Origin of the sequence: Streptomyces sp. NBC_01571 (assembly GCF_026339875.1) — a bacterium.
Lineage (GTDB): Bacteria > Actinomycetota > Actinomycetes > Streptomycetales > Streptomycetaceae > Streptomyces.
Map to the genome: position 1 here is coordinate 9089239 of NZ_JAPEPZ010000001.1, position 56592 is coordinate 9145830.

Here is a 56592-nt window from a genome sequence, read left to right on the forward strand (position 1 = left end):
TCCTGGGTGCGAGCGGTCGCTCGGTCGGCGGCCGCAAACACTACTTCTAGACCGGCACTTCCGGATCCGCGCCCCGCGCGGGCACGGCGACGCGAACCCGCTGCCGGGAACGGACCCCGGCAGGCGCGCCGCAGGCTGAGCCGAAAGCCCGTCCTGCCGACCGACGTTCACCTTGCACAGCCCCGGGGCCTGCGGAGAAGTACCTTCCGCCGGCCCCGTCGGCATGCCCGGACCCGGCCCCTCCCCGGCCGGACATACGGTCACGGGCTCCTGGGACACCGGCCCAATCGCGAAGCCACCTCTGCCGCACGTCCTCGCGTCCCTCGCCCGCTGACCGACGGGCCGCCGGATCTCAGGCGGGCTCCTGTGCGGCGAGCCGGGCCAGGTACTCGCCGAACCCGCCGCGAGCGCGAGGGTGGAGCCGGCCCGACGTCGTGACGGGGCAGTCGGAGGTGCGCAGGATCCTGTGGTCCGTCCGCTGGAGGGCACGGACCAGGGCGTGGTCCTCCCCGACCGGCAGGGGAGGGAAGCCGCCCGCCTGGGTGTAGGACCGGGCGGTGAGCCCGAGGTTCGCCCCGTGGACGTGGGGGTGATGCCACGGCAGACCCCCGGGCGGCCGGGACTTCTCGTACAGCCGCTGGTGGACGGCCGTCAGCCGGCGGGCGTCCGCGGGGTGACGGTCCAGGACCACCGTGCCGACGAGAGCGTCCCAGCCCCGTGCCGCGTACGACAGGTGGAAGTCGAGCCAGTCCGCCGGCACGACGCTGTCCGCGTCCGTGGAGGCGATCCACACGCCGTCACCACCACCCAGTACTCCCAGGGCGGCACGGGCCGCCGCGGCGCGGGCCGCCCCCGCTCCGCGGCCACGGACGGCGACGGTGAGCGCACCCGCCCGCCGCGCCACCTCGGGTGTGGCATCGGTGCAGCCGTCCGCGGCGACCACGACGAGGACCCTGGTTCCCTCGAGGCCCGGATGGCCCGCCGCGGTGTGGACCGCGGCGAGCGAAGCGGGGAGCAGGCCCTCCTCGTTGTGGGCCGGGATGATGACCGCCACCGATCCGGGGCGGCCGACGGGTCCGCGTCGACGCGTCATACGAGACGCTCGGCGGCGGCCGGAGACGGCGGCGGTGTTCCGTCCGGAGCCGTACGGCCGAAGGTCTGGAGGACGAAGTCGACCTCACGGTGATCGGCCGCCGGCGACAGCCCGGGTACGGAGGCGAGGACCCCGGCCAGCTCGTCCCCGGTCCGCAGATGCTCCGGGACGGGATGGTTCCAGTGCACCGTGACCAGCGTCCCTCCGGGTTCCAGGGCGGCCGTCGTACGTCTCAGGACGTCGTCGAGGGTGTCCTTGTCGAAGTAGTAGAGGACTTCGGACAGCACGACGAGGTCGAAGGTGCCGGGGGGCCACTCCGCGGGCAGCGTGAGCCGGCGGACCGTCACCTGGGGCAGGTGTGCGGTACGGGCGGCGGCCGTCGCCACCGCCGAGTCCACCCGGTCGCACGCCAGGACCTCGTCGCAGCGCTCTGCGAGACGGAGCGTCAGCTCACCCACCGAGCAGGCGGGCTCCAGAGCCCGCCGATAACGCCGGCGGGGGAGAGAGGCGACCGTCAGATCGTACTTCCGCCGTTCGTACCAGCGTTCGGCGAGATGCCAGGGGTCGCCGGAGCGGCGGTACATGTCCTCGAAGTACGACGCCGGGGTGTTCACCGGAAGACCACCTCACGCTCGCGCAGATGATGGGCGATCTCCTCGGGCGGCAGGATCGCGGCGTCCTCCGGGTCCGGACCCAGAGGCCTGATCTGGCTGGCGTACCGCGCGACCGCGGCACGTTTCCGGGCCTGGACGGGCTCGGGCAGGGTGACGCGCGCGGCCTTGTGCCAGGGAACCCTGGGATCATCCGGCCGTGCCCAGTGCCACATCCACACGGGGTAGAGCCAACAGGGGGCCGCCGCGTTCCCGGCCGCCGCGAGCGCGGCCCGGCCCGCTCCCTCGTGGTCGCTGTGCACGTCGCCCGTCCAGGGGGCGACGACGAGGGCCGCGCCGGTCACCAGCGGGAGAAGTCGGTCGGCGATGCGGCGCTCGTGCTTCGCGACCTCGGTGTCGGCAACCCCCCAGCGGACGACTTCCACGTGCGCGGCGCCCAGTTCCGCCAGCGCGGCCCGCGTCTCCGCCGCCCGCAGCCGTACCAGCTCTTCGGGAGTGACGGTTCTGCTGTGCGGATGAGAGCCCTCGCCGTCCGTGAGGACCACCACCGTGACCTCGGCCTCCGAGGCGGCCAGCAGCGCGAGGGACCCGCCGAAGCCCAGTACCTCGTCGTCCGGATGGGCGGCCACGACGACCACCCGGCCGGAGCGGGGCAGCGCGGCCTCCGGCAGGCCGGCCCAGCCGGACCACTCGCGCCAGAGACGCTCTTCGGTGCCGGGGGCCTGAATGGGGTCGTCGAAGGGGCCCGTGAGGGGGGTGCTCATCGCTGGTCGTCCCACTTGTCCTCCGGCCGGGCGAGGAGCGCGCCGAGTTCGGCCAGATCCCGCTCGGCGTGGTGCTGACGGATGTAGACGGTGAGGTCGGCGACGTTCCGGGCGTGCCGGGGGTCGTGGCAGAGCGGGCCCGCCCCGGTGGCCCGGCCCACCCGGGCGAGGACCTCGGCGCAGACGGACTCGACGAAGGCACGTACGCGGAGGCTGCGCACCCGGGCCTCGCCTCTCGTGTCCTGCGGGTCCCGGTCGATCTCGGCGGCGGCCTGCTCCAACATGGCCCACGCGGCGTGCAGTTGGACGTCGACCGAGCCGAGGTGCGCGTCGGTGTGGGGTTCGGCGCGGTGCCGTGCCGCTTCGCGAAGAGTCCTCGCCACGGCGATCGCACCGCCGTACCAGCACGCGGCCACACCGATGCCGCCGTGCTGGAAGCCGGGCCGCTCGACGTAGGAACCGACACCGCCCACCCGTACGGCGGGCACCTCGGCGAAGCGCACGTCAGGGGTGTCGCTGCCGGCCATACCGACCGCCTGCCACGTGCCCGCGAGCGGACTGTATCCGGCGGCGCCCGTCTCCACGGCGAAGAGGCCCCTGCCCTGCGCGGTCCGCGCGGTGACCAGGGCATGCGTACAGGTGTGCGCTCCCGAGCAGTACTTCTTGAGGCCGCTGAGCTCCCATCCGGTTCCCGTGGCCGTTGCCGTGAGGCCTTCGCCGGGAGGTTCGGCGGCCCAGACACCCCAGCGTTCGCCGGACGCCGGGGGCGGTGCGCCCAACTCGTCGAGGATGGCCACCGCGTCGACATGCCCCTCCACGAGGCGTGCCGCGCTCAGGTCCTGTTCCGCCACGGCCCGCAGAGCCGCGAACCGGCGTGCTGTCCGCCCTGACCCCGGCAGGGGGAACTCGGCCTGACCCGACGCGATCTCCTCGACCACGGCGGTGAACGCGGCGGCAGCCTCACGACGAGCCGAGGCCGGGACGAACCCCCCGCTGTCGTCCGTCTGCGGATCCATGGGCGGGCCGAGCTCGGTCGAGGGCAGCGGACCACCGGACATCAGTACACACCTCCTGGACATCGGCTCTCTTCCACTGTGCTGCGAACCCGCGCGTCCCGCCCGCTGCCGGCTCGTCGTGCGGGACGGCCGCGACGCGATTCCGGGCCGGCGTGCCGCTGTTCGGCGCCGAGCATGCCCGTGCGGGCCCGGTCAGGGCGGAGGGGTTCAGAGGAGGCAGACACGCGTCCAGCAGAACGGACGCTGTGCCGCGTCCTGGATCCATGCTCTGCATCCACGACCTGGACCCACGCCCCGGATCTACGCCGCGAGCTCCGCCTGCGCCGTGTCGTCCGGGGCACCGCTGTCGTCCGGGGCACCGGGGCCGCTACGGGATCGCTCGAGGAGGACGTCCGCGGCGGCGATGGCGTCCTCGACGGTTGCCGTCCCGGTCGTCACACACAGCGTGTAGGCGACATCGGCAAGGACCCTTGCCGTGCGTGCGTCCTCGGCGTGCGCATGGGCGAAGCGCGCCTCCGCATAGTGTGCGAGGAGTGTACGCACGACCTTGGGGTGAGGTTCGAGCATCGCGACAGCGCCTCTCGTCCTGTGTGGTTTACGACCGGCTTCCCGCTCACCATGTCCGCACACGTGCCGGTTTCGGCCCGGGGGCGTGGTGAACGTCGCGCGACAGCGATCCGGGGACACCGGTCCCTGTCACCGCGCCGTCGGCTGAGAAGTGGGGGCCGGCCGGAGAATCTTCGGCCGGCCCCCGCTCGTGGGGTGGTGCTGCGGGTCAGGCGCGTCGTTGGCCCTGGTAGTAGGCGCCGACCTGCTCGTGGTAGCCGGCGTCGCCGACGTGCTTGTCCTAGTCGAACTCGGGGGAGTCCTTGATCTGGTCCTTGGTGAGAGCGACGTAGATCTTCTGTTCGGCCTGGTCGATCGTCGTCACGGTGCCGGCGGGCAGCAGGACGTGCTTGCCGAAGATCCACACACCGGTGTCGACCACGAGGTAGGAGGAGTGGACGTCGTCCGAGTGCTTGTCGACCTTGCCGATGCTGCCGTCGGTGGCCTCGACCTTGTAGCCGATCAGGTCGGTGCCCGCGGCGTGGCCGGTGGTCGGCTGGTAGCCCCAGATGTTGTCGCTCATAAAACGGCTCCTTCTTCGATATTTTTCGCTTCCCCACGGTCAGGAAATGCGGGGTTGTACAGGCGCCATCGAATTCGGTGACGTTTTCTCGGAACGCCGGGTGCCCTGCGTCCCGGATGCTACACATCGGAAATGCCGGGACTTCGGGACGCGGCCGGTCCGAAGTCTTCCGCGGGGGAAGTGCCCCCGCGCCGCATCCGCGACAGCCGCAACGCGGGTATACACCGGCAACAACGACGATGTGGCTCCGTCGTCGCCCCCCTGCCGAGGAGCAGCACCCCATGGCCCGAGCAGCGCGCCCCGAACCCTGTACCGCCGGCCCACGTGTGGACGTCGCCCGGAGCCGGGACTGCGAGGAATGCCGTGGCTGGGGGACGGTCGTCTCACCGGATCCGGACGGTCGCCTCGTCCTCTGCCCGGCCTGCCGGCGTCCCGCCGACGACTGACCCGGAGCGCCGTCGCCATTTGACATCGGGGGGCCCGGTGGGACGCTGGAAGGGGCGGAGAAGAGGCGCGAGCGCGTCATGTCCTACCGTGTCGAACCCTTCGCGGCGACGAAGGAACCGTGGCTCATTCGAGCCTTTTCATGAGCCGATCCCGCGTTTCGTGTCCGTCTTCATGGCCGTCGTGGAAGGTGTGCGAAATTGCCGTGCGTTCGAACTGGCAAAAATGAGGTGGGTATCTCATGAGGGCGGCCGTGTACGAGGGCCCGCGGACAGTGTCGGTGAAGGATGTGCCGGACGCGAGGATCGAGCATTCCTGCGACATTCCGGTGAGGATCACCACCACCAACATCTGCGGCTCCGGCCTGCACATGTACGAAGGACGCACGTCGTTCGAGACGGGCCGCCCCCTCAACCACGAGAACCTGGGGCAGGTCGTCGAGGTCGGCTCCGCGGAGAGCAAGGTGAAGGTCGGCGAGTACGTGGTCCTGCCGTTCAACATCGCCTGTGGGTTCTGCAAGCAGTGCGAGAAGGGGCTCTCCCACGAGCTGGATCTGAGCGAAGCGCCCTCCGCCTACGAGCACTTGGACAGCCGCGACGACGGCTGGACCAAGGTCTTCCTCCACCCCGACGGCGTCGGCTGAGCCGAGTCGGTCGCGCCCCGCCCCGGCGAACCGCAGACCCCGACCAGCTGCCGAGGGGCGCCTGCGTCGTCGCACGCGTGAGCGCTTTCGACGCGACGCGAACCCGGCGTGCCGGAAGGTGTGGTGTGCCGCAGCCTGGATACGCGGGCCGCAGAGCACGCATCCGTCCCGGAGGTCACACACATCATGGGCAGTCAGGACAACGAGGAAGTCATGGGCGACGAGGTCTACCAGCCCGACGGCCCCGAGGGGCGCGAGGACGAGGGCATCCTCGACCCGGAGGACACGCTCAACGACCGCGGTTCGGACCCGTACGACGAGGGCTGGTCGCCGCCCGAGCGCCCGCTCGGAGTGGAGCACCAGGGCACGACCGCGCGGGAGCAGCGGGAGGGCGAGACGCTGGACCAGCGGCTGGCGGAGGAGGTGGCGGACCCGGCCTTGGAGGAGCTGGAGACCGACGACGGTCTCGGTGACCTCCCGGACGGTGAGGGTGAGCCGATGGACGACGAGGTGGGCCGGGACCGCGCGGGCCGTCTCGTGGCGCGGGACGAGGGCGCCCACGAGGAGGCCGAGAAGGACATGTTCGCCGAGGACGTGGGCATCGACGGCGGCGCGGCCTCGGCGGAGGAGGCCGCCGTCCACCGCGTGCCGGACGACGACACCGACGTCCTCTGAGCCGGCTCAGCAGGCGGGCATCGGCATGACGTACGCATGGATCGGCCGTCCGGGTGTCGGCAACGGCGCTCGGACGGCGTTCCTGGGTCGCGGGCGGAACGGTCTTCGGCTGGAGTGGTGGGGGCGGTCGCCCTTCGCATGCCTTCCGCTGCCGCGGGAAGCCGCTGTACGTGATCGGGCGTGCGGTCGGCCCGCTCGGTCTGTCGCGTCATCGGACGGTAAGGAGAAGTGTCATGCCGGCAGGTTCCAGTCCCAAGCGTGAGCGTCAGTACGAACACATCAAGGAGGGCGCCGAGAAGCGCGGTGTCTCCACCGGCCGGGCGAAGGAGATCGCCGCGCGGACGGTCAACAAGGAGCGGGCCAGGTCGGGCGAGGCGAAGACGGCCTCCAAGACCTCCCTGCGCGACAAGAAGTCCGCACCTCAGCGCGGCGGCGAGCGTTCCCACAGCGGTGCTCAGGGGCCCACAAGGGATCAGCTCTACGAAGAGGCCAGGAAGAAGGGCGTCGAGGGGCGCTCCACGATGAACAAGCAGCAGCTGCGCAACGCGCTGGGCCGCTGAGCGCGCCGAGCATGGGCGCGTTCCGGTTCACGGGCCGGCGGATCTCCACAGGACGGGCACCGGAGTGTGCCCCGAGGCCGGCCCGCGCCGCCATGGTCTGTAATCCACTTTCGGGTGGTGGCTTGGTCGGGGGTGGGGTGGCGGGGTGTGGCGGGTGTGGGGTGGGGGCGGGTGTGGGGAAGGGGTGTGGGTGTGTTGGTGCGTCAACTTGGTGCGTTCGGCGGGTGAATGGTCGGTACATGTGAGTGTTACGGCGGTATGGATGATCCGTAACGCACCTCCAGGTATCGCCCACATCGGGTCGGGGTGGGGGCATGGTGTGGGTGTCGGCCAGTGAGGGCCGGCCGTACCACTCGCACACGCAGTCCCGCCCGTACGGTCTGGAACAGGCCGGTGGGGGTGGGGGTGCCAGCACCATGTAGGGGGACTTCATGTCCGCATCTGTGACTGTCCGTCGTCTTGCCGCTGCCGCGGTGACCGTGGCCGCGGTGGCCGGGGCGTCGGCGCTGCCGGCCTCTGCCGCCGACCATGGGCCCCGGCCGCGTGCGGCGGTGCAGATCAGCCACGTGCACTACGACTCCCCGGGCCGTCATCACCGTCAGGACCTGAACGACGAGTGGGTGGACATCACCAACACCACCCGTCAGGCGGTGAACCTGGACCGGTGGACGCTGTCGGACCGTGACGGGCGTACGTACACCTTCCGCCACTACCGTCTGGGCGGCCGTGCCACCGTCCGTGTCCACACCGGTGTCGGCCGTGACACCTTCCGTGACCTCTACCAGGACCGTCGTTCGTCGGTGTGGGACAAGCGTGCCGACACCGCGACCCTGCGCAACGACCACCGCCGCCTCGTCGACACCGTGACCTGGGGCGGCCACCGCGGCGGCCGCCACTGAGCCCGTCCCATCCCTGACCGCATGACCCGGACCGACCCGGACACGGTCAGCTGACCAACCAGTGGCGCGCCCGGCCCACCCGGCCCGGACGCGCCACCGGCATGTCCGCGCCGCCTGTTCGTGTCTCAATAACGGCCCCCGGAATTCGGCGCGTCGACTCCGAACGTCCGCCGTGCCCTGCCATCACCACCGCTTCGCGGACCACGAGGCAAGAAACGGTGTACTCCAGCGAGGCATTGGGCCGCGCGAGTCCGTACGGAACGTGCCGCGCATGGACGCCGGTTGGGAACCTCCCGCGGATCTTGGCCGTACAGAGAAGACCCACAGGGACACGAGGACAGGGATCGGGTGATGGCCCGCCTGAACATCGGGATTCGGCCCTCGTGGGTGGCCCGCCCCTTCCATTTGGCTTTCACCCGGCCGTTCACGGACATAGACCGGACCGAATGGGCGGCGCGGTGGGGGACGACGGAAATCCCGGTCGCCACAGGTCCGCACGAAATAGCCGTCCACTTCCGCTACCGCGGACAGAAATCCGCCCGACCGGGCATCGGGAGGGCCGAGTTCGTCGTGGACGGCTCTTCGGGCCCACTGGCGCTGAGGGCGGTCCTGGACGTCCGCAACGGAAGCCCCTGCAAGGTCACGGTCGCCTGACACCGCACACGGCGAGGTGGCCGCGCGGGCCGATGCGCGACCGCCTTCCCCGGATCGAAGCGAGGGCGACGCGGGGTCCACGCGACGCGGTGCCGCAGGAGGCGCCGTTCGTCCTGGAGGCGTTATCGCCCTGACGCGGGTGAGGGTCTCCGTGATAGCTTCGGCGCCGCCGTACCGCTACCGCGAACCAGGGAGGTGAGACCGATCAACGCTGTGACAGGTCGGGCCTCCCTCCCTCGTATGGCCTAGGGAGTGCCCGCAGAAGGCATTCCGAAAGGCTTGTAACGCCATGCGCTTCACCTCTCAGACGTCCCTCGACGGCGTCTCCGAACAGCTCTTCACCCTCGACGGGGTTCCCGGCGTGCTGTGGACGCCGGAAGGTGCCACCGGTACGCAGCCGCTCGTCCTGATGGGACACGGCGGCGGTCAGCACAAGAAGGCTCCCGACATCCTGGCGCTCGCGCGCCGCATCGTGGCCGAGTGCGGCTTCTCGGCCGTGGCGGTCGACGTGCCCGGCCACGGCGACCGTCCGGTGGATGAGGAGTACGACCGGATCGCGACCGAGAACCAGGCTCGGGTGGCCGCGGGCGAGGAGTTGGCCCCGCTGATCGCCGGCTTCCAGGCGCTCGTGGCCCGCCGGACCGTCCCGGAATGGCGGGCTGTCCTGGACGCGGTCCAGCGGCTCGAGCACGTCGGTGCCGGTCCGGTGGGCTACTGGGGCGTCTCGCTCGGGTGCGGACTCGGCGTTCCGTTCGTCGCCGCCGAACCCCGAGTCCGCGCCGCGGTACTTGGTCTGGGCGGGGCGTCGGCGTCGGCCGGGGACGCCGCGCGCATCACCGTGCCGGTGGAGTTCCTGCTGCAGTGGGACGACGAGCGGGTGCCTCGGGCCCAAGGCCTGGCGCTGTTCGACGCGTTGGCCTCGGCCGAGAAGACGCTCCACGCCAACGTCGGCAGGCACGGGGAGCTCCCGGCCTTCGAACCGGACAGTGCGCTGAGGTTCTTCACCCGGCATCTCGCCTGACGCTCGGCGTCCGACGCCGACCACGCTCCGGCCCGCCCGCCACGCTGTCACGGCGCGCGGGAGCGGGGACCGTGACCGTGCCGCGCCCGCCCCTGTCGCCGTTGGGACATGTCGCATCCGTGACAACTGAGAGCAGTGACATGTCCCGTGACACCAGCGGATTCTGTCGAACAGCGCATGACCGCGAGCTGTATGAAAGGTGCTTGACTGGTGGCATGGATGCGCCTATCGGCGGCTGTATCGACCGTACTGGTGGCGACAATCGGGGGTGTATCGCCCGTCTCCGCCGGGACGAGCGCGGACGCGACGGCGCGCATCACCGCCCGCGACAAGGCGGTCTCCGCCACTGTGCGGCTCCTGACCGGTGACCGGGTGACCGTGACCACGTTGCCCGGCGGACGCCACACCGCGTCGGTGCAGCCCGGACCGGGGCGCGAGAGCATCCCCTTCCGGACACTGGAGGGGAACGACAAGGCGCTCACCGTGCTGCCGTCCGACGCCGAGGCACTGGTGACCGCGGGCACTCTGGACCGGCGGCTCTTCGACGTGACGGCCCTGATCGCCGAGGGCTACGACGAGGCCCACACCTCAGCCCTTCCACTGATCGTCTCCTCGAAGCCGTCGGCGAACGGAGCCAGGAGCACCGCTCGGGCGACACAGGCCGCCGGGAACACGGCCGACCGGCTGGCGGCCCTCAACACGTCCGCGTCGCCCGTCCGTGACCTCGCGAGCATCGACGCACGGTCGGTGCGGATCGCCGACGACGACCTGGGCACGTTCTGGAAGACGCTGAACACCGGCGCGACGTCGGACGCCGCCCGTGCCGCGGTCACCCCGCGGGTCTCGCTGGACGGCAGGGTCAACGCCGTACTGGACCGCAGCACCGCGCAGATCAACGCCCCCGCCGCATGGAAGGCGGGCTACGAGGGCCAGGGCGTCAAGGTCGCGATCCTCGACACCGGCGTCGACGCGAACCACCCCGACCTGGCCGGACGCATAGCGGAGGCCAAGGACTTCTCCGGCAGCACCGGCACCGGCGACGCCTTCGGGCACGGCACGCACGTCGCCTCGATCGTCGGTGGCACGGGCGCCGCGTCCGGCGGGACCCGGCGCGGTGTCGCGCCCCGCGCCGACCTGCTCGTCGGCAAGGTGCTGGGCGACGACGGCTACGGCAGCGAGTCGTCCGTCATCGACGGCATGGAGTGGGCCGCAGCGCAGCACGCCAAGGTCGTCAACATGAGCCTCGGTTCGGGCACGCCCACCGACGGCACCGACTCCATGAGCGAGGCCGTCAACGCCCTGACCGCGTCGACCGACACGCTCTTCGTCGTCGCCGCGGGCAACGAGGGCCCCAGCATGTCCACCGTCAGTTCGCCGGGCGCGGCCGACGCCGCGCTGACCGTCGGTGCCGTCGACCGCGACGACTCCCTGGCCCCCTTCTCCAGCCGTGGCCCGCGCCTGGTCGACGCGGCGGTCAAGCCCGACGTGACCGCCCCCGGCGTCGGCATCGTCGCCGCCCGGGCCTCCGGCACCACGATGGGCACCCCGGTCGACGCCAACTACACCTCCGCGTCCGGCACTTCGATGGCCACCCCGCATGTCGCCGGAGCCGTCGCGCTGCTGGCCCAGCAACACCCCGGCTGGGGAGCCCAGCAGCTCAAGGACGCCCTGATCAGCACCGCGCACGAGGTGCCCGGGACCAAGGTGACCGAGCAGGGCGGTGGCCGCATCGACCTGGCCACCGCCATGGGTTCCGTCACGGCCACCGGTTCCGTCACCCTTCCGCCGGTCCAGGTCGGTGCTGCCAAGAAGCAGCAGCAGGCGGCCACCGTCCGCTACACCAACACCGGTGACCACGCGGTCACGCTCTCCCTGACCGCCGCCCTCGCCACCAACACGGGGCGCGCGCTCCCGGACGGCGTGGTGGGCGTCGGCAGCGGCAAGGTGCAGCTGGCGGCGGGCGGCACGGCCGAGGTGCCGCTGAGCCTCGACGGCACGAAGGCCACTCGGGGCCAGTACTACGGATACGTCACCGCCACCTCCTCCGACGGCACCGTGCTCACCCACACCACCGTGGCCCTGAACGCGCACGGCGCGCTTCACAAGCTCACCGTCGTCGCCCGCGACCGAGACGGCAAGGTCATCGAGGGCGCCGCTCCGACGATCTGGGGTGCCGACGGCTTCGTGAACTACACGAGCCTGGAACCGGCCGTCGCCGAAGTGGAGGAGGGCACCTACCAGGTCAGCTTCAACACGATCGACAAGGCGGCCGACGGTGAGGAACTGCGCGAGGTCGTCAACCCGGAGGTGAAGGTCACCAAGGACACGTCGGTGACACTCGACGCCGCCGACACCGTCCAGGTGCAGATCCGCACACCCCGCCCCGCCGAACAGCGCGGTGTGCTCAGCTACCAGACGTACCGGAAGATCGACGGCAACGGCCTGCTCCAGGGCGTGATGTACTTCGACGTCGCCCAGCGCGTCTACGTCAGCCCCACGGCACGCGTCACCGACGGCGAATTCGAGTTCGCCTCGCGCTGGCAGATGGTGGCCCCGCAACTGCGGGCGAAGGTCCCCGGCACGTCGCTCGCCTTCACCCCGTACTACGTGGACGCCTCCCCGGCCTTCAGCGACAAGGGTGCACGACTGACCGCCGTGGACGCCGGCACCGGCACGGCCGCCGACCTTCGCGCGGCCCACGTGCGCGGCAAACTGGCCGTCGTCCGCTGGCACTTCACCGACGACCGGGCGCTCGCGCGGGCGGCGGCGGACGCCGGGGCCAAGGCACTCGTACTGGTCATGGAGGACGGCTTCTACCCCTGGACGCGGTGGAGCCCGACGGGAGACCGGCTGGCGCTGCCCACCATGCGCGCCGGCGCGGCGGAAGGCGCCGCGCTGCTCAAGCGGGCCGAGGCGAGGTCCACCACGGTGGAGTTCACCGGCACGGTGCGCAGCCCGTACCTCTACGACGTGATGCAGGTGTCCAAGGGCTCCATCCCCAAGCCGCTGGTGTACACCGTCTCCGAGCACGAGAGCGCCGTGGTCCGGAGCACCTACACCCGCACGGGTGCCACGTCCTGGGCGGGCGAGCAGCGTTTCGGGTGGCGGCCCTACCAGGACACCGCCTGGAACCAGTACACCCGCTACGTTCCGACGGGCCAGGAGCGCGTCGAGTACGTGACCGGCGGCGACACCCTGTGGCGTCAGACCGTCCGCCACAACGTCGTCGGTGACCCCGACATGCCGCTCATGGCCGGCATGAGCGATCTGCCGCGCACCTACCGCCCCGGCCAGAACGTCACGGAGCGGTGGTTCGGAGCGGTGGTCCGTCCGTCGATCCCACGTGGCGCGGCCTGGCAGTCGGTGCGCAACGGCGACACCCTGTCCGTGTTCGTGCCGGAGTTCACGGACTCCGGCACCGGCCACTGGGCGTTCGGTGAGGTCCCCGGCGGCGGTGTCGGCAGTGGTATCCGCACCGGATCCCCGTCCGCGGCGGCGGCCGACCTGCCCGACACGGCCACGGCGGAGCTGTACCGCAACGGGAAGCAGATCGCCGCGTCCGACAACGGCGCGTGGGGCGACATCGAGGTGCCCGCGGGCGACGCCGCGTACCGGCTGGACCTGGCCACCGCCCGCGTCTCCGACGACTGGGACTTCGCCACCGGCACGCGCACGTCGTGGACGTTCCGCTCGGACACCGCGGCGCGGACAGCCATGCTGCCGTTGCTCCAGGTCGACTACGCCGTCCCCGTCGACGCGCGGAACGCGGTGGGCCGGGCGCGCGGGCACAGCATCGGACTGACCGTCCGCATGCAGGACGGCATGACGGCACCGCGTGGTGTGACGCTCAGGGTCGAGACGTCGTACGACGGCGGGCGGACCTGGGCCACCGCGTCCACGGCCCGCAGGGGCAGCGGCTTCAGCGCCACCGTGGAGCGGCCGAACCGCGTGCACGGCGACGCGTACGTGACGCTGCGTGTCACCGCGAAGGACGCGGCCGGCGACACCGTCCAGCAGACGGTGGACCGCGCCTACCTGCACCCCGGCGCGCGGTGACGGTGACCGTGACTGGGGATCGTCCCTCCTGACGACGGGGTGGGTGCCGTGGAGTCCGTCCCCGGCACCCACCCCGTCTCAGTGGGACACCTCCCGGCCGGCCGGACCCGGTTCCGGGTGGGCGCCGGTGAGCTCCGGCTCCAGACCGCCGGTCAACTCGGCGTGCCCGCGGCCGGAATCGACGCGCCACGCCTCGAAGGCCCAGGCCGTCAGGGCGACGACCGCGAGCCCCAGCAGCCAGCCGCCCACCACGTCACTGAACCAGTGCACGCCGAGCGCGACGCGGGTGAAGCCGACACCGAGCACCGAGACGGCGGCCAGACACCAGCCCAGCGGCCGCCAGGCGCGCGGGACCAGGGGCAGCAGGACGAGCAGCAGCACCGCGAACGAGGTGGTGGCCGTCATCGCGTGCCCGGACGGGAACGAGAACCCCGGGGCGTGCGCGACCGGATCCTCCAGAGACGGTCTGGCCCGCTCGACCACTGTCTTGACGAGCAGTCCGATCAGGCCGCCGGCCACGGCCGTCACGGCGGACCAGGCCGCCAGCCGCCACGCCCTGCGGTACACCAGCCAGATCGTGAGCAGCGCGACGGCCGTACGCAGGGTGACGGGATCCCACACCCGGTCGGAGAGGAAGCGCAGCGTGCTCGTCCAGGCGGGGTGTTCCAGCGCCGTCTCGTGCAGCCGTCGCGCGGTGCCCGCGTCCAGACGGCGGAGGGGCTGCCAGTGGCCCTCCAGGAGTACGAGCAGGAGCCCGAAGGGCACGGCGGCGACCGCGGCGACGGCGGCCGACCCGAGCAGCCGGACACCGAACCTGCGGTCTGCCGCCCGGCGGCGCTGCTCACGGAGGCGGAGGGCAACGGTTCGCACCGGCATTCACACTCCAGGGTCGGGGTGGATCGGACCGGGCCGCAGGGCCCGTGAGGCCTCCAGCTGCGCGGCGAACGCCAGTCCGAGGAACAGGGCGATGGAGGTCAGATAGGCCCAGAGCAACAGTGACATGAAGGCGCTGAGCGGGCCGTAGATCGTGTCGAAGGACCCGCTCACCCCGAGGTACAGGCTCAGCAGCCAGGTCAGTGCCGTCCACAGCACGAGGTAGACCGCGGCGCCGAAGGCCAGCCAGGTGTAACCGGGCTGCTGCCGGCGGGGAGAGCGACGGAAGATCGCGCTGGCGGAGAGGAGCGCGAGCAGGAAACCGACCGGCCACCGGATGATCTCCCAGGCGGTCCTGGCCGCGCCGTCGAGTCCGTAGACCGTCACCGCCGCGGAGGCCAGGTCGCCGCCGGCCACCATGACGACGAACCCCAGCCCCAGCGGGATCCCGGCGCTGAGCGACATCACCAGGCCGCGCAGGTACTTCCGGTGGAAGGGGCGGTCCCGCTCGTTCCCGTAGATCCGGTTGGCACCACGCTCGATCTGGCACATCGCCGTGGTGACGTTGACCAGGGAGAAGAGCAGACCCAACCAGAGGGCGACCTGCGCGCCGTCGCCCGCCGTGTGCCGGCTGCGCCGCAGCGCGTCGTCGACCACCTCGGCGCTCGGGCCCGCGGCGATCCGGTGGATCGTCAGCTCGGCGAACCTGCCGATGTCCTCCGAGTGCAGTGCCGTGGAGAGTCCGACGAACGCGATGGCGAGCGGGATCACGGCCAGCACCGTCTGCAGGGCGAGCGCCCGGGAGTGGCTGAAGCCGTCGGCGTAGCGGAACCGGATGAACGAGTCGCGCAGCAGCGGCCAGCGGCCGTAACGGCGCAGGGACGCCAGCGCCTCGTCCGCGGAGAGTTCCTCGCCGGTCATGTCACGGGTCTCGGGGACCCTGGTGGCGGTACCCATTCACTTCTCCCGGGACGGCAGCAGCACGGTCAGGGCGCCGGGCCTGACCTCGGCGGTGAGACGGCGCCCCGGGCCGACCGGGTCTCCGTCGAGTTCGCGGGACTGCGGGGAGTCGAAGGTGAGTTCGGCGCGGCGGAAGGTGAAGAACTCCACCGGTACGCCGGCCCGGTCGCCGTCCTGGGTGGCGAGGGTGTCCACGGCGGCGCCCCGGGGCGTCCGGGACCGGCCGCGCAGCAGCGTTCCCACCGCGCGCATCCAGCCGCCGGGGCCCCGCGGGTCGAGGATCAGGAGGTCGAGGCGCCCGTCGTCGGGACGGGCGGACGGCAGGAGCGTCAACCCGCCCTGGACGGTGCCGACGTTGGCGACGAGGACCATGCGCGCGGTACGGCGGAGGGCGGGCGCGTCGTCGAGCCGGATGGTCAGACCCATACGGGGGGTGCGCAGCGTGCTGATGCCCGCCAGGAGGTACGCGGGCCAGCCCACGGCCGACTTGGCGCGTTCGTCCGTGTGCTCGATCATCGCGGCGTCCAGTCCGGCCCCGGACATCGCGGTGAAGTGGGTGGCGGTGAGGTCGTCGCCCTCGATGTGCCCGAGGTCCAGGGGGTGCGACGTACCGCGCAGCGCGGCCTCCAGGGCCTCGGCGGGGGCGAGCGGCAGGCCGAGGTTGCGGGCCAGCAGATTGCCGGTGCCGCACGGTACGACGGCGAGCGGGACCCCGCTGCCGGCCAGGGCGTCGGCCACCACGCGGACGGTACCGTCCCCGCCGCAGACCACGACCAGCGTCGCACCGTCGCGGATCGCGCGGGCCGTCTGCCCGCTGCCCGGGTCGTCGCGGGTCGTCTCGATGAACACCGGCGCACGGTGGCCGTTGTGGTCCAGGACCCGTCGCAGGGACACCCGGGTGGCTTCGTCGGTCACCGTGGGATTGAAGATCACGGCCGTGGTGCCGTGGTGCCGCTCGGCGCGGGCACCGTCGGCGGCGGGCAGCGAGCCGGTGGAGGGCGGCGCGGTCACGGACTTGTCGGTCAGCAGGGCACGCCCGACGATCAGCAGGGACAGGCCGCCGTTGACGAGTCCGCCCACCACGTCCGTGGGGTGGTGCATGCCGCGGTAGAGGCGGGCGACGCCCACCAGCAGCGGTATGAGGAGCAGCAGCACCCCCACGACTCTGCGCCAGGGACCGCGCCCGCGTGACAGCACCACTACGGCGAGGCCCGCGTACAGGGCGGTGGCGGCGCCGGTGTGGCCGGACGTGTAACTGGACGTGGGCGGGGACGCGTCGAGGCGGTCCACGTCCGGACGGTTGCGGTCCACCGACAAGGTGATGGTCAGGAAGACCAGCGACTGGAGGGAGACGGCGACGGCGAGGAAGACCGCCTGTCGCCACATGGGGAGACGGGGCAGCAGGACCAGCACCAGACAGGCGGCCAGGGTGAGCGTGATGACCGTCAGGGTGTTGCCGGCCTCGGAGCCGAGGAAGGACAGAGTGGTGAGGGTGCCGGTGCGGCCCCGTTCGAAGGCTTCGTCGACGCGGTCCTCGACCGTCAGCGGCCACAGATCACGCGCGGGACCGGTGATCAGGAGTCCGAATCCCACCATCAGCGCGGCCTGGCACGCCGTCAGGGCGGCGATGCGCGCGGCGGTCCGCCCGATGCCTCGGGGCAGGGCCGCCGGCCTTCCGGAGCCGGCCTCCTCCGATGGGATACGAGGCAGTCCGGCAGGTCTTTCCGGCACGGCGGTCGGCATCGGGGCTCCCACGGATCGGCGCCTTTCGGCGGCGTTCGGCCGGGGGCGACTCCCCGGACGAACGCCGTCTGCCCCGGGAGCCGCCGTGCAGGCCTCCCGGACGCAGAATCGCCCGGTGGATCGTCACGCTGGGTGTCTGCCGTGACTCCGGCGCATGGCTGGGGTCTCCGCTGTGGTGTCCGGGTCGCCGAAGCCGGCGCCGGGGGAGGGACGCTGCCGCCTGCCGGGGGCGGTTCCGTATTGCCGGTTCGAGGGATAAGAAACAAATAAACTTTGGGCGCATGGGTGGTTGTCGGCAGGGCACTCGGTGCTGCGGAGGTTGATAACTATGGTTCCCCTGCTTCTCGTTCTTCTGCTCGCTCTGGTCCTCTTCGGTGCCGGCTTCGCCTTGAAGGCCCTGTGGATCGTCGCCGTGATCGTGCTCGCCGTGTGGCTGCTCGGTTTCGTCATGCGCTCCACCGGAACCGGTGGCAGCCGTGGCCGCTGGTACCGCTGGTAGAGATCACCCAGTTCCCACCCGGTGGTGGTGCGGGGCGGCCCCGGACTGATCAGTTCAGTCCGGGGCCGCCCCGCGTTCGTGTGCCTCTTGCGTGAAGATGGCGGTATCGGTGCGCGCGCGCCGCGGAGCGGGGCAGGAGGACCGTGTGGCCGGGAGGTCCGCCGTGCGCGCAGGGAACCCGCGCACCTCCAACACGGCGGGCTTCCCGGACCCGTCCGCCCGCGCGGCGCGCAGCCCGCTCGACGGCCTTCGGCGGAGGACGGGTGGTGTCGGACGTCGCCCCGTGTCAGCTCGCGGGCGACGTCAGGGTCCGGTTCAGCGCGGCCAGACCGTCCGTGTAGATGCCGTGGAACAGGGCGATGGCCTCGTCGTCGCCGATGCCGTCCGGTGTGAAGCTGCCGGACCACTCCACGCGGGCCCTGTCCTGCCGGGCGGTCTCGTGCACCGTGAGGGTGGAGAGGTAACCGGTGACGCGGAAGGGGGCCTGGAGGATGGAGTAGCTGTAGGTCCGGGCCTTGTCGTCGAAGGCTTCGAGGCGCTCGACGATCACGCCGACCTCCTCGTTCGTGAGACGCCGGACGCGTCCGCCGTCGGCGAGTTCGCTGGAGGGGATGTACGGCAGCCAGTCGGGCAGCGAGTCGAAGCCGCCGATGAGCTGCCAGACGCGGTCGGGCGAGGTGGGGATGTCGAGGGATGCGGTGGTCGTGGCCACGGGATTCTCCGTTGGGCTGGGGCGGAAGGGGTCAGGCGGCGGCGGGTACGGGAGCGTCCTGTGCCACCAGTCGCTCCGCGCGCAGGTCCGCCCAGAACGCGGCGGGGATCCTCTCGGTCAGAGCGGCGATGTCCTCCGCGATGCGACCGGGCCTGGTGGCTCCGGGGATGGCGGCCGTCGTCGCCGGATGGGCGAGGGAGAACTGCAGCGCGGCGGCCTTGACACCCACCCGGTGCCGCTCGGCCAGCGCCTTGATGCGCTCCACCTTGTCGATGATGTGCGCGGGCGCCTGCTGGTACTCGAAGTGGGTACCTCCGGCGAGGATTCCGGAGCTGTACGGGCCGCCGACCACGATGTCGACGTCCTGGGCCGCGGCGGCCGGGAGCAGGCGCTGCAGGGCCCGCTCGTGGTCGAGGAGGGTGTACCGGCCCGCGAGGAGGAAGGCGTCGGGCTTCGGTTCGTCCAGGTCGAGGGTGAGCTCCAGGGGTTCCACCCGGTTGACGCCCAGCCCCCATGCCTTGATGACGCCTTCCTCGCGAAGCCCCTGCAGGACACGGAAGGCACCGGTGCGCGCGCTCTCGTAGGCGGCCAGCCACTCGTCTCCGTAGAAGTCCTGCGCGACGTCGTGCACCCACACGATGTCGAGACGGTCCGTCCGCAGCCGCTTGAGGCTGTCCTCGATGGAGCGGAGAGTGGCGTCGGCCGAGTAGTCGTTGACCATCTTGTTCGGGCGGCCGTGTTCGAAGAGGCCGCCCTTCTCGCCGAGGTCGCGGGCGGACGGGTCCTCGACCTCGTCCAGGATGACGCGGCCGACCTTGGTGCTCAGCACGAACTCGTCACGGGGGTGCCGGGCCAGTACGTCGCCGAGCCGGGTCTCGGAGAGGCCCGCGCCGTAGAAGGGCGCGGTGTCGAAGTAGCGGATGCCCTGGTCCCAGGCGGCCTCGACGGTGGCCGCCGCCTCCTCTTCCGGGATGGCGCGGAACATGTTGCCGAGCGGTGCGGTGCCGAAGCCGAGTGAGCCGGGCAGCAGGGGCTTGATGCTCATGGAGGATCCTCGCGGATAGAGATCAGGGCGGATTCGTCACGGTATGGGCGATCCGTCGGCCTTACGTGTTCGAGGTTAGGATCCCTACATGAGACTGTCCAAGACTTGCTTGGACAGAGTTGAGTCCTTTGAGGTCCTACATGCTTGACCTGCGACAACTCCGCTACTTCGTCGCCGTCGCCGAGGCCGAACACGTCGGTCGCGCCGCCGAGCGACTGCACATCTCCCAGTCACCCCTCAGCCGGCAGATCGCCCAGCTGGAGAAGAACCTGGGACTCACCCTCTTCGAACGCAGCCAGCAGCGCATCCGGCTGACCTCCGACGGCCGGGTCTTCCTGACCGAGGCGCAGGCCCTGCTGCGCCACGCCGACCGGCTGGAGAACCTCGGCCGACGGCTCGGCCGCGGCGAGGAGGGCGGCCTGTGCATCGGGTACGTGGCCGACGCGATGCACACGGGCATCCTGCCCTCCGCCCTGCGCACGCTGCGTGACCGGCGTCCGGGCATTCACGTCGCGCTGTACGACCAGGAGTCGGCCGAGCAGTTCGAGGGTCTGCGGCAGCGCAGCCTGGACATCGCGCTGGTGCGCACCCCGCCGCCCGAGGACGACCCGGACCTGAACTCGGCCCCGTTGCTTCGGGATCCGCTGCTGCTCGTGCTGCCCGCCGGACATCCGCTCGCCGAGCAGCAGGAGTTGACACCGGACGCCCTCGACGGGCAGCCGTGGATCGCGGTGGGCGATGCCCCGGACCCGGCCTGGCGCGACACGTTCGTCGCGTCGTGCGTCGCCTCCGGCTTCACGCCCGACATCCGCCTCGACGCGGCCGATCCCCTCACCGCGCTGGGCCTGGTCGCCTCCGGCCTCGGTCTCGCCCTCATCCAGAAGAGCATGGTGCGCGGCACCTCCGACGGCGTCGCGATACGCGAACTGCCCTGGTACGGAGGGTCTGTTCAACTGTGGGCGGCGTGGCACCGGGTCGATCTCCGGCCCGTGGTGGCCGAGTTCCGCGAGACGGTCCTGATGGGACGGGGTGACGCGTGAGCGCGGGAACGATCGAGGCGACCGGGGAGAACGGTTCCCTTCGGTTGCGGGTTGCGGGCCGCGGCCCGCAGGGTCGCAGGGAGTCGGGCGCCGTGCGGGCAGCGGATACCAGGGAAGCTGGGCAGCGGGCTCCGGACGGGAGGTGCCCGCGCGGTAAGTCGAGTGCCGAGCACGGGTGTTCGCCGCTTCGTGTCCGTGCCCCGCGCCGACCGTGACGCACCCGGCCGGGCGGGGACAAGGGGGCCGTGCCCGGGTGCGGCACGGCCCCTCGGTGTCGGACTCGGCCCGGGAGTCAGCGGTCCTGGGCGAGGGCGTGAAGTTCGCCCAGGAGACTGCCCTCGGTGGCGACGAGGTCCTCGAAGCGGCCCTGTTCGCGGATGCGGCCCTGATCGAGCACGATGACCCGGTCGGCCATCCGCACGTTGTCGAGCCGGTGCGTGACCACGATCGTGATGCGGTCCGGAGCCATCTCGCGCAGTTCGCGGAAGATCGTGTGCTCGCCTCGCGCGTCCATCTCGCTGGTCGGCTCGTCCAGGACGAGGACGGCCGGCTCCCGGTACATCGCCCGCGCACAGGCCAGCCGCTGCCACTGGCCGCCGGACAGTTCGTGCCCGCCCCACACGGAGCGGGCCAGCAGGGTGTCCAGCCGGCCGGGCAGGCCACGCAGGGTGGTGTCCATGCCGACCCGGTTCGCGACCGCCCAGATCCGGCCGTCGCCGTCCTCGCGCGGCTGGCCGAGGGTGATGTTCTCCCTTGCCGACAGGGGCCAGCGCCCGGTCCGCTGCGGGACGAGACCCACGTGCCGCCACACCGATTCCGCGTCCGCGGTGGCCAGGTCGGTGTCGTCCCACCGGACCGTGCCCTCGCCGGCCGTGGTCAGTCCGGTGAGCAATCTGATCAGGGTGGACTTGCCGGCACCGTTCTCGCCGACCAGGGCGACGACCTCCCCGCGGTGGAGGGTGAGATCGACCGGGTGCAGGGCCGGTGCGTCCTTGGAGGGGTAGGTGTAGCCGGCGCCCTCGAACCGGATCTGCCTCGGCGCCTCGACCCGCGTCGTGCCGCGGGCCGTGACCATGGACCCGACCTCGTCGACGAAGGTGTAGTAGTCGTTCAAATAGAGGCCGTGGTGGAACATCACCGCCCCGTACCGCACGATCGAGTTGAGCGCGCGCCCCGCGGTCTGTGAGGCCACGACGGCCGTGCCCGCGAGTGCCGCCGTCATCGCGCCGGCGAGCACCAGAGCGGCGAGAGAGGCCCACATGCCGAGGGTGAACGCCCCCGCCAGTGACGCGGCCAGCAGAGTCACGAGCAGATACGGACGGGCGCCCTCGAGCTCGCGGCCCTCGACCCGGTCGCACATCGTCCGGTACCAGTAATGCAGGTACGGGCGCATGGTGTTGGCGCGCAGCTCGTCGGCGAGATCGGCGGTGGTCAGCCACCAGCGCATCATGCCGCGTACGTTGCGGGCGGAGAGCGTGCGGTCGTGGACGCGGTAGTCGATGCGCGCCGCGATCACCCCGCCCATCCCGCGCGGGACCACGGACAGCAGGAGCACACCCAGCAGCAGCGGGTGCAGCGAGGTGAGGACGGTCGCCGCGGAGACCAGCTGGACGAGTCCGTTGGTGAGGGTCTTCGCGTCGTCGGCGAGATCCACGGCCCGCAGCGACCCGATCTCCGCCGCCTGGCTGCGGTCGCTGAAACCCTCGGTGTCGTAGGCGGAGAGTTCGGCGCGCATGTGGAGGTCGACCAGGGTGAGGTCGGCGGCCGAGGCGATCTTCGGGTTCAGTCGCCGGGTCGCCCAGTCGGCGAGGATCCACAGGGCCGCGCCGCCGGACATCGCCACGATCGCGACGACCAGGGCCGGCCACGCGTGCGCCAGCCCGTCCCGTGGGTCGGAGGTGGTCAGCCGTGGCAGGGCCCGGGCGACTGCGCCGAGCATCACCGCCGTCGCCACGCCGGACAGCAGCTGGCAGACGACGATCGTGGCCGCCATGCGCCGGTCGACGGACCAGGCGAGCCGGGCCGTCTGTACGAGGGCCCGGGGGATCCGGCGGGCCATGTCCCACAGTGTCGCGTCGTCCATGGCGCGCCGGTGCTTGCGCCCGTTGTAGTCGAGTTCGGGCGGTGCGGCCGGCTGCGGAGCCCCGTCTCGTGCCGCGGGTACGGACATCGTCCTGCCGCGGTCGCTCGCCGCCTCCACGAGGGGCGTGGTCTTCCTGCCGTGGGGCGTCGTCATACGAACACCCCCGCCATGAGCCGGTCCAGGGTGCGCCGTCCCCGCGCCGTGATCTCGTGATCGGCGAGCGCGGGGCCCCGGACCAGACAGCTCACCGCGTCGAGGGCGGCCAGAGCCTTCAGCGCGTGCCGCTCCTCGGGAAGCAGGCGGCGGCCGTATCCCTGGAAGCACGCGGCCCGCAGGTCGGGCCGGTCAGCCCAGACCCCACAGCTCATCTGGACGAAGTCCTGCACCGCGGCGGCGAACCGGGCCCGCTCGAAGCCGATCCAGCCGGCCTGCTCCGTGGACCGGGACCACAGGAGGTTGCGGGGCCTGGCGGCACCGTGGACGAAGGCGAGCGGCAGGGGCGGAAGGATGCGCAGTCGCTCGGTCAGATCGCGCACGTATCGGTGCTCCGCAGTCGTGATCCGGTCGCCGGCCCGCCGCAGCAGCGGGCCGGCGCAGTCGGCCGCGGCCCACAGGGCCCGCTCGGCCTCCGTACGCCGGGGCCCGGACAGGTCGCCGGCCTCGTGCAGCCGGGCCAGCAGAACTCCGCCCTGGCGGTGCGCCCGGACCTCCCCTGCGGGGGAGACGGCCAGCTGCCGGAGCGGGCGGCCCGGGACGGTGGTCAGCAACAGGGCCAGGTGCTCGGGGTTCGAGGCGCGCAGCTGCGGCGCGCGGCCGGCACCGAGGGCCGGGACCGCGTGGCGCAGGGCGAGGGTCTCCCTTTCGTACGCCAGGGGCTGGGGCGAGACCTTCAGGTGGAACAGGGCCCCGTCAGGACGGCGGAGAACCCAGACACGGGGATTCCCACGGGAGTTCCCACAGGGGGTCCGGCGGGGGTGCGGGGCGTCCGCGGTGACGGAGACCGGTACGCCGAGTTCCTTGCCGGCCCAGGCGAGCAGGGCCGGCGCGGGCATGGTCGAGTCGGTCACGCACCCCACCTCGACGACGGTCGTGACGCGGAGACGAACAGAGCGCGGCGCACGTCAACCGGGCGCCGGAGCGCGGCGGGCGAGATGGTCCGAGCGGGAGGGTTTTCGAACGCAGACCGGAGGGCGGCGAGTACGAGTACGGGATTCACGGGATTCTCCTCGGTGGGGAAAACGGTCGAAGCAACTCGGACAACTGCCCTGATCACAGGACCGATACGGGGTGCACGGAGCGAATGATCGGGCGAAAGTTCGAATTGTGTCGGCGCGGGCAAGTGCTGTCGGCCCGATCGACCGGCGCCGGCCCGTTCGATTCACTCGTCAAGGGGACGGTGACGTCGCTGTGGCCCGAACGGGGGATTGCGCGCGGCGTCGAGTGCACCGGTCTCCTTCGGCACGGCGTGGGTGGGGACTGCGGACGGCACCCTCGTGCACCCCACTGACAATCAGCGGGGGAAGGGACTGCGATCCGGCCAACCCGGACGGGCACCGCGCCGGCGGTCGGGTGGGGTCGCTCGAGCCCCTGGCCTGGGCCGGAGGCGGAAGAAAGGATTCTCGAACCGCGGTGTGACATCCCGTGGGGGAGCGGCGGCGAGGATGGCTCGAACTGTGCGCAGCCGGACGTCGATCCCGTTCCCGGTGCCGGGGGGTGTCACGGGGCCGCATGCGCGACGCCGGCCTCCCCTCGGTGGCGATTCGGTGCATCGTCACGTCGGGAAAGCCGGCGTCGGGGCACGGCGGGTCAGGAGGCGGGGATCTCGTCCACGAACCTCGTTCCGGCGGTGCGGTACGCGGCCACCTTCGCGGCCACCTGGGCCGGGGTGAGGACCTGGTCCTTGACATGCAGGACGTAGTCGACCTGCTCGTCGTAGGCGCGGGCCGTGGTCGAGGTCTGTCCGGCGAGGTCGATCAGCCACTGGTTGAAGTTGATCGACATCGGACGCTCGGGCAGGTACTGGGCGTCGTGGGTGCCGAAGAGCTGCCCGTCGATGTAGTACTTGATGCTGCTGTTGTCGATGGTGAGCACCAGGTCGTGCCAGCCGTTGTAACTCTGGCGGCCTTCGGTGTGCTGGTTGACGGCCTGCCAGGGGTCCGGGTTGTAGGTCTCCCAGGACGTGGTGTACAGGATGTTGCCGGTCTCGCCCCAGCCGCCGTTGGGCAGGTACTCGAAGTCGTACTCCGAGTAGTCGTCGGCCATCGGGGCCTTGAGGTCGTTGATGGTGAAGAAGGTCTGCACGAGGTGATCGCCGTCCGGCCCCGACTTGGGGGTGTCGGAGAACTTCACGCGGGCCGCGTAGGTGCCGTTCTCGAACTTCGTGCTCCTGGAGACGACTTCGGTCTGCCTGGTGGACTCCGCGGTGCCCGCGGTGGAGGTCTCCAGGTTCATCACCGTGTTGCCGGACACGGTGGGGAAGGTGACCTTGGAAGGGTCCCAGGTGGCACCGGGAACCCCGGGACCGCCGGAGTTGGAGCGGACGTTCCAGCCGTGGGCGGCGATGGCGGGGTCGGTGTACGACGCGTAGTCGAAGTCGTCGAACAGACTCTGGCCTCCGCCGGGCGGGTCGGTCGGATCGGTGGGGTCGGTGGGGTCGTTGCCCTCGGGCGCGATGCCCCACACGGTCGTGCCGGCAAGCTGCGCGGTGACCTTGTTCCAGTCCGCGTACGAGGTCTGGGAGGGGTTGAAGGAGTAGTCGTCGGCCTGGTTCAGGGTCTGCCAGTTGGCCTGGTAGAAGCGGAGCTGCATGTCGCTGGTGTCGGCGCCCGCTGCCAGTGAGCCGGCCGCCGAGGTGAAGCCGATCTCCAGGTAGCGGTTCGCGGTGGCGGTGGGGTTGCTCAGTACGCCGAAGGTGCCCGTGATGTTGGCACACCCCTTGACCGCCCAGGAGCAGGCGAAGCGGTACGAGGCACTCGCCGAGTCCGCCTTGAAGTAGTAGCGGATCTTCACCTGGCTCAACTGGACCGTGGAGGAACCGGTGTTGCGTACCTTGAACCAGGGTTCGCTCTGATCGGCGGTGGCCCCGCTCGCGCTGGTGCGGTACTGAACGGCGATACCGTCGGCCGCGGCGGAGGCGGTCACGGTCATGGGTAGGGCGGCCAGGACGGTACTGCCCAGCAGAGTCGAAAGTGCCAGGGCCACACGGCCTCGGCCGACGGGGGGACGGGTTCTCATCTGGGGGTTCCTTTCAGGGGGACTCCCGCCGCGTGCGGGAGGGCCGGGGGAAGGCAGCCGTCAGGGTCGCCGGGATGAGGAGCGTGCGGTGAGTCCGGCACTCGGCGAGGTGGTGCCGGGCAGGGTGAGCGGGCGGTACTTCGCGATTCGCCTCCGGGGGATCTGGCGACGGACGGCATACCGGACTTGACCAGTTGGCCCACTGGGTTTACCAGTTGGCATCTCGGTTGAAGGTGGCATAGACCAATGCACTCGTCAACCCCCGTGCTCCGTAGGGGATTTGATGATATGACGGGTGATCAGATCACTGGCGCGGCGGTATCCGGGTGACTCGGAACCACTTACCACCGGACCAGTTATGGTCAGGGCCGTACCAGTTCCCGTCCCGCCGACGATCGAGAGTCCCGCATGGAGATCGACCCGGCCGCCTCCCGTGCGGTGCTCAAGCGTGAGAAGGTGCGCGACGCCGTCCTCGAACTGATCGAGGAACGCCGCCCGGGCGACGCGATCCCCTCCGAGCGGGCGCTCTGTGCCGAACTCGGCGTCTCCCGGCCCACGTTGCGGGCGGCGGTGGACCAACTCGTCGTGGCCGGACTGCTGGTGCGCGAGCACGGCCGCGGCATGTTCGTGGCCGGCGAGAAGATCACACAGGAACTGGTTCCCGACAGGCGGACCTTCAGCCTGCCGCAGGCCGCGGGCACCTGGACCAGCCGGCTGCTCGAATTCAGCACGCAGCGGGCCGGTGCGCGGGTGGGCCGCAAGCTGCGCATCTCACCCGCGGCCGAGATCCGCTACGTGGCACGTCTGCGGCTCGTCGACGGTTCCCCCATGGCCATCGAGTACCTCCACGTCCCGGCGGACCTGGCGCCGGACCTCACCCAGCACGAACTGGAGAACGGCGATCTGTACCAGCACCTGAAGCAACGCCACGGAGTCCAGGTCAGCGAGGCGGTGCAGGCGATCGAGCCCACGGTGGTGACCCGCGGCGAGGCGGACCTGCTCGACGTGCCGGAGCTGTCACCGGCTCTCCTCTTCGAGCGGCTCACCTCGGACACCCGCGACCGGCCGGTGGAGTACGTGCACTCGATCTACCGAGGCGACCGGTACCGCATAGTCTCCCGGCTGGCGCTCGGTCCCCGCGCCGAACACCCCTCGCCACCCGACGGCCATCATCCCGGCATCCCGCCGGGGGACCTCATGGCGGGTGAACCCGTCGCCTTCTCCACTCGGGGTGTGGTGCAGAGCGACCTGTGACCGTCGGAGGCGGGACTGTGGAGGGAGGTGACGTGGGTCAGGCGGCCGAAGGGGTCCAGACGCGCTCGGCGTAGTCGAGGAAGTTCGTGCCGAGAATCTTCTCGATGCGCCGCGAGCCGTATCCGCGGGACTCCAGCAGGCGGATCAGCTCCCGGAACTGGTTCACACCCCGCAGGTCGATGACGAAGGGCAGGGTGTCGTCGCGCTCACCCGCCGCGCCGACGCCGGCCTCGCGGCGCAGGGCGACGTGCTCGGCGAGGTGGGCGCGGTAGGTGTCGAGGTCGTCGATGGACGTGACCGTCCCGTCGGTGCCGATGCCCACGTGGTCCTCGCCGCACACGTTCACGGCGTGCACGATGTGGTCGACGACGTCCTCGGCGCGGGCATGGCCGGACAGCGAGAGGAAGGGCATGAAGTAGATGCCCACGAATCCACCGCGGGAGGCGACCAGACGCAGCTCCTCGTCGGTCTTGTTGCGGGGCAGGTCGGCGAGGGCGCGGCAGCCGGTGTGGTTGATGGAGACGGGCCGGCGTGAGTACGCGGCGGCGTCCAGGCAGGTGCGCTCCCCGCTGTGGGAGAGGTCGACCATGACGTGCTGCTCGTTCAGCGCGTCGACGACACGGTGCCCGAAGTCGCTCAGACCGCGGTTCTCCGGTGCCATCGAACCGTCGCCGATGTGATTGGCCTGGTTGTACGTGAGCTGGACGACGCGCACACCCAGGCCGGCGAAGGTCGCGATCCGCCCGGTGTCGTGGCCCACGGCCACGGCGTTCTGGAAGCCGTAGATGATGCCGATCCTGCCCTCGGCGCGGGCGCGGCGGATGTCGGCGGCCGTACGGACCTTGACGAGGTCGGCGGAGTGGTCGCGGACGAGCGCGTCCCACACGGCGATCTCGTGGAGGGTGTGCTCGTACGGAGGCAGATCACCCATCGTGTAGCCGAGGGTGATGTTGACCGCCGTCAGGCCCGAGGCATGGACGTCGGCCAAGGTCCTTTCGTCGATGGTGAGTTGATCGCTGGACGGGTTCAGCTGAGCGGCGGCGTCAACCGAGGCGGGGGCGTTGGGGTTGTCCAGCTGGCCGAGCGCGTTGATGATCATCGGGGTGTCGGTCATCGGGATCCCTCGGGGTCGGTGCGCCCGAACTCGGTGCGCTCGAAGCGGCGTCCACGTTTGACGGTGAGTGCGATGGTCCGCAGATTTCCTATGTCGTCGAGGGGATCCTCGTTCAGGACCGCGAAGTTGGCGAGTTTGCCCGCCTCGACACTGCCCATGACGTCCTCGGCGCCCGCACTCCGGGCACCCACGAGCGTCGCCGAGTGGAGCACCTGGTCGGCCGGGATGCCGCAGCGGCGGACGAGGAAGTCGAGTTCCTCGTAGAGAGCGGGAAAGGGGGCCCCGGGGTCGGTCTCGTAGTCCGTGCCGGTGGAGATCGCGACGCCCGACCGGTGGGCCTGGGCGGTGAGAGCCGCGGCGAGGTCCACGTTGGCCCGCGCGCGGGCGGCGGACTCGGGCGTGTCACCGGCCAGGAGATCGCTCAGCCACATGCCGGCGGTCGCGTCCAGGACCGTACCGCGCTCCTTCATCCGCGCGAAGAGCGCGGCCAGCCGTGGCTCGTCCCCCGAGGTGAACCGGGAGTGGTCGACGGCCGGCTTGTCGCGGTAGCTGATCAACCGATCCTCGACCGCCTCGAAGGGAAGCAGGGTGACGTGCGAGAGGCTGTCGGCGCCGGCCGCGACGAGGTCGCCCGGTGTCGCCGGGAAGACCGTGGCGTGGGCCCAGACGTGGATGCCCTGGCGATGCGCCTCCGCGGTGATGGCGGCGACGGTGTCACGGTCCAGGTCCGCGTAGATCTTGATGGCGGTCGCATGGGTACCGCGCGCCATCGCCACGGCCAGCCGAAGGTCCGTGTGCGCGGTGATGGCCTGCATCCACGGCACCTCGCCCGGCGTCCCGCCCCGGGTGACCTGGTGGGTGCGCGGATCGTCGAAGAAGCCCGGCCCCGCCATCAGGGCGGCGTACCGGATGTCCGGGCCCGGGATCTCGCCGACCAGGGTGGCTCTGGCGAGATCGCCCACGTGCCGCAGGTCGTCGGCCATGTCACGGACGGCCGTGACGCCGCCGAAGGCGAGCCGGCGCAGCACCGCCTCGGCGGCGGGCCGGTCGGGCGGGGTGGCGAGGTGCTGGTGGGAGTCGATCAGTCCCGGCACGACGAAGCGTCCGTCGAGATCGAAGACCTCGGCGCCGGCGGGCAGGTCGGCACCGATCACGCGGTCGTCACCGACGGCGCGGATGGCCGGGCCGTCGATGACGATGGTCGTCGAGGGCCGGAGGGGGCCGCCGATGCCGTCGAACAGAGTGGCACCGCGGTAGACCGCGACCGTGCCCGGCGCCGCGGGGGCGTATGGGGTCGGTGCGCCCGGGCTTTCGTCCGCCATCTTCACCTCTCGGCAGGACTGTTACGCTCAGCGCAACAGTCGTATCGTCACTGGAAACATTCGGCACTGTACCCCCGTCCCGCCCGGCCTCCGCAAGGCCCCCGGCGCCGACGGAGATTCGATGCCGGTCGAGGCCCGGTCCCACGCCGAGACCCGATGCCACAAGGAGTGCTCCCCATGCCCGAGGCCCCCCGCACGGCGGTGGACAAGGCGCTGGACCTGGTCGAGGCCGTGGCCCGCTCGCCGCAGCCGCCGCGCCTCACCGACCTGGCCGAGGCCGTGGACCTGCACCGGGCGACCGCGTACCGGATCCTGCTGGATCTCGTCCGCCGCGGCTGGGTGCTGCGGGCCGGCGACCGCTACCTCCCCGGCACGGCGGTCCTGCAGCTGTCCTCCGCCGCCACGCGCCACTCCCTCGTCGCCCTGGCCCGGCCGGTGCTCCGCAGCCTGTCCGAGGCCACGGAGATGATGGTCAACCTCCAAGTCCTCGAGGAGGACCGCTCCCGAGTGATCGACGTCGTACGGCCCGAGCGCCTCGGCATGATCACGCGCCTGCTCGGTGAGGCACTGCCCGTCCACCGGTTCGCCGGCCCCCTGGCACTGGTCGCGGCGCTCGAACCGGAGGCGCGGGGGCCCTATCTCCGCCCGGCCGAGGAGGCGGGGCACCCGCTCGACGGTCCCGAAGGAATCGTGGCGGAGATCGAACACACCCGGCGGTCCGGATTCGCCGTCGAGCACGGACGCAACGAGAAGCCGGTCGCCTCACTGAGCCGCGCGGTGGTCGTGGACCAGGGATCCCCCCTCTGCGCCCTCACCGTGGTGGGTCTCGACGCGGAGATCGACACGGCGCGACTCCTCCACCTGAAACAGCGACTGCGCGAGGCCACCGAGGAGCTGGGACGCCTGCTCTCCTGGACCGGACCCGGCACCGCCACGACGGAGGTGCCGGCATGACCGGGGTCCTCGTCCTCGACCGGGCCCAGACCCGCGCCGCCCTCGACCCCGCGCGCGTCATGGAGGCGGTCGCTACCGCACTCGTCGCCATCGGCCGGGACGAGGTGTCGGCGCCGCCGAGGATCGCCGCGCGCACCGCGAGCGGATTGCTGGGCGCCATGCCCGGATACGTTCCGGGGCTGGGCCTCGCGGCCAAGCTCGTCTCCGTGTTCGGCGATCCCGACCGCCCCGGCCGCAGCGCGCACCGCGGAATGGTCGCCCTCTTCGACGCCGACGACGGCCGGCCCCTCGCCCTCATGGACGCCGAGTCCCTCACCGGCATCCGGACGGCCGCCGCCGCCACGTGGAGCGCCCGTGCGCTGGCGGTCGCGGAACCGGCCGGCCCGGCGACCGTGATCGGCACCGGCGCCCAGGCCCGCGCCCAGGTCGCCCTGCTCGCGGCGCTCGATCCCACCGCACCCGTCGTCGTGGCCGGCCGTGACCAGGGGCGGGCCCGGCTCACCGCCGACCTGCATCCCGGGGGAAGGACGGCCACGGGTGTCGAGGCGGCGGTCCGCGCGGCGGGCGTCGTCTTCTGCTGCACCGGCGCCACCCGGCCCGTGGTGCGCCGTGACTGGCTCGCGGCCGGCACCCACATCAGCTCCGTCGGCGGTTCGCACGGTCCCGAACTGGACACCGGCACCCTGCGGGACGCGGCCCTCTTCGCCGAGTGGGCGGGCGCGGCCACGGCCGAACCCCCGGCCGGAGCGCATGAATTGCAGGATCTTCCTGCCGGGCGGACGGTCACCCTGCTCGGCCGCGTGCTCTCCGGGGACCGGCCCGGACGGCAGAGCGCGGACGAACTGACCGTGTTCAAGTCCACCGGGCACGCCGCCCTGGACGTGGCCGCCGCGCATGTCGTCCATGCCGTCGCCTCGGCCGCGGGGTGGGGGACGAGGGTCGACCTCTGACGACGGCGAGGACCGTCCTTTCAGGGTGTCCGGGTACGGGTGCGGATGCGGTGGCTCGTTGCCCGCACCCGTGTCCGGACGTCTTGGGTCACCCCGTCACCGGGGCGTGTCCCGACCGGGGGACACCCGGCACCGGATCGCCGTGAGCAGTGTCGCCACCAGGCCCCGCGCCCACTCGCTGGAGGCGGGCTCCCCGCTGAAGATCGCGCGGTAGTACAGCGGGCCGAGCAGTGTGTCGACGGCCGTGCCCACGCTCGGCACCTCGCCGCCGCGAGCCTGCTCCCGCTCGATGATCGCGCCGAGTTGTGCGTGCCGGTCGGCCGTGCAGGCGCACCCGCCGTCCGGACCCGAGCCGATGGTCGCCCGCATCAGGGCGAGGACGTCGGGGTCGGCGAGGTCGGTGGCCACATCGCCCATCCACCGCTCCAGGTCGCCCGACAGGGAACCGGTGTCCGGAACCACCACGTCGCCGCTGAACCGGCTGGTGGCGACGTCGTTCAGAAGCTGCGCCACCGATCCCCAGCGCCGGTACACGGTGGTCGCGTGCACCCCGGCGCGCGCCGCGATGACGGGAATGGTCAGCGCCTCGACGGGTTCTTCGGCGACCAGTTCCTCGACCGCGTGGTGAACGGCCGCTCGCACCTTCGCGGAGCGGCCGCCGGGACGGGCTTGAGCAGTTGCTTCGGTCATACGGAAATTATCGCACTCATCGCTGCGTTAGGGCTACCGTAGTTAACGCAACGATCACTGCATTCGGAGAGGGCGCCGCATGTCTGACGCACCCACGCGCTACAAGAAATCCCCGGCAACCCAGGCGGTTCCGGTCCTGGCCGGGCCGCCGGACGGCCGTGCGCGACGCGGGCTGAGCCGGCCGGTGGCCTTCGCCTCGATCGCGGCCGTCTTCATCCTGTTCATGGCCGCCTCGAGCGCACCGTCGCCGCTCTACGTCATCTACCAGCAGGAATGGAGCTTCTCGGCCACCACGCTCACCACCGTGTTCGCGGTGTACGTGGTCGGCATGATCGCCGCGCTCCTCGTGCTCGGGGCGCTGTCCGACCACATCGGCCGCCGGCCCGTCCTGGCCACGGCCATCGTCCTCGAAGCGGTGGCGATGGTCCTGTTCGTCGTCGCCGGCGACGTCTCCGTACTTCTGACCGCCCGCTTCGTACAGGGAATCGCCACCGGCGCGGCCATGACGACACTCGGCGCGACGCTCGTCGATCTCAACCCGCCCCACGCACCGCACCGCGCCGGCGTCATCACCGGCGCGGCCCCGACGTTCGGACTCGGTCTGGGCGCGCTGGGCTGCGGTGTCCTGGCGCAGTACGGGCCGCACCCGACCCGGTTGGTCTACGTGCTGCTGCTCGCCGGAGTGGTCATCGCCGGTCTGCTCGTCGCCCTGCTGCCCGAGACGGCACAGCGCCGGCCGGGTGCCGCACGGTCGCTGCGGCCGCGTCTGGGCGTCGCTCCGCGCCTGCGCTCGGACCTGATCGCCCTCGTGCCGATCCTGGTGGCGAGCTGGGCCCTCGGCGGCCTGTACCTCTCGCTCGGTCCGTCCGTGGCCGCCAACCTGTTCGGTCTGTCCAGCCACGTCATCGGCGGCCTCGTGGTCACCCTGCTCTGCGGACCCGCCTCGATCACCGTCTTCCTGCTGCGCGGCTGGCCCACCGAGCGCACCCTCGCCCTCGCGGCCGTCCTGCTGCTCGTCGGGACGGGGGTGGGCCTGGCCGGGGTGGAGGAGCACTCGCTCGCCATGTCCGCGATCGGTACCGCCATCGCCGGTGTCGGCTTCGGCGGGTCGGCCCTGGCCAGCTTCGGCACGCTGGCCCGGATCGCCGAACCGGCCGAGCGGGGCGAGCTGTTCGCGGTCGCGTTCGTCATCTCCTACCTGGCTTTCAGCGTCCCCGCCGTGGTCGCCGGTTTCGCCGCCACGAACGTCGGCCTGCATGAGACCTCGGTCGTCTACAGCGCGGCCGTCATCGGCTTCAGCGCCCTCGCGCTCGCCGCCCAGTGGCTGCGCACCGCACGCGCCAGGAACGCCGACCGCCGCGACCGGATCGCCGGGGTCCAGGACTGGTGACGACACTCCCGCACCGACCCGCGGATTCCGCGCGGTCGGTGCGGGACCGTTTTTGTGCGCCGGTCGCCCGATCGCTCGGGGAATTGCCCGATACGGCGACGTGTCGGATGACCGTGACCCTGCCGAAATCAGCGCCTTCGCAACGGATTTCACAGAGTGGGGGCTGCCGGAACTCGTCCCGATAGGCGGTCTTCGGCCGGACCCGGGCGCGCACGTCCTCCCACGCCCGGACGACACCACCCGTTGACGGGCGTCCTCGTCTCGGCGAACTCGCCGTGCCCACAAGGTGGTTGAGTCCCGGCGGCGCATGCGGCAGGTTTTTCCCGAGTGTTCCGCAAGGGGGCCTGCCGCAAAGTCCTTGTTTCCGAATGCTCTTGAAAACTTGGCCTGTACATTACAGATTACTCGTCTGCGGGACATGGAGATCACGTCTTATGGGGGCAGGAGTGATCTTGCTGTGAAGCGACGCCGCAGCGAACGGTTACCGAGTTCTTCGAGAGGGCGGAAATGAGAAACCTGTCATCACCCGGAGCACCTCAGCCGGCTCCCGGACGTCTGAAGCGCAAGGCGTCCTGGTTCGGGGTGCTGTTCGGCGCCACCGTCCTGACCGTCGCGCTCCCTTCGGCGGTGGCCCAGGCGGACAACCTGCCGAATCTGCCGCAGAACGCCGGAGGCTACGAGGCGTCGTTCTCGCCCGCGTACGACTACGACGGCGACGGCTGCTACCCCGTCGCCGCCATCGCTCCCGACGGAACGCTCAATCCCGGTCTGAACACCACGGGTGCCGTCAACGGCAGCTGCCGTGACCAGTCCGACCTCGACCGGACGCAGACCTACGCCCGCTCGAAGTGCAACAACGGATGGTGTGCCGTCGTGTACGCCAGCTACTTCGAGAAGGACCAGGCCGTGGCCGGCAGCGGTCTCGGCGGACACCGCCACGACTTCGAGCACGTGATCTCCTGGATCAACCAGGCGACCAACCAGGTGGAGTACGTCTCGACCACGCAGCACTCCAGCCAGAAGACCTATGCGCGGTCCGAGGTCCGGTTCGACGGTTCGCACCCCAAGGTCGTCTACCACAAGGACGGTCTGGGCACGCACTTCTTCCGACTCGCCAACAACAACGACGAGCCTCCGGAGAACCACTACCACAACTGGCGTCAGCCTCCCATCGTGGACTGGAACGGCTGGCCCAGCATCGAGCTGCGGGACCGGCTGATGAACGCGGACTTCGGGTCGGCCACCATCAAGACCACGGACAAGGACGACCGCTTCCGCAATCTCCTCAACGCCTCCAAGCCCGCCGGGATCCCGTTCGACCCTTGGAACTGAGCCCGGGACCGAAGCAGCCCCGCGGGTGCTCGTCCCGTACCGGACACGGGACTTGGGCGAGCACCCGGCAGGAGACACCAGAGCGGAGCGCCGTTCGTGGAGCCCGCACAGTGCGACGATCCGTCGTGGACGGCGGTCGCGGGGTGACGGCCTGAACCGTCACCGCCCCTGTCCGCTGCCGCGGACGCCCACGTCGCCCGGACGCCGTGGGGCCCGACCGGAACCCGGGTCGGCCCCCACGGCGCAGCGCTGTCCGGGGACGGGACATCGCCGAGGTGCTGGCCCTGTCGGTGCGCACCGTCGACAGCCACCGCCTGCGCGCCTACGCCGAACTCGGCGTCACCACCCGACGCGAACTGGCCCGGACGCTCCGGGCGGTGCCCCCGGGCGCGTCTCCGCAGCACGCGCGCCGTCCTTCGTAGACCACGTCCACGTCCACGATCACGTCCGGCTGAGCGGCGGCGCCCCACTGATCCTCGTCATCAGGCCCCCGCAGACAGGACAGTCACGCTCGTCCATGGATCTCACGGCGAGGAGGTGACCACAGAAGTCGCAAGGGCGCATGTCCTCATCGGGCGGCGGGGTGGCCGGGGCGGCCGCTCAGGAGGAGCTACCACTCGTCGCGCAGGGCCGCCCTGCCGCCATGTCCTCCGCCACCCGACACCTGTCCTCGGGCAACGGGCGCGTGCGGTCAGGGCTGTACGGGCTCGCCCTTGAGCCGCGCGGCCACTGTCCGCAGAAGCTGATCGGAGAGCTCGGGGTCGGCGACCGCGCGCGACATCAGCAGCGCGCCGACCATCGCACTCAGCGTGAGCATGGCGTCGGCCCGTGCTTCGTCGGAGTCGTCGCCGTCCGCCGTGCCACTGATGAGCTCCAGATAGCCGCGCACCTGCTTTTCGTACGCCTCCTTCATCTCGGCCTCGCCACGGCCCGCCGCGGCGCCGAGCGTCACCACCGCGCAGCCCGTTCCCGGAGCGTCGCGGTGGCGGGCGCTGAGGTAGGAGTCGATCAGACCCGTACGGGGCTCCTCGCGGTTGCGGCGAGCGGCCCGCGCCATCTTGGTCTCCCCGTCGACCAGGGCGAGGGCGGCGGCCTGCCGCATCAGGTCGTCGCGCGAGGAGAAGTGCTTGTAGAACCCGCCGTGGGTCAGACCGGCCTCGTTCATCAGCTCGGCGACGCCCGGGCGGGTCAGCCCCTCCTCGCGGATACGGCGGGCGGCGATCCGCAGGACCCGGTCACGCGACTCCGCCTTGGCTGCCTGGGAGTGACCCATGGCAAGACCTCCCGATCTGCGACGACAGCCGCACCGATCAAATGTGGATGACGGACATCATATCCCCTGCCCGGATCGGCCTCCCGGGCCGCCGGGCGGGTCGCGACGGAGCGAGGGTCATCGCGCGCGCTCCCAGACAAGGACACCCGTACGGCGGGCGCCCCAGATCGGGGCGGGCTCGGGCAGGGACAGCCGGAGTCCGTCACCGTCCCGGTCGGCGACCCTGGCCTGAGTGGTGCCCACCCAGTTGGGAAACAGGCTGAGCTCGACGTGGTGGACCACGAGGTCGTCCTCGGGAACCTCGTAGGTCCCGCCGTACGCCAGGTAGCCGACGGCCGCCGCGGCCAGCTCCTCGGGCAGGCCCTTCTCGAGGCGGCCCTGCCGGAAACGGGGTCGCAGCGGACGCATGATCTGGGCCGACATGTGACCGCTGGGTGTGTACGTGATGAGGCCCTGGGGCCGCGGGCCGAAGGGCTGGACGACCTCGCCGTCGTCGACGGCGGTGGCCCGGTACGACACCAGGCGCCAGGCGCCGACGAGGGTCTCGCGCAGTTCATCGGGATTCATGGGGTTCCTTACCTGCCTTGGTCTTCGACGCTCAGCGCCGCCCTCGTACGGGGCTGTGGCGGAGGGTCGGTGCCGGGAAATGTGGATGATGGAAATCATACAGATGAGCCCCGGCGGAGCGCCTGCGAGCTACCTCACGTTGACATTCAGGATGACGCTCACCATCCTGAATGTGGATGAGGACAGTCATCCAGAATAGAGCGGGAAACATCGAGAAGGACGCACCATGACGGACATCTACGACCCCACCCGCACCGCGGTTCTGCTGGTCGATCCGTACAACGACTTCCTGTCGGAGGGCGGCAAGATCTGGCCCGCCGTCCAGCAGGTGGCCACCGACGTCGGCCTGCTGGACAACCTGCGCGCCGTCATCGCCGCCGGCCGCCGGGCCGAGCTGCGGATCGCCTTCGTCCCCCACCGCCGCTGGCAGGAGGGCGACTACGAGGACTGGGACCACCCCAACCCCACCCAGCGGCTGGTGCAGGAGCGCCACAGCTTCGCCCGGGGCACCTGGGGCGGCGAGTTCCACCAGGATCTCCAGCCCGCCGACGGTGACGTGATCGTGCAGGAGCACTGGGCACAGAGCGGTTTCGCCAACACCGATCTGGACTTCCGGCTCAAGCAGCACGGCATCACCCATGTGATCGTCATCGGCCTGCTCGCCAACACCTGCATCGAGTCCACCAGCCGCTACGCGATGGAGCTCGGCTACCACGTGACCCTCGTCCGCGACGCCACCGCGGCGTTCAAGCCCGAGATGATGCACGCCGCCCACGAACTCAACGGCCCCACCTACGCCCACACCATCACCACCACCGCGGAACTCCTGCGGACGCTGGAGAACGGAGAGCACTGAGATGACACTGACCGGACACCTGCTGATCGGTTCGTCGAACGTCCCGGCATCCGCCGGCACGATGAAGGCACTCGACCCCGCCACGGGGGAGTACATCGGACCGGAGTTCGCCTTCGGCGGCGCGGCCGAGGTCGACCGTGCCGCGCGCCTGGCCGACGAGGCCTTCGACAGCTACAACCGCACCGGACCGAAGGAACGCGCCGCGTTCCTCGACCTGATCGCGGACCGGCTGGACGGGATCAACCAGGAGCTGGCCGAGCGGGCGGCCCTGGAGACCGGCCTGCCCGTTGCACAGCTCCAGGGCGAGGCGGCCAAGGCCGCCTCCCAGTTCCGGCAGTTCGCCGGCGTGGTCCGCGCGGGCCGCTTCCGCGACGCCGCCATCGACCCGGCGCAGCCGGAGCGGCAGCCGCGGCCGCGGATGGACCACCGACTGCAGAAGATCGCCATCGGGCCGGTCGCCATCTTCGGCGCGAGCAACTTCCCCATCTCGTACTCCGTCGCCGGCGGCGACACCGCCTCCGCGCTGGCGGCGGGCGCCCCGGTCGTCCTCAAGGCCCACAACGCCCACCCGGGCGCCTCGGAGCTCCAGGCGCGCGCCATCCGCAGCGCGGTCCTCGACTCAGGGCTGCACGAGGGAGTGTTCTCCATGGTGCGAGGCGCGGGCAACGAGATCGGTGAGGCACTGGTGGACCACCCGCTGATCAAGGCGGTGACCTTCACCGGTTCCGAGCGCGGCGGCATGGCGCTGTACCGGCGGGCCCAGTCGCGTCCGGACCCGATCCCCGTCTTCGCCGAGATGACCAGCGTCAACCCCACCTTCGTCCTGCCCACGGCGCTCGCGGCGCGCGGCACCGAGATCGGCGACGGGTTCGCCGAGCGCATGCTCGTCAACGTCGGCCAGGCCTGCCTGAAGCCCGCGATCCTGCTCGCCGTCGACGGCCCGGGCTACGCCGAGATGCGTGACGCGGCCACGGCGCGGGTGAACGCCATGGGCGCGCGCACCATGCTGACCCCGGGCATCCACGACGCCTACGACCAAGGCGCACGGCGACTGCTCGAGTCGGGCGCCGAGACCCTCACCGAGGGCCCGGAGTCCCAGGGTCCCTGGGAGGGCCGCTCGCGGCTGCTGGAGGTCGACGGGCAGCGGTTCCTGACGGATCCCGGCCTGGCCGAGGAGGTCTTCGGACCGGCGGCGCTCCTGGTGCGCCTGACCGACCTGGCCCAACTCCTCGAGGTGGCCCGGACATTCCGCGGTCAGCTGTCGGCGACGATGCACCTCGACGAGGCCGACCACGGGGACGCGGCACGACTGCTGCCGATCCTGGAACGGCGTACCGGTCGGATCGTGGTGAACGCGTTCGCCCACCCGCAGGAGGTCGGAGACGCGACCATCCACGGCGGCCCCTTCCCGGCCACCACCGACAGCCGCTTCACCTCGGTCGGTATGACGTCCATCGACCGCTTCCTGCGGCCCGTCACCTACCAGGGCTTCCCCGACGCGCTGCTGCCGGACGCGCTGGCCGCGGACAACCCCCTGGGGCTGCCGCGCCTGGTCGACGGACACCTCACCCAGGACTGACGCACGTCCCCGTGCGGTTGCTCAGCGAGCGACCGGCCGCAACACGGCGTCACTTGACGACGGTGTCCGCTTCACGCGGACCCGGGCCGGCTGCCCGGCCGGTCGTGCCCGCGCTCCGTTCGTGCCGCCACCATGACCACACGTCAAGGTCGCCACCTGGTACGGCAGGAGGACCGGGCGGCCTGCCGGTGGACCGCGTGGTCAGCGCGCAGGCGCCCGCGCCGAACCGCCCGGCCCGTGCACCCCTGCCGCGTCGACCTGCGCGCAGGGTCTGCGGAGCCGGTGCCGCGCGCAGGGTCTGCGGAGCCGGTACGCCATGGGCCGCGTGTCCCCACCTTCAGGGTTCGCACCCGCAAGAGGCCGTTGTCCTCCCCGTTTCGGGGTCCGTAGTGGTCCGCGCCGACCACTACGGACCGATCCGCCTCGGGCAGGACAACGGCCTCTTTGCTGACGAAGCGCCAAATGTGCAGGTCACCGGCCGCTTTTTACGGTTGTCCGGTGCGTTCTGAGCCGCGTTCCGCGCGTGCCGGACCGGATTTCCCGTACGCCCAATCGGATTCCTGACCCCCGGTCTTCCGCGTGTCTAATACGGCGGATAAAGGGATTATCGGTATTTTCAATCACAGATCGGCTGCTTGGCCGACGTCTCAGAGATAGGGAAGAGTGACATGACCACGCGCAACATTGCCGTGACTGCCGCCGTTGCGGCCGCTACGGCCCTCGTCGCCACGGGCGTCACCTACGCCTCGGCCACTGCAGCCCCCTCGGCTACGCCCACCGTCAACCAGATCGCCCCCTCGGGCGGCGACAGCGGGCAGTCGAAGGGCAAGGAAGGGAACACCGGCCAGTCGAAGGGCAACGAAGGAGGTGGCGGAGGCGACCGTGGTGGCCGTCGTCACTACGAGGGCCACATCGACTTCAACGAGCGTACGTACTCCGCTCGCTCCTGGGGCTGCATCACCGTGGTGAGCGGCCTCGGTTCGCGCAGCTTCAACGTCCGTAACGACAGCCACAAGACCGTCGAGGTCTTCCGTGGCGCCACCTGCGACAACGGTTCGCCGCTCGCCACGGTCGGCCCGTGGAGCACCGCCAACGGCATCGTGCCCTTCCGGGTCCACGGTGGCGTGAAGGTCAGGGACGGTGTCGTGGGCAGCTTCCGCGTCGTCGAGGACCACCACGGTGGTGGCTACGGTGGTGGCTTCGGCGGCGGCGACCGCGGCGGCGACGGTGGCGGCTTCGGCGGCGACCGTGGTGGCGACGGTGGCGGCTTCGGCGGCGACGGCGGCGGCTTCGGCGGTGACGACCGCGACTAGTCCTCACCGGCGACGTCCGCACCGCATGGAGAACCCGGCCCGCTGCAATCGGGCCGGGTTCTCCGGCGTGTTCACCGGAACGCCGGTGGCCGACGGAGGACGGATCAGGGATCGTGGCGACGCGGGGCGTTGAGCACGGCCACGCAGGCGATGTCGTCGTCGAGGTTGCCGTCGCTGTGGCGTACGAGGGCCTGGTGAAGGGTCCGCAGGAGCGCGGAGGGGGAGGCGGCGGTGGTGTGCGCCGTCCACGTGGTGAGGGCTTCAGCAGTTCGAGTTCACCTCTCTGTCGCGGTCGGGTGGGCGAGGCCGAGAGCCATTCCGGCGCCGGTGGTGACGCGGAGGACGTCCTGGCGGGTCGCGGCGTGCGGTCGGAGGCGGCGGCGCGGCGGCGGTACGTGACCCGCTGCCGGCGGCCCACCCGGCCGGGGAACGTGGGAAGGCGGGGGCGCCGGTGTCCGTACGCCCGGACGGGTCAGCGAGTCGATCCGTCCGACAACTCGGCTGCGGCCGGCCGACGTTCATGGTGGGTGCGGGGGAGGGCAGTGGCCCGGAGCAAGGCGGGTTGCAGGGCCGCGAGCAGCAGGCAGGCGAGCGCCATCGCACTCCACAAGCCCGCTGGTCCGGCATGTTCGAGCAGTTGCGTCCCCGCCAGAGGGGCGGCGACACCCGCGATGCCCCAACTGGTGCCGTAGACCGCGAGATAGCGCCCCTTGCCGCCGGCCGGGGCCAGGCTTGCCACGATCGTGTAGGCGCGGCCGACGAGGAGCAGGTCTCCTGCGCTCCACACCACGGTCGACGTCAGATAGGCGAGCAGGCCGTGCGCGAACCCGTACCCGGCCAGCCCCAGCGCCAGCAGCAGGTGGCCGGCGGTGAAGGCGGCCGGCGCGGAGAGGGCGGCGAGCCGTCTCCACCGCATCAGCGGTTGTCCTGCGGTGATGGTGACCGCGGAGGTGGTGAACAACAGGCCGGCGTCGGAGGGGCGCAGGCCTCCGTGGTCCAGGGTGAGCGGGAGCATGATCATGATCTGGAGGTAGATCACGGCGAGCAGCGTCCCGGCCGCGAGCATGCGGAGCAGCGCGGCGTCGCGCCACGGGGCGACGGAGGACGCCTGATCGGTGGCCGCCGCTGCGACGCGACGGTCCGCGGGGAGGAACAGGCGCACGGCGAGGGCGCAGAGCAGGCAGGTGAAGGCGTCGACGACGAACAGCAGGCGCAGGTCCCAGCGGCCCACGCCTGCTGCCAGGAGTCCCGCGCCCATGCCCGCCGCGGCCAGCGCCGCGTTCAGCAGGCCGTGGGCGCGGACCTGCTCGCCCGGCGCCACGACGTCGGCGATCAGCCCCTGGCTCGGCGGTTCGTAGATCTCGAAGACGAGGCCCAGCAGCACGGCCCAGCAGGCGGCTGTCGCCAGGCTGTCGGCGGCGGCGAGCCCCAGTTGCGCCACCGCGCATCCGGTCAGACCCAGCACGATCGTGCGGCGTCGGCCGATCCGGTCGGCCAGTCGCCCGCCGGCCAGGCGGGAGGGGATCGTGGCGACACCGAAGGCGGCGCTCACACATCCGGCGACGGCGGCACCGGCCCCGAACCTCGTCGTGATGAGCACGGTGAGAAACGAGAGGGAGAACGCTCCCAGCCGGTTCACGGCTCGCGCCACGACCAACAGCCGCACCGCTCGCGGCAACCGTGTCCCGCCCCGCACCAGACCCCACCCCACCCTCGTAACCGACGAATCGACTATCGTCGGTGATGAATGGACGCTAGAAGGCGAAGGAGTGACCAGTCAAGTGATGTTCGATGGTCACGTAGTGACGCTGCTGGATGTGGCCGTCTCACTCGTGAACGATCTGACCGACGGCGCCCGGCAAGGCCGTCCCTACACCGCCCCGCGGGGCGACCGGCTCCCCCTGGCTGTTCATGACGCGCTGCCGCCCGCTCCCGACCGCGCCGCGGTCGAGCCGGAGCACGCGATCCACCTCGCGCGGGCGGCCCAGCGGATGCGAGCGGTGTTCGACGCCGTCGACAGCGGCCGCACCGACCAGGCCGCCGAGCTCGTGAATGTCATGCTGCGCACCACCGGTGCCCGCCCCCAGCTCGACCGCGTCGACGGCGAGCCCTGGCAGGTTCACTTCCACGGCGCCGACGACAGCCTCTCCGTGGGGTGGAGTGCCGGATGCGCCACCGCCCTCGCCCTGGCCATCGGCAGCAACCTCGCCGGACGTCTCGGGGTCTGCACGGCACCGCGATGCGACCGCGTCTACGTCGACAACTCCCGTAACGCCGTACGTCACTTCTGCTCGGACGCGTGCCGCGGCCGCGTCAAGGCGGCGGCCTTCCGCTCCCGCAGGGCCGCGCGGGGCTGAGGTTTCCGGGTACGCCGCCTTCCCTCCGCGGCCCACCGTCGTCCACACCAACGGCTTCGACTCCACCCGCGAGGGCTACTTCGTCATCGGTGCGGCGGCGCTGCGCCGCGGCTACAAGCGGGACGAGGAAGCGATCCCGCTGCTCGAAGAGATGATCAGGGACGATACGTATGCCCGCTGGGGTCTGCAGAACGGCGTCTGGATTAACGGAGTCGAGAACCGGTGCGGGCCGGCACTGCCACGAAGGGGCGATGTTCCTGCTCCACCAGACGGTCTTCAACTTCCTGGCCAGGAACCTCGGTTAGCGCCGCTTCAGTGGACCGTGCACCCGAGAGGGACGGTGGCCGGCCGGCCGACCCCCGTCCTGGCCGTCAGGGGCTTGTGAGAACGACGAGTTGCCGGGTCGCCCGGGTCATCGCGACATAGCGGTCGACCGCTCCTTCGACGCCCTCCCCGAACGCCACCGGGTCGACGAGAACGACCAGGTCGAACTCGAGTCCCTTCGAGAGCTCCGGAGTCAGCGACCGGACGCGGGGCGTCGCCCGGAACGTGGGATCGCCGATGACGCAGGCGATCCCTTCGGCATGCGCGGCGAGCCAGGAGTCGAGGACCGGGCCCAGATCCGCGACGGATCCGTGGACGACGGGGATGCCGCTGCTGCGGATGGACGTCGGCACATTGGCGTCCGGGAGCACGGCCCGGACGACCGGCTCGGCTTCCGCCATGACCTCTTCCGGCGTGCGGTAGTTGACGCTCAGGGAGGTCACGTCGATCCGGTCGAGTCCGACCCGTTCGAGCCGTTCCCGCCACGACTCGGTGAACCCGTGCCTGGCCTGGGCGCGGTCCCCGACGATGGTGAAGCTGCGGGACGGGCAGCGGAGCAGCAGCATCTGCCACTCCGCGTCGGTCAGTTCCTGAGCCTCGTCCACGACGATGTGCGCGAACGGGCCCGCGAGGGGTTCCGGGTCGGTGCCGGGCCGTGCGGTCTCGTCGATCAGGCTGTCCCGCAGGTCCCGGCCGTGCAGCATCCCCATCGCGCCTTCGCTCTCGTCGATCACGACGTTCTGCAGCAGGCTGTCGATGACGTCGGCCCTGCGCGCACGTTCGGCGGCGACGGACGCCTCGTGGCGGCGCTTGCGCAGTGACGCCCGCGGGTCGCCGAGTCGCTGCCGTGCCGCGTCCAGGAGCGGCAGGTCGGACACCGTCCAGGCCTGCGCGTCCGCGCGCCGCAGCTTCCGTACGTCCTCGGGTCCGAGCCAGGGAGCGCACATCCGCAGGTAGGCCGGTACCGACCACAGGTCCGCGACGACGTCGGCCGCTTCGAGCAGCGGCCACGCGCGGTCGAGCGTCCCGACCAGCTCCTCGTCGTGCAGCAGCGCCCTGCGGAGCAGGTCGGGCGGGACCTCGCCGTCGTGCCGGTCCGTCAGGATCGTGAGCAGCTCCTCCAGGATCAGGTCCCGTGCCTCGTTGTGCGGAGTGCCCGGTCCCGGTGCTTCGAAGGCCTCGGCCCAGTCGTCGGCGGTCAGCCGGACGTCGGACCAGGGGGTCGTCACCGTCATCCCCCGGGTGGGTGGCGTCTCGTAGAACCTGACGGCCGTCTCGATCGCCTTCACCATGTCCGCGGACGACTTCAGGAGGGCTGCCTCCGGGTCGGCCTCGGCCCGTGCTCCGGCGCCCTCGGGGACGAGGTCGCGCAGGGTGCAGGTCCGTACGCCCTCCTCTCCGAGGCTGGGAAGGACGTCGGCGACGTAGGCCAGGTAGGGCTCGTGCGGACCGACGAACAGCACGCCGCCGCGACGGTGGCCGAGGCGGGGGTCGGAGTAGAGGAGATAGGCGGAGCGGTGCAGGGCGACGACGGTCTTCCCCGTACCGGGACCGCCGTCCACGACGAGGGCGCCCCGGGACCCGGCCCGGATGACGGCGTCCTGGTCGGCCTGGATGGTGGCGAGCACGTCCCGCATCCGCGGCGACCGGTTCGCACCCAGGCTGGCGATGAAGGCGGACTGGTCGTCGAGCGCGGCATGCCGGTCGAGCCCGTTCGCGGTGAACACCTCGTCCCAGTAGTCGCTGATCCGGCCACGGGTCCAGCGGTACCTGCGGCGGCTCGCCAGACCCGCCGGGCGGGCGTGGGTCGCCGCGAAGAACGGCTCGGCCGCCGGGGAGCGCCAGTCCACCAGCAGCCGACGCCCCGTGCTGTCGGTGAGACCGAGCCGTCCGATGTACAGGCGCTCCCCGTCGTCCGCGCCGACGATGTGCCCGAGGCACAGGTCCAGACCGAAACGGTGCAGAGCGCGCAGACGACCGGTCAGCCGGTGGATCTCCGTGTCCCGTTCCATCGCCTCCCGGCCGATGCCGCCGGGCGCTCTGCGCAGGGCGTCGAGCCGGTCGGACACGTCGGAGATCGCCTGGTCGAGGCTCTCCGCGACGGCCGCGAAGTGCTGCTCGTCGTCGGCGATCAGTGCTGGGTCGGCCTTGGGGGAGAGGTGGTCGGGAAGATCGAACGCGCTGGTGGTCAGGGAGGTCATGTCCTCAGCTCCGATCCGAGGCCGCGCCCGCGGAGCCGGACGGCGCGCACCTCCGCGCCTGGGCCGCCTCGACGCCGAGTTCCCGCGACCGTGACCGCGGTGCGCGTCGCACCGCCGCTTCGGCACTCCCGTGAGCCTCATAACCTGACAAAAGAACATGCACTTCGTGAATCTCCTATTTCCACAGGTTCCGGCTTCGGCCAGTGATTCTGCGGCATGAAGGGGACCTTGCCGCAAGCCCCCCGGTGCGCTATATCTTGAGAGTGGCAAGGGACGTGCACTCTCCCTTGCCTTTTCGTTTGCCGTCGACGGACGGACTTCTCGCGAGACGGCGACGCGCCGTGTGCGGCGGTTCCGGCGGCCCGGGACGATCGCCCAGGGACGTGTCCGAGCGGCAGATGTCCTCCGTCCGAGGCGGCCATCACTGCCGGGCCGTCAGCTCACGCCCTTCGGGTGGCACCCTGTCAGCTCATCCCGTCCGTCGCGCCCCGTCACCTGTTCGCTTCGGATGGCGCCCCGTCACCTGTTCGCCTCGCGTGGCGAACCGTCAGCTCTCCTCCTCGGGCGGTGTCCTCTGCCGTCGAAGGCCGTGGCGTCGGTGACCGGGAGGCGACCCCACTGGTTCGCGGCGTGCCGACCGGGCGGGGGCCGGTGCGGCGGGCGGGCGGCGAGGCGCCTCAGCCCGGTCCGATGAAGCGTCAAGTGCGTCCGTTCGAGGCGGCTTTGGCTACTCGGCGGGTGTGCTCTGAGCTGCGGAGATAGGGCTCGTACCCCCAATTGGCCGCCTTCTGCTGCGTCTCCGGCGTGCCTGATATTACATATAAAGAGATTATCGGTTCATTCAGCCACATATTGGCTGTTTGGTCGACGACTCAGAGAGTGGGAAGAGCCTCATGATCACGCGCAAAATTGCCATGACTGCCGGCGCAGCGGCCGCCGCGGCCCTCGTCGCCACGGGCGTCACCTACGCCTCGGCGCCCGAGGTCCCCTCGGCTGCCGCGGCCACCCCCACCGTCAACCAGGCCGCCCCCACGGGCGGTGACAGCGGACAGGCGAAGGGCAACGGAGCCACCGCGGGCAGCGGGTCCAACGGAGCGGTCGCCGGCAACGGCGGCGACAACGGTGGCCGCGGCGGCGACAACGGTGGCGGCAACGGCGGCGACAACGGTGGCCGTGGCGGCGACAACGGTGGCGGCAACGGCGGCGACAACGGTGGCCGTGGCGGCGACAACGGTGGCGGCCGCGGCGACGACGACGAAGGTGGCCGCGATGGTGGCGGTCGCGACGGCGGCGGCCGCGGTGGCCGCGGGTACGAAGGGCGGATCGACTTCAACGAGCGGTCGTACTCCGCCCAGAGCTGGGGCTGCATCACCGTGGTGAGCGGTCTCGGTTCGCGTAGCTTCAACGTCCGCAACGACAGCCGCCGGACCGTCGAGGTCTTCCGCGGCGCCACCTGCGACAACGGTTCGCCCGTCGCGACGGTCGGCCCCTGGAGCACCACCAACGGCGTCGTGTCCCACTTCGTCCACGGTGGCGTGAAGGTCCACGACGGTGTCGTGGGCAGCTTCCGGGTGGTCCGGGACCGTCACGGCTGGTAACCAGCAACGCCCGCACATCATGGAGGACCCGGCCCGCTGCAATAGTGCCGGGTCCTCCGGCGTGGGTGCGTACACGAACCGCGGCCGTGGCCCGTGCCGTTGAGACCGCGGCCGCGCTCGTGGATGCTGGCGGGGTGAACGAGGCGAGCGCATTCATGCGGGGACAGCTCCGGGCGCTGGATCCCGCGGTGCGCGCGGACGTCCTGCGTGTCCTGGACCGCGTGGTGCAGGATCTGCCCGCCCACTGGCGGCGCCGCAGGGGGGTGCCTCAGCTGATGGTGTTCCTCGACGGCCCGGCGACCGTGCGGGTGGAGAGGATCACCTTCAGGGAGATGTCCCGGCACGGCTACCTGGACGAGTTCAGCCGCTGGTCCGGCGCCGTCCCGGCGGCACGGGCCGAGGGCCACGGGTGTGCCGCCCTGGTGTACGGGGACCGTGTCCACGCGAGGATCAACCGGATCGGCCCCTTCGGCTCGGCGTGGCACCTTCCGGACACCCGTGTGGACGTCCGCACCGCGCACCGGGATCTGCGTACCGGCCCCACCTTCTCGCTCCCTTTCGAGGTCGAAGGCCGGCTCTTCCCGAGACTCGTCTTCCCTGCGTGGGTGAGCGACACCCTCACCCAGGAACGGCAGGGGTGACCGGACCCGGGGTCATGCCGCGAGGTACTGGTAGGGGACGGGGCCGGTGATGAGCAGCCTCCGGTACCGCTCGGTGTGCTCGGCCAGTTCGTCGTCGCTGACGCCGCGTGCGTCGTGGAGGACCAGCGGCCGGCCGAAGGCCATGCCCATGCGGTGAGCGGTCTGTTCCAGCGGCCGCAGGAGCTCGGTCATGGTGAAGCGGTGGAAGGCGCCGGGCTGGTAGGCGTCGGCGGCCCCGCCGGTCGACGTGACGACCAGGAGCGTCCTGCCGGTGAGCAGTCCTCGGGTGTTGTAGGCGAAGTCGCGAGCCATGACCTCGTCCAGCCACTGCTTGAGGAAGCCGGGCACGGAGTACCAGTGCAGGGGGAACTGCAGCACGATCACCTCGTTCTCGCTGACCAGACGCTGTTCGGCCGCGATGTCGAGGTGCCGGTCGGGATAGGCGGCGTGGAGGTCGTGCAGGGTGACGTGGGCCAGGCCGCGGGCGGCGCCGGCCATGGCCCGGTTGATCCGCGACCGGGCGAGGTCCGGGTGGCCGAGCAGGACGAGCGTACGGGGGGACGGGTCGGTCATGGTGTTCTCTCTCGGTTCGGTGCTTCGTCGGGTCCACGGCCCGCGGCGCTTAGCCTGGGGTGGGGTCGTCGTGGAGAGGCTGGAGTCGATGCCGCAGCAGCAGGACGCCAGGCGCCGGGTCGCGATCCTGGCCTTCGAGGGCGTCACGTTGATCGACGTGGCGGGCCCCGCGGACGTCTTCAGCCATGCGGGCCGGTACGGGCCGGGGTACGAGGTCAGCGTGGTGTCGCCGGACGGCACGGACGTACGGACGTCGACCGGACTCACGCTGCACGTCGAGTCCGCCGCGGCGGACAGCGGCCCCGCGCACACGGTGCTGGTGCCCGGGGCGTACGGCATGGTGGACCACCCGTTCGACGCCGGCCTGGTGGAAGCGGTCCGGCGGCTGACGGCCGGGGCGGAGCGGGTCGCGTCGGTGTGCACCGGGTCGTTCCTGCTGGCCGAGGTGGGACTGCTCGACGGGCGCAGGGCCACGACGCACTGGCGGCAGGCGAAGGAGTTCGCACGCCGTTACGAGCGGGTCGCGGTGGAGGCGGACGCGCTCTATGTGCGTGACGGCGCCATCCTGACCTCGGCGGGAGTCAGCTCCGGCATCGACCTGGCCCTCGCGCTGGTGGAGGACGACCACGGCCCGCAGGTGGCACGGGACGTCGCCGAGGCCATGGTGGTGTTCATGCAGCGTCCCGGCGGGCTGTCGCAGTTCTCCGCACCGTCGCGCCACCACGTCGCCCGCGACCACCCCCTGCGCGCGGTGTTGGACGCGATCGCGGCCGATCCCGGCCGCGACCACAGCGTCCCGGCCATGGCGGCCAGGGCGGCGGTCAGCGTCCGGCAGCTGACCCGCCTGTTCCACGACGAGATCGGGACCACCCCGGCCCGCTACGTCGAGATGGTCCGTCTGGAAGGCGCCCAGGCCCAGCTCCAGGCCGGCCACACCGTCGCGGTGGCTGCGGCCCGGAGCGGGTTCGGCAGCGCCGAGACCCTCCGCCGTGTGTTCACCAGCCGCCTCGGCATTTCCCCCGCCGCGTACCGCGACCGGCTCGGCGCACCCTGACCGGGGCCCAGGACCCCTGCGTGCAGGCTGCCGGCGTGCGGTGCCCGCTGGTCCTCCCCCGGGGAAGACCCCCTCGTCGAGGTACTCGGTGACCTCCGGCATGACGCGTCTCCCTGGCCTGTTGTCCTGATCCGCTCGATCCGCTCGATCCGGCTGATCGGTCTGACCGCCTGATCCGTCTCATCCGCGCGATACGGCGACACGTCCGAGCCTGCCCGCCGCCCGCCCGCGGGTGAATGGATCTTTCTGCCGGGAGCACCACACATTCGGCCTGGGGGACCGTCGTTCCCTCGTCCCGTCTTCCACCCGCGGGAGTCCAACGAGGGAAAAGAATGTGCCGCTCACATATTGTTCGCCTTTTCCTGTGCGCCCGGTTTTCGGTGTCCTGTCAGACGTATGTCCTCGTCCCGTGGACATCGAATTGTTCTCGTACGGTGCACACGGAATGCCGCGACCGAGGCCGGAAACAGGTCACCAGGAATCGAGAGAGGCGCGGTGACGACGAACGTGGAGACGGTCCGCGCTCCGATTCCCGTGGCGGATCTGAGAACCGAGCTGATGCCCGAGCATGTCCTCGTCGTCACGGAGGCGGTTCTGCCCGCCCTGCCGCAGGCCGGTGTGACGGACAGCCCTCCAGGGAGCGGCTGCGGACGGCGTCCGCGTCGGGTACCGGTCCGTACTTCCGCGAACTAACCCTGGGATCAACGCTGTTGCTCGACATCCCGGCGGCGACCGCTTGCGCCCTCGACCAGCTGGGGGAGCCCGCGGGGGGCGTGTAAGAGAACACCGTACGTATCCGGCCGCGCCCCGCGGCCGAGATGCTCGGTCCCCACTATCTGGAGCGCAGGACCGGACTCCTCGTCAGGCGGCGGTCAGCGACTGTTCGGCCCAGATGGTCTTGCCGCCGTCCTCGTACCGGGTGCCCCAGTGCCGGGTCATGGAAGCGACCAGGAACAGGCCCCGCCCTCCCTCGTCCTGCACGCGGGCGTGGCGCAGGTGCGGCGCGGTGTCGGCGTCGTCGCTGACCTCCACCGTCAGCGTGCTGTCGAGGATCAGACGCAGCTGGATGGCTCCCTCCGCGTGGCGGATCACGTTGGTGGCGAGTTCGCTGACGACCAGGTCGGTGACGAACACGTGGTCCTCCAGACCCCACTGCGCCAGTCGGTCGCGTGTCGCCCGGCGTGCCTCGCGGACCGAGACGGGCCGGGGCGGGAAGGTCCAGGTCGCCACGTGGTCCGGTGCGAGGCACCGGGTCCGGGCCACCAGCAGCGCGGCGCCGTCCTCCGGAGCCGTACCCCGCAGCACCTTGTACGCGGCCGCGTCGCAGATCTCCGCGGGGTCCACCGACGCATCGGCCACCGCCTCGCGCAGTCGGCTGACCCGGTCGTCCGCCTCGGCCGGATAGCGGTCCGCGCTGCCGTCCGAGTAGAGGGACAGCAGGCTTCCGGCCGACAGTTCCGTGGTGCGGAGCTCGTACGGCACCCCATGGCCGAGCGGCGCCCCGCGCGGTACGTCGAGGTCGCTGACCACCCCCTGGGGGCTGGTGACGAGGGGGCTCACATGGCCCGCCGAGGCCGCCGCGCACCGGCGGGTGACCGGGTCGTACGTGAGATACACGCAGGAGGCGGTGAAAGGGGGCTGCGCGTGCAGCAGGGCCAGTGGGTCGGAGTCCTGTTCGCGGGCGAGCCGCTGGGCGACGTCGTCGAGATGGACCAGCAGTTCGTCGGGCGGCAGGTCCATGGCGGCCAGGGTGGTGACCGCGGTGCGCAGGCGTCCCATCGCGACGGAGGCCAGCAGGTCCTCTCCCGGCACGTACCCGATGACCAGGCCGATCCGGCTGCTGGAGAGGCGGAGGACGTCGAACCAGTGTGCTCCGTAGCGTCCCGGCAGGTAGCAGTGGGACGAGTCCACCGCCGCCGTCAGAGGTGCCGTCCGCGGGAGCAGGCTGCGCTGAAGCGTGGTCGCGACCGTGTGCTCACGGGTGAAGCGGCGGGCGTTGTCGACACAGAGGGCGGTGCGGGCGGCGAGCTGTGTCGCCAGCGACAGGTCCTCCTCGTCGAAGGGTTCGGGGTGGGCACCGGCCCGGTAGAAGCTGGCCAGCCCGAGCACGAGCCCGTGCACGGTCAGCGGGGTCACGATGAGCGAGTGGGCGCCGGCCCGGCGGATGGACTCGGCGCGCAGCCGGTCGTTGGCCAGCCATCGGCGGGCCGAGACGACCGATTCGACCAGCCGCGGCTGGAGGTCGGCCAGTGCCTGGGTGTACGGCGTGGGGATCGCGTAGTGGCTGGTGCCGCCGATCGGGTAGGCGCCGTACTGTCCTTCCTGGGCCTTGAATCCGGCGCGCTTCATCGGCGGCTGGTCGGTGACCGGGCCCACCGGCGCCTCACCCGCGAGCACCGATTCCAGCAGATCGACGGCTACGGCGTCCGCGAAGGCGGGGACGGCGATCTCGGTCAGTTCCTGCGCGGTGCGCACCGCGTCCAGGGACGATCCGATCCTGGCGCGCGCGATGCTCAGGAGATCCAGTTCCTCCTGCCGGCGGACCTGGTCCGTGACTTCGTGGATCATGGATGCGGCCCCGATGGACCGGCCCTGCTCCTGCAACGGGTAGCCGGTGACGGCGTAGTCGTGCCGGTTCCCCGGATCGGCCGCCGGGTACGTCGACACCGGGCGGTCGAACACCGGGCTGGCTCCCGCCATCACCTCGCGGATGATCGGCGACAGCGGGAGATGGGGGTCCAGGTCCTGGAGGCCGACCCCGATCACCCGGCTCGCGGGCAGACCTCGCATGGCCAGGACCGCCGGGTTGGCCCGCAGGACGCGAAGGTCAGTGTCGTAGACCTCCAGCCCGGCCCTGGCCTGCTCGAACAAGGCCTTCTCGAAGCCTTTCGCTCCGTCCGACGCGGTGATGCCGGCACTCGCGTGATCGTGTCGTTGTCCACGAGGCATGATCAACCTCATCTCTCACCGACAAGCCCAGTAAACCCATGCCTGCGCCCGCACCGCCACCGAGAGGCCCGGCGGTCCGCGCGGAGGCGCAGCTCCGGACGGCACCGTGCGGAGCTGCGCCAGGACACCCGGGCCAGGTCACGGCGTCTGTCGCGACGGAGGTGCCGGGGGAGCACGGCCGTCCGGACCCGAGGCTTTCGAGCCGTCACATCGGACGATCAAGATCCAGGAGTCGTCCCGCGAGTGGCCGGCGCGTCGGGCGGGGCGGTGGCGTCGCGGAGTTCACGCAGGTCGCGGAGATACGACAGACCAGGGCGACCGGACAGTTGCGTCTCGCCGACGACGGCGAACCCCGAGCGGGCCAGTACCGTCCGTGACGCCGCGTTGTCGAGCGTGGCAGCGGCACGCAGGACGGTCAGCCCGTAGCCGCGGGCGGCGAGAGCGCACAGCTCCCGCACGGTCCGGGTGGCCAGCCCCCGGCCCGCGGCACGCTCCGCGATCCGATACCCGAGTTCGGCGCCGCCGTCCGCCACGTCCACGAGATTGACCCGCCCCAGCACCTCGCCCCCGGCGCCGACCAGCACGTGGAAGTAACAGACACCGGCCTCCTGCTCGGCGAGCAGGGCGCGGTGCCGTTCGTCGAAGCAGGTGAAGTAGTCATCGCCCCGGTCAGGGATGGACGCGGCGAAGTAGGCCCGGTTCTCCAGCTCGAAGGCGAGCAGCGCGGGGGCGTGGTCCGGACGGAGCAGCTGCATCTCGGGCATGAACACGAATATAGGCAATCCGGCCGCCGCCCGGTCTCATGCGCCCGCACCGCCGCGTACGGGCCGATGAGCCGCTCCTGGGCCGGGGTTCCGCTCAGTTCAGTGATACTTCCTGGTCGCAGCGGCCGTCCGCTGCGACGCCGGGTCGGTCAACTGCTCCCAGAAGAAGGCCAGATCGCTGTCCTGGAGTGCGAGAACGGTCCGGTGACGCCGTACGGCACGGGTCGTTCATGCCGCGGGGCCGCGCGCGGGCACGGCCCGGCGGGCGAAGGCGATGGTGGCGGCGATGATGACGGCGAAGACCGGTCCGGTGGCGATGTGGACCACGCCCAGGACGAGGGGTTCGTCGTCGCGGTAGTAGGTGACCTGGAGGGCGGCGTTGACGACGTTCACGGCGACGCACACCCATGTGGAGTTGCGGTAGACGCGGCGCAGCCGTGGTACGTCGCGCCAGTTCGGGTGACCCCCGCTGACCCGGTTGAGGATCACTCCGGTCAGGGGCCGGCCGATCAGGATGCTGCCCAGGCAGACGGCCAGGACCACGAAGGGGATCAGGGCGGGCAGCAGGAAGAACCCGCGTGCCTCGCCGGTGAAGGCCGCCGCACCCGCGCAGACGCCGACGACGAGCAGTCCGACGAGTGCCTGGCGCAGCTTCTCCTTGCGCAGCAGGCGCCAGGCGAACGCGGCGCTCGCGGTGGCGCCGGCCGCGACGAGGCCGGCGTCGAGGGAGACGGCGGCGTCGGCCCCGAGGAACGCGACCGTGGGCGCGGCGGTGACCAGCGCGCCGGAGAGTTTCGCGGCCCGTCCCGCTCGGCGGGACGGCGCGGGCCTCCGCCGTGTGTCGGCCGGGGAGGTCGTAGGCGTGTCGGCGGTACCCATGGAGCAATCGTTGCATGTGAAATGGTATCTGACAATTTAGTTTCAGATGATACGGTCACAGGTATGACGAACGCTGCTGAGGCATGGCCGAGCCCCCGGGCGACCGACGGCCCGGATGATCGGTCGGCCTTCGCGCTGGGGCTGCTGTTGCGGCGCGCCCACGACCGGGCGTTGGCCGCGGTGGCCGGCGTCCTGCGGCCGCTGGGACTGGAGACGCGGCACTTGGCCGTCCTGATCGCCCTGTGCGACAGGGGGGCGATGAGCCAGAGCGCGCTGGTGGAGGCCACCGGCAGCGACCGGGCCACGATGGTCCGTGTGGTCGATGACCTGGAGAGCGGGCTCCTGGTGACGCGGGGGACTCTCCTCGCGGACCGGCGGGTGCGGATCGTCGCCGTGACGGAGCGCGGCCACGCGGTCTTCGACCAGGCGCACAGGGACGTCGCGCCTGTCATCGACGGCCTGGTCGCCCATCTGCTGCCGGGCGAGACCGATCGGCTCGTGGACCTGCTGACGCGGTTCGTCTATCCCGGCCGTGCCTGACTCCCTTCAGGCCCTACGAGTTGAACAGGAGAGTTGTGATGCGTGTTCTGATCGCCGGCGCCGGACCGGGAGGACTGTGCCTGGTCCAGGGGCTGCGCCGGGCCGGGATCGAGGCCGTCGTCCTCGAACGTCGCGGCCACGGCGGGGAACAGCCGGCCACCTACGGCATCCACCTGAACACCGACGGGATGCGCGCCTTGAACGCCTGTCTGCCGGACAGGGCGTGGCAGCGACTGGTGGAGACCTCGGTTCCGGCGCCGGACAGGATCCAGTTCCACGACCAGGACCTGGGCGTGCTGGCCGTGCGCGACAACGAGGCGCACGGGGCGGTCGACGCGGATCTGCGACGCCGGGCGGTGGCCCGGGACGCGCTGCGAGAGGCCCTGCTGGTGGGGCTGCCCGCCGACGCGGTGCTGTGGAACACCGAGGTCACCGGTTACCGGCGGACCCCGGACGGGGTACGGGTCACCTGCGCGGGCGGTCAGGTCTTCGAAGGGGATCTGCTCGTGGCCGCGGACGGCAGCAACTCCCGCCTTCGGGCGCTGCGTCTGCCGGGCCTGGAGCGCGAGGACCTGGGCATCGTGAACGTGTCCGGCCGGGTGACGCTGACCGAGCCGCTGATGGCCGAGATCCCCGCCGGGCTGACCGATGGTTCGGTGAACAACGTGGTGCCGACGGGCCCCGGCTGGATGTTCCTGTCCACCTGGGACGCTCCCGCTTCCGGCCGCTACCTGGTCTGGGCGTGGGCCGAGAGCCGGAAGACGTATCCCGCGGACCCGGCCGCGATGGACCGGACCGCGCTGCGCGACCACGTCGCCGGGCGGACCGCGCACTGGGCAGCGGCGCTCAACCGTCTGGTCACCGCCACCGAGCCCGACACGATCGCGGCGATCCCGCTGCGCACCATGCCCGCCCTCGGTCCGTGGGAACCCAGCGCTGTCACGCTGCTCGGAGACGCTATCCACAACATGACACCCATGGCAGGCATCGGCGCCAACACCGCTCTGCGGGACGCCGACGAGCTGCGCCGCGCCCTGCTGGGCCCGGGGCCCCTTCTCGCCCGGGTCGGCCGCTACGAGAGCGCGATGCGCGACTACGCCAACGCCGCGCTGGCCCTCTCCACCCGCAACGCCCTCGGCGCCGCCACCACCAAGCGGCTGCCGCGCACCGCCTTCCGTACCCTTCTGCGGGTGGCGGAAGCGGTGCCCATGGTCAAGCGGCGCATCTTTCCCGCGCTCCGCCCGTCCCCGACGACCCGGGCCGATGGAAGGCCGAACACGCACACGCCCTAAGGGGTCAGGCCACGTCCGCGACGGCGCCTGCTCGGACGACTGCGAACCGGTGCCGGCGTTGTAACGCGCACGATGGGGCCGGCTCGTCCGCACCATCCCCGGAGACGGCACCTTCCCCGACAGCCCCCAGCACGTCGGCATCCTCCTGGGCTGCGGAGACGTGCAAGGGGACGGACTCACCGCCTGTCGCCCGTTCCCGGACGGTTCCGGCCGTCAGGCCGGCACCGCCGTGCGGCGTTCCTGAACGTGGGCGTAGGCCGTGAGGCCGAACAGGGTGGCGAGCAGCACCGCGGACGAACCGGCGGTGCCGAGGTCGAGTCCGCCCTTGGCGTGCGGCTTGGTGAGCAGGTCACCGGCGGTGGCGCCCAGGGGCCGGGTGAGCACGAAGGCGATCCAGAACAGCAGGACGTTCGGCACCGCCGGGACCCACATCAGCGCGACGAGTACCGCCAGCAGCCCGGAGACGAGCAGTGCCCCGCCGAGGTAGCCGAGGCCGGAGCTGTCGGAGAGGAAGTCGCCCATGGAGGTACCGAGCGTGTTCGAGACGAGGATCGCCGACCAGAACAGGGCCTCACCGCGGAAGGTCACGATGTCGCGGATCTGGAACGTCATCCCGCTCAGTTTCCAGGCGAGGAAGATCGCGAGAAGGACAGAGATCAGGATGGCGGCGCCTTCGGGGTAGCCCAGCCCGAGACCCTGCGGGCCCCAGCCGAGCGATGTCGCCCCGTCCGAGAGGTACTTGGCGCTGGCGTCGCGGTTCATGAAGTCGGACATCGTGGTGCCGGCCATGCTGGTCGACAGGATCACGGTCCAGTAGAAGAACGGGTTGTAGCGACGGGACCTGAGCTGGACGACCAGCGTCACCACGAACATCAGGAACAGGGCGACCGTGGTCACGAAGTAGCCGACCCCGAGGGTCTGGGCGAACAGGTCGCCCGCCGTCTCACCCAGAGTCGTCGCGGCGATCTTCATGATCCAGAACGCCAGAGTGACCTCAGGCAGCTTCTTCATCACCGAATGCGTCGACGTCACGAGAGTGCTCCTGTCGCGTCCGGGGGAGTCGACGTCCGTC

49 protein-coding genes and 2 pseudogenes (1 of these 51 only partly in view) are annotated in these 56592 nt (G+C 71.2%); 25 read left to right on the top strand and 26 right to left on the bottom strand.

Going from position 1 to position 56592, the window contains the following annotated elements; translation table 11 throughout:
* On the top strand, window positions 1–50 hold the 3' end of the coding sequence (locus OHB41_RS40625) for a DUF6131 family protein (protein WP_248002543.1). Its footprint begins 106 nt before the window's first position; 50 of the gene's 156 nt are visible here — the last part of the coding sequence; the start codon falls outside the window, past its left edge; it ends in the stop codon at window positions 48–50.
* Between the two features lie 302 nt (window positions 51–352).
* On the opposite strand, the gene OHB41_RS40630 is transcribed toward OHB41_RS40625, so the two are convergent.
* From OHB41_RS40630 to OHB41_RS40655, 6 genes and pseudogenes are all read right to left on the bottom strand, one after another.
* Entirely contained in the window at window positions 353–1093 is a 741-nt protein-coding gene (locus tag OHB41_RS40630) for a glycosyltransferase family 2 protein (protein ID WP_266704734.1), read from the bottom strand.
* Window positions 1090–1707, bottom strand: coding sequence for a class I SAM-dependent methyltransferase (locus OHB41_RS40635; RefSeq protein WP_266704736.1), 618 nt, complete (start codon window positions 1705–1707; stop codon window positions 1090–1092). The genes OHB41_RS40630 and OHB41_RS40635 overlap by 4 nt, the downstream gene beginning before the upstream one ends.
* The gene (locus tag OHB41_RS40640; RefSeq protein ID WP_266704738.1) at window positions 1704–2468 is read right to left on the bottom strand and encodes a PIG-L deacetylase family protein; all 765 of its coding nucleotides are present in this window, start codon (window positions 2466–2468) and stop codon (window positions 1704–1706) included. The genes OHB41_RS40635 and OHB41_RS40640 overlap by 4 nt, the downstream gene beginning before the upstream one ends.
* Window positions 2465–3526, bottom strand: a complete 1062-nt coding sequence (locus tag OHB41_RS40645) for an acyl-CoA dehydrogenase family protein (RefSeq protein ID WP_266704740.1) — start codon at window positions 3524–3526, stop codon at window positions 2465–2467. Before OHB41_RS40645 ends, OHB41_RS40640 begins: the two co-directional genes overlap by 4 nt.
* A gap of 258 nt (window positions 3527–3784) precedes the next feature.
* Window positions 3785–4051, bottom strand: coding sequence for a DUF5133 domain-containing protein (locus tag OHB41_RS40650; protein ID WP_266704742.1), 267 nt, complete (start codon window positions 4049–4051; stop codon window positions 3785–3787).
* 208 nt (window positions 4052–4259) lie between these two features.
* Window positions 4260–4613: pseudogene (locus OHB41_RS40655) on the bottom strand (PRC-barrel domain containing protein).
* A gap of 685 nt (window positions 4614–5298) precedes the next feature.
* On the opposite strand from OHB41_RS40655, the pseudogene OHB41_RS40660 reads away from it, so the two are divergent.
* The 7 genes and pseudogenes from OHB41_RS40660 to OHB41_RS40690 all read left to right on the top strand — a co-directional run.
* A pseudogene (locus tag OHB41_RS40660) lies at window positions 5299–5601 on the top strand (alcohol dehydrogenase catalytic domain-containing protein); the annotation flags it as partial.
* 285 nt (window positions 5602–5886) lie between these two features.
* Window positions 5887–6375, top strand: a complete 489-nt coding sequence (locus OHB41_RS40665) for a DUF5709 domain-containing protein (RefSeq protein ID WP_266704744.1) — start codon at window positions 5887–5889, stop codon at window positions 6373–6375.
* Between the two features lie 233 nt (window positions 6376–6608).
* Window positions 6609–6935 (top strand): plasmid stabilization protein, encoded by a 327-nt coding sequence (locus OHB41_RS40670; protein ID WP_266704746.1) that lies wholly within the window; start codon window positions 6609–6611, stop codon window positions 6933–6935.
* Window positions 6936–7366: 431 nt separating this feature from the next.
* Window positions 7367–7834: a lamin tail domain-containing protein gene (locus OHB41_RS40675; protein ID WP_266704748.1), complete on the top strand. Its 468-nt coding sequence runs from the start codon at window positions 7367–7369 to the stop codon at window positions 7832–7834.
* Between the two features lie 351 nt (window positions 7835–8185).
* Complete coding sequence (locus OHB41_RS40680) at window positions 8186–8488, top strand: hypothetical protein (RefSeq protein WP_266704750.1); 303 nt, start codon at window positions 8186–8188, stop codon at window positions 8486–8488.
* A 289-nt stretch (window positions 8489–8777) separates the two neighbouring features.
* A complete protein-coding gene (locus OHB41_RS40685) occupies window positions 8778–9509 on the top strand; it encodes an alpha/beta hydrolase family protein (protein WP_266704752.1) in 732 nt (243 codons plus the stop codon).
* A 219-nt stretch (window positions 9510–9728) separates the two neighbouring features.
* Window positions 9729–13565, top strand: coding sequence for a S8 family peptidase (locus OHB41_RS40690; RefSeq protein ID WP_266706509.1), 3837 nt, complete (start codon window positions 9729–9731; stop codon window positions 13563–13565).
* Window positions 13566–13643: 78 nt separating this feature from the next.
* On the opposite strand, the gene OHB41_RS40695 is transcribed toward OHB41_RS40690, so the two are convergent.
* From OHB41_RS40695 to OHB41_RS40705, 3 genes are read right to left on the bottom strand one after another with little or no spacing between them, the layout of a single operon-like run.
* Window positions 13644–14441, bottom strand: coding sequence for a phosphatase PAP2 family protein (locus OHB41_RS40695; RefSeq protein WP_266704754.1), 798 nt, complete (start codon window positions 14439–14441; stop codon window positions 13644–13646).
* A complete protein-coding gene (locus tag OHB41_RS40700) occupies window positions 14442–15395 on the bottom strand; it encodes a YihY/virulence factor BrkB family protein (protein WP_266704756.1) in 954 nt (317 codons plus the stop codon). It lies immediately after the preceding gene.
* Window positions 15396–17141: a bifunctional phosphatase PAP2/diacylglycerol kinase family protein gene (locus tag OHB41_RS40705; RefSeq protein ID WP_266704758.1), complete on the bottom strand. Its 1746-nt coding sequence runs from the start codon at window positions 17139–17141 to the stop codon at window positions 15396–15398. It abuts the gene before it with no gap.
* Between the two features lie 328 nt (window positions 17142–17469).
* Between OHB41_RS40705 and OHB41_RS40710 the strand changes: the two genes are divergently transcribed.
* The gene (locus OHB41_RS40710) at window positions 17470–17640 is read left to right on the top strand and encodes a hydrophobic protein (protein ID WP_266704760.1); all 171 of its coding nucleotides are present in this window, start codon (window positions 17470–17472) and stop codon (window positions 17638–17640) included.
* Between the two features lie 286 nt (window positions 17641–17926).
* Here the strand turns inward: OHB41_RS40710 and OHB41_RS40715 are convergent, their stop codons facing one another.
* Both OHB41_RS40715 and OHB41_RS40720 read right to left on the bottom strand, forming a co-directional pair.
* A complete protein-coding gene (locus tag OHB41_RS40715) occupies window positions 17927–18352 on the bottom strand; it encodes an SRPBCC family protein (RefSeq protein ID WP_266704762.1) in 426 nt (141 codons plus the stop codon).
* Window positions 18353–18383: 31 nt separating this feature from the next.
* The gene (locus OHB41_RS40720; RefSeq protein ID WP_266704764.1) at window positions 18384–19397 is read right to left on the bottom strand and encodes an aldo/keto reductase; all 1014 of its coding nucleotides are present in this window, start codon (window positions 19395–19397) and stop codon (window positions 18384–18386) included.
* 140 nt (window positions 19398–19537) lie between these two features.
* Here OHB41_RS40720 and OHB41_RS40725 point away from each other — a divergent pair, with 140 nt between their 5' ends.
* The gene (locus OHB41_RS40725) at window positions 19538–20437 is read left to right on the top strand and encodes a LysR substrate-binding domain-containing protein (RefSeq protein WP_266704766.1); all 900 of its coding nucleotides are present in this window, start codon (window positions 19538–19540) and stop codon (window positions 20435–20437) included.
* 292 nt (window positions 20438–20729) lie between these two features.
* Here OHB41_RS40725 and OHB41_RS40730 read toward each other — a convergent pair whose 3' ends face one another.
* The 3 genes from OHB41_RS40730 to OHB41_RS40740 form a co-directional block, all read right to left on the bottom strand.
* Window positions 20730–22607: an ABC transporter ATP-binding protein gene (locus OHB41_RS40730; protein ID WP_266706511.1), complete on the bottom strand. Its 1878-nt coding sequence runs from the start codon at window positions 22605–22607 to the stop codon at window positions 20730–20732.
* A 62-nt stretch (window positions 22608–22669) separates the two neighbouring features.
* Window positions 22670–23587, bottom strand: a complete 918-nt coding sequence (locus OHB41_RS40735) for an aminoglycoside phosphotransferase family protein (RefSeq protein WP_266704768.1) — start codon at window positions 23585–23587, stop codon at window positions 22670–22672.
* 739 nt (window positions 23588–24326) lie between these two features.
* Window positions 24327–25754 carry a cellulose binding domain-containing protein gene (locus OHB41_RS40740; RefSeq protein ID WP_266704770.1) on the bottom strand — a complete coding sequence of 476 codons (1428 nt, stop codon included), beginning with the start codon at window positions 25752–25754 and terminating at the stop codon, window positions 24327–24329.
* 408 nt (window positions 25755–26162) lie between these two features.
* Between OHB41_RS40740 and OHB41_RS40745 the strand changes: the two genes are divergently transcribed.
* Window positions 26163–27008 carry a GntR family transcriptional regulator gene (locus tag OHB41_RS40745; protein ID WP_266704772.1) on the top strand — a complete coding sequence of 282 codons (846 nt, stop codon included), beginning with the start codon at window positions 26163–26165 and terminating at the stop codon, window positions 27006–27008.
* Window positions 27009–27045: 37 nt separating this feature from the next.
* Here the strand turns inward: OHB41_RS40745 and OHB41_RS40750 are convergent, their stop codons facing one another.
* Window positions 27046–28122, bottom strand: a complete 1077-nt coding sequence (locus tag OHB41_RS40750) for a dipeptidase (protein WP_266704774.1) — start codon at window positions 28120–28122, stop codon at window positions 27046–27048.
* Window positions 28119–29444: an amidohydrolase family protein gene (locus tag OHB41_RS40755; RefSeq protein WP_266704776.1), complete on the bottom strand. Its 1326-nt coding sequence runs from the start codon at window positions 29442–29444 to the stop codon at window positions 28119–28121. Before OHB41_RS40755 ends, OHB41_RS40750 begins: the two co-directional genes overlap by 4 nt.
* 177 nt (window positions 29445–29621) lie before the next feature.
* Between OHB41_RS40755 and OHB41_RS40760 the strand changes: the two genes are divergently transcribed.
* Both OHB41_RS40760 and OHB41_RS40765 read left to right on the top strand, forming a co-directional pair.
* On the top strand, window positions 29622–30398 hold the full coding sequence (locus OHB41_RS40760) for an IclR family transcriptional regulator (protein ID WP_266704778.1): 777 nt from the start codon (window positions 29622–29624) through the stop codon (window positions 30396–30398).
* Window positions 30395–31348, top strand: coding sequence for an ornithine cyclodeaminase family protein (locus OHB41_RS40765; protein WP_266704780.1), 954 nt, complete (start codon window positions 30395–30397; stop codon window positions 31346–31348). Before OHB41_RS40760 ends, OHB41_RS40765 begins: the two co-directional genes overlap by 4 nt.
* A 96-nt stretch (window positions 31349–31444) precedes the next feature.
* On the opposite strand, the gene OHB41_RS40770 is transcribed toward OHB41_RS40765, so the two are convergent.
* Window positions 31445–32038: a TetR/AcrR family transcriptional regulator gene (locus tag OHB41_RS40770; RefSeq protein ID WP_266704782.1), complete on the bottom strand. Its 594-nt coding sequence runs from the start codon at window positions 32036–32038 to the stop codon at window positions 31445–31447.
* A gap of 79 nt (window positions 32039–32117) precedes the next feature.
* Here OHB41_RS40770 and OHB41_RS40775 point away from each other — a divergent pair, with 79 nt between their 5' ends.
* From OHB41_RS40775 to OHB41_RS40785, 3 genes are all read left to right on the top strand, one after another.
* Window positions 32118–33428 carry an MFS transporter gene (locus OHB41_RS40775; RefSeq protein WP_266704784.1) on the top strand — a complete coding sequence of 437 codons (1311 nt, stop codon included), beginning with the start codon at window positions 32118–32120 and terminating at the stop codon, window positions 33426–33428.
* A gap of 507 nt (window positions 33429–33935) precedes the next feature.
* A complete protein-coding gene (locus OHB41_RS40780) occupies window positions 33936–34760 on the top strand; it encodes an NPP1 family protein (RefSeq protein ID WP_266704786.1) in 825 nt (274 codons plus the stop codon).
* A 206-nt stretch (window positions 34761–34966) separates the two neighbouring features.
* Window positions 34967–35182, top strand: a complete 216-nt coding sequence (locus tag OHB41_RS40785) for a LuxR C-terminal-related transcriptional regulator (protein ID WP_266704788.1) — start codon at window positions 34967–34969, stop codon at window positions 35180–35182.
* 269 nt (window positions 35183–35451) lie between these two features.
* Here the strand turns inward: OHB41_RS40785 and OHB41_RS40790 are convergent, their stop codons facing one another.
* Window positions 35452–36033: a TetR/AcrR family transcriptional regulator gene (locus tag OHB41_RS40790; protein WP_266704789.1), complete on the bottom strand. Its 582-nt coding sequence runs from the start codon at window positions 36031–36033 to the stop codon at window positions 35452–35454.
* 117 nt (window positions 36034–36150) lie between these two features.
* Complete coding sequence (locus tag OHB41_RS40795) at window positions 36151–36600, bottom strand: lipocalin-like domain-containing protein (protein WP_266704791.1); 450 nt, start codon at window positions 36598–36600, stop codon at window positions 36151–36153.
* A gap of 226 nt (window positions 36601–36826) precedes the next feature.
* Here OHB41_RS40795 and OHB41_RS40800 point away from each other — a divergent pair, with 226 nt between their 5' ends.
* The 3 genes from OHB41_RS40800 (at window position 36827) to OHB41_RS40810 (ending at window position 40348) form a co-directional block, all read left to right on the top strand.
* Entirely contained in the window at window positions 36827–37456 is a 630-nt protein-coding gene (locus tag OHB41_RS40800; RefSeq protein WP_266704793.1) for a cysteine hydrolase family protein, read from the top strand.
* 1 nt (window position 37457) lies between these two features.
* Window positions 37458–39035, top strand: coding sequence for an aldehyde dehydrogenase (NADP(+)) (locus OHB41_RS40805; protein WP_266704795.1), 1578 nt, complete (start codon window positions 37458–37460; stop codon window positions 39033–39035).
* A 668-nt stretch (window positions 39036–39703) separates the two neighbouring features.
* The gene (locus OHB41_RS40810; RefSeq protein ID WP_266704797.1) at window positions 39704–40348 is read left to right on the top strand and encodes a hypothetical protein; all 645 of its coding nucleotides are present in this window, start codon (window positions 39704–39706) and stop codon (window positions 40346–40348) included.
* A gap of 472 nt (window positions 40349–40820) precedes the next feature.
* On the opposite strand, the gene OHB41_RS40815 is transcribed toward OHB41_RS40810, so the two are convergent.
* Window positions 40821–41987, bottom strand: coding sequence for an MFS transporter (locus OHB41_RS40815; RefSeq protein ID WP_266704799.1), 1167 nt, complete (start codon window positions 41985–41987; stop codon window positions 40821–40823).
* 145 nt (window positions 41988–42132) lie between these two features.
* Between OHB41_RS40815 and OHB41_RS40820 the strand changes: the two genes are divergently transcribed.
* The gene (locus OHB41_RS40820) at window positions 42133–42705 is read left to right on the top strand and encodes a CGNR zinc finger domain-containing protein (RefSeq protein ID WP_266704801.1); all 573 of its coding nucleotides are present in this window, start codon (window positions 42133–42135) and stop codon (window positions 42703–42705) included.
* Window positions 42706–43076: 371 nt separating this feature from the next.
* On the opposite strand, the gene helR is transcribed toward OHB41_RS40820, so the two are convergent.
* The gene (gene helR / locus OHB41_RS40825; protein ID WP_266704803.1) at window positions 43077–45230 is read right to left on the bottom strand and encodes an RNA polymerase recycling motor ATPase HelR; all 2154 of its coding nucleotides are present in this window, start codon (window positions 45228–45230) and stop codon (window positions 43077–43079) included.
* 914 nt (window positions 45231–46144) lie between these two features.
* Here helR and OHB41_RS40830 point away from each other — a divergent pair.
* Window positions 46145–46828 carry a hypothetical protein gene (locus tag OHB41_RS40830; protein WP_266704805.1) on the top strand — a complete coding sequence of 228 codons (684 nt, stop codon included), beginning with the start codon at window positions 46145–46147 and terminating at the stop codon, window positions 46826–46828.
* Between the two features lie 86 nt (window positions 46829–46914).
* A complete protein-coding gene (locus OHB41_RS40835) occupies window positions 46915–47469 on the top strand; it encodes a hypothetical protein (RefSeq protein ID WP_266704807.1) in 555 nt (184 codons plus the stop codon).
* 12 nt (window positions 47470–47481) lie between these two features.
* On the opposite strand, the gene OHB41_RS40840 is transcribed toward OHB41_RS40835, so the two are convergent.
* The gene (locus OHB41_RS40840; protein WP_266704809.1) at window positions 47482–48042 is read right to left on the bottom strand and encodes an NAD(P)H-dependent oxidoreductase; all 561 of its coding nucleotides are present in this window, start codon (window positions 48040–48042) and stop codon (window positions 47482–47484) included.
* Between the two features lie 88 nt (window positions 48043–48130).
* On the opposite strand from OHB41_RS40840, the gene OHB41_RS40845 reads away from it, so the two are divergent.
* On the top strand, window positions 48131–49096 hold the full coding sequence (locus OHB41_RS40845) for a GlxA family transcriptional regulator (RefSeq protein WP_266704811.1): 966 nt from the start codon (window positions 48131–48133) through the stop codon (window positions 49094–49096).
* A gap of 861 nt (window positions 49097–49957) precedes the next feature.
* Here the strand turns inward: OHB41_RS40845 and OHB41_RS40850 are convergent.
* From OHB41_RS40850 to OHB41_RS40860, 3 genes are all read right to left on the bottom strand, one after another.
* Entirely contained in the window at window positions 49958–52045 is a 2088-nt protein-coding gene (locus OHB41_RS40850; protein WP_266704813.1) for an ATP-binding SpoIIE family protein phosphatase, read from the bottom strand.
* A gap of 218 nt (window positions 52046–52263) precedes the next feature.
* A complete protein-coding gene (locus OHB41_RS40855) occupies window positions 52264–52809 on the bottom strand; it encodes a GNAT family N-acetyltransferase (RefSeq protein ID WP_266704815.1) in 546 nt (181 codons plus the stop codon).
* Window positions 52810–53037: 228 nt separating this feature from the next.
* Complete coding sequence (locus OHB41_RS40860) at window positions 53038–53688, bottom strand: DUF3159 domain-containing protein (RefSeq protein WP_266704817.1); 651 nt, start codon at window positions 53686–53688, stop codon at window positions 53038–53040.
* Between the two features lie 63 nt (window positions 53689–53751).
* On the opposite strand from OHB41_RS40860, the gene OHB41_RS40865 reads away from it, so the two are divergent.
* Complete coding sequence (locus tag OHB41_RS40865) at window positions 53752–54228, top strand: MarR family winged helix-turn-helix transcriptional regulator (RefSeq protein ID WP_266704819.1); 477 nt, start codon at window positions 53752–53754, stop codon at window positions 54226–54228.
* 38 nt (window positions 54229–54266) lie between these two features.
* Window positions 54267–55520: an FAD-dependent oxidoreductase gene (locus tag OHB41_RS40870; protein ID WP_266704821.1), complete on the top strand. Its 1254-nt coding sequence runs from the start codon at window positions 54267–54269 to the stop codon at window positions 55518–55520.
* Between the two features lie 213 nt (window positions 55521–55733).
* On the opposite strand, the gene OHB41_RS40875 is transcribed toward OHB41_RS40870, so the two are convergent.
* Window positions 55734–56552: a COG4705 family protein gene (locus tag OHB41_RS40875; RefSeq protein ID WP_266704823.1), complete on the bottom strand. Its 819-nt coding sequence runs from the start codon at window positions 56550–56552 to the stop codon at window positions 55734–55736.
* Window positions 56553–56592: the final 40 nt, after the last annotated feature.

Coding starts and splice junctions, on each gene's coding strand:
- OHB41_RS40630 (WP_266704734.1), bottom strand. CDS start 1,093: ATGACGCGTCGACGCGGACCCGTCGGCCGCCCCGGATCGGTGGCGGTC.
- OHB41_RS40640 (WP_266704738.1), bottom strand. CDS start 2,468: ATGAGCACCCCCCTCACGGGCCCCTTCGACGACCCCATTCAGGCCCCC.
- OHB41_RS40645 (WP_266704740.1), bottom strand. CDS start 3,526: ATGTCCGGTGGTCCGCTGCCCTCGACCGAGCTCGGCCCGCCCATGGAT.
- OHB41_RS40650 (WP_266704742.1), bottom strand. CDS start 4,051: ATGCTCGAACCTCACCCCAAGGTCGTGCGTACACTCCTCGCACACTAT.
- OHB41_RS40665 (WP_266704744.1), top strand. CDS start 5,887: ATGGGCAGTCAGGACAACGAGGAAGTCATGGGCGACGAGGTCTACCAG.
- OHB41_RS40670 (WP_266704746.1), top strand. CDS start 6,609: ATGCCGGCAGGTTCCAGTCCCAAGCGTGAGCGTCAGTACGAACACATC.
- OHB41_RS40675 (WP_266704748.1), top strand. CDS start 7,367: ATGTCCGCATCTGTGACTGTCCGTCGTCTTGCCGCTGCCGCGGTGACC.
- OHB41_RS40680 (WP_266704750.1), top strand. CDS start 8,186: ATGGCCCGCCTGAACATCGGGATTCGGCCCTCGTGGGTGGCCCGCCCC.
- OHB41_RS40685 (WP_266704752.1), top strand. CDS start 8,778: ATGCGCTTCACCTCTCAGACGTCCCTCGACGGCGTCTCCGAACAGCTC.
- OHB41_RS40690 (WP_266706509.1), top strand. CDS start 9,729: ATGCGCCTATCGGCGGCTGTATCGACCGTACTGGTGGCGACAATCGGG.
- OHB41_RS40695 (WP_266704754.1), bottom strand. CDS start 14,441: ATGCCGGTGCGAACCGTTGCCCTCCGCCTCCGTGAGCAGCGCCGCCGG.
- OHB41_RS40700 (WP_266704756.1), bottom strand. CDS start 15,395: ATGGGTACCGCCACCAGGGTCCCCGAGACCCGTGACATGACCGGCGAG.
- OHB41_RS40705 (WP_266704758.1), bottom strand. CDS start 17,141: ATGCCGACCGCCGTGCCGGAAAGACCTGCCGGACTGCCTCGTATCCCA.
- OHB41_RS40710 (WP_266704760.1), top strand. CDS start 17,470: ATGGTTCCCCTGCTTCTCGTTCTTCTGCTCGCTCTGGTCCTCTTCGGT.
- OHB41_RS40720 (WP_266704764.1), bottom strand. CDS start 19,397: ATGAGCATCAAGCCCCTGCTGCCCGGCTCACTCGGCTTCGGCACCGCA.
- OHB41_RS40725 (WP_266704766.1), top strand. CDS start 19,538: ATGCTTGACCTGCGACAACTCCGCTACTTCGTCGCCGTCGCCGAGGCC.
- OHB41_RS40730 (WP_266706511.1), bottom strand. CDS start 22,607: ATGTCCGTACCCGCGGCACGAGACGGGGCTCCGCAGCCGGCCGCACCG.
- OHB41_RS40740 (WP_266704770.1), bottom strand. CDS start 25,754: ATGAGAACCCGTCCCCCCGTCGGCCGAGGCCGTGTGGCCCTGGCACTT.
- OHB41_RS40745 (WP_266704772.1), top strand. CDS start 26,163: ATGGAGATCGACCCGGCCGCCTCCCGTGCGGTGCTCAAGCGTGAGAAG.
- OHB41_RS40750 (WP_266704774.1), bottom strand. CDS start 28,122: ATGACCGACACCCCGATGATCATCAACGCGCTCGGCCAGCTGGACAAC.
- OHB41_RS40755 (WP_266704776.1), bottom strand. CDS start 29,444: ATGGCGGACGAAAGCCCGGGCGCACCGACCCCATACGCCCCCGCGGCG.
- OHB41_RS40760 (WP_266704778.1), top strand. CDS start 29,622: ATGCCCGAGGCCCCCCGCACGGCGGTGGACAAGGCGCTGGACCTGGTC.
- OHB41_RS40765 (WP_266704780.1), top strand. CDS start 30,395: ATGACCGGGGTCCTCGTCCTCGACCGGGCCCAGACCCGCGCCGCCCTC.
- OHB41_RS40770 (WP_266704782.1), bottom strand. CDS start 32,038: ATGACCGAAGCAACTGCTCAAGCCCGTCCCGGCGGCCGCTCCGCGAAG.
- OHB41_RS40775 (WP_266704784.1), top strand. CDS start 32,118: ATGTCTGACGCACCCACGCGCTACAAGAAATCCCCGGCAACCCAGGCG.
- OHB41_RS40780 (WP_266704786.1), top strand. CDS start 33,936: ATGAGAAACCTGTCATCACCCGGAGCACCTCAGCCGGCTCCCGGACGT.
- OHB41_RS40790 (WP_266704789.1), bottom strand. CDS start 36,033: ATGGGTCACTCCCAGGCAGCCAAGGCGGAGTCGCGTGACCGGGTCCTG.
- OHB41_RS40795 (WP_266704791.1), bottom strand. CDS start 36,600: ATGAATCCCGATGAACTGCGCGAGACCCTCGTCGGCGCCTGGCGCCTG.
- OHB41_RS40800 (WP_266704793.1), top strand. CDS start 36,827: ATGACGGACATCTACGACCCCACCCGCACCGCGGTTCTGCTGGTCGAT.
- OHB41_RS40805 (WP_266704795.1), top strand. CDS start 37,458: ATGACACTGACCGGACACCTGCTGATCGGTTCGTCGAACGTCCCGGCA.
- OHB41_RS40810 (WP_266704797.1), top strand. CDS start 39,704: ATGACCACGCGCAACATTGCCGTGACTGCCGCCGTTGCGGCCGCTACG.
- OHB41_RS40820 (WP_266704801.1), top strand. CDS start 42,133: ATGTTCGATGGTCACGTAGTGACGCTGCTGGATGTGGCCGTCTCACTC.
- helR (WP_266704803.1), bottom strand. CDS start 45,230: ATGACCTCCCTGACCACCAGCGCGTTCGATCTTCCCGACCACCTCTCC.
- OHB41_RS40830 (WP_266704805.1), top strand. CDS start 46,145: ATGACTGCCGGCGCAGCGGCCGCCGCGGCCCTCGTCGCCACGGGCGTC.
- OHB41_RS40840 (WP_266704809.1), bottom strand. CDS start 48,042: ATGACCGACCCGTCCCCCCGTACGCTCGTCCTGCTCGGCCACCCGGAC.
- OHB41_RS40845 (WP_266704811.1), top strand. CDS start 48,131: ATGCCGCAGCAGCAGGACGCCAGGCGCCGGGTCGCGATCCTGGCCTTC.
- OHB41_RS40850 (WP_266704813.1), bottom strand. CDS start 52,045: ATGCCTCGTGGACAACGACACGATCACGCGAGTGCCGGCATCACCGCG.
- OHB41_RS40855 (WP_266704815.1), bottom strand. CDS start 52,809: ATGCCCGAGATGCAGCTGCTCCGTCCGGACCACGCCCCCGCGCTGCTC.
- OHB41_RS40860 (WP_266704817.1), bottom strand. CDS start 53,688: ATGGGTACCGCCGACACGCCTACGACCTCCCCGGCCGACACACGGCGG.
- OHB41_RS40865 (WP_266704819.1), top strand. CDS start 53,752: ATGACGAACGCTGCTGAGGCATGGCCGAGCCCCCGGGCGACCGACGGC.
- OHB41_RS40870 (WP_266704821.1), top strand. CDS start 54,267: ATGCGTGTTCTGATCGCCGGCGCCGGACCGGGAGGACTGTGCCTGGTC.